The 56,073-nt window shown below is 60.7% G+C and carries 51 protein-coding genes, 4 tRNA genes and 1 pseudogene (1 of these 56 running past the window's edge); 21 read left to right on the top strand and 35 right to left on the bottom strand.

The annotated features are described in order from the left end of the window. The 6 genes and pseudogenes from DBR44_RS19740 to DBR44_RS09265 all read left to right on the top strand — a co-directional run. Window positions 1-142 (top strand): annotated as a pseudogene (locus DBR44_RS19740) (phenylalanine--tRNA ligase subunit alpha); the annotation flags it as partial. Window positions 143-162: 20 nt separating this feature from the next. Next, on the top strand, window positions 163-2,535 hold the full coding sequence (gene pheT / locus DBR44_RS09245) for a phenylalanine--tRNA ligase subunit beta (RefSeq protein WP_124643784.1): 2,373 nt from the start codon (window positions 163-165) through the stop codon (window positions 2,533-2,535). Window positions 2,536-2,606: 71 nt separating this feature from the next. Then, window positions 2,607-2,909 (top strand): integration host factor subunit alpha, encoded by a 303-nt coding sequence (locus DBR44_RS09250; RefSeq protein ID WP_045845169.1) that lies wholly within the window; start codon window positions 2,607-2,609, stop codon window positions 2,907-2,909. Continuing rightward, a complete protein-coding gene (locus DBR44_RS09255; protein WP_124643785.1) occupies window positions 2,890-3,243 on the top strand; it encodes a MerR family transcriptional regulator in 354 nt (117 codons plus the stop codon). The genes DBR44_RS09250 and DBR44_RS09255 overlap by 20 nt, the downstream gene beginning before the upstream one ends. A 31-nt stretch (window positions 3,244-3,274) precedes the next feature. Continuing rightward, window positions 3,275-3,351 (top strand) — tRNA-Pro (locus DBR44_RS09260). Window positions 3,352-3,825: 474 nt separating this feature from the next. Next, the gene (locus DBR44_RS09265; RefSeq protein ID WP_124643786.1) at window positions 3,826-5,454 is read left to right on the top strand and encodes a methyl-accepting chemotaxis protein; all 1,629 of its coding nucleotides are present in this window, start codon (window positions 3,826-3,828) and stop codon (window positions 5,452-5,454) included. Window positions 5,455-5,542: 88 nt separating this feature from the next. Here the strand turns inward: DBR44_RS09265 and DBR44_RS09270 are convergent, their stop codons facing one another. Beyond that, a complete protein-coding gene (locus tag DBR44_RS09270) occupies window positions 5,543-6,193 on the bottom strand; it encodes a response regulator transcription factor (RefSeq protein WP_233578442.1) in 651 nt (216 codons plus the stop codon). A 321-nt stretch (window positions 6,194-6,514) separates the two neighbouring features. Between DBR44_RS09270 and nosP the strand changes: the two genes are divergently transcribed. The 4 genes from nosP (at window position 6,515) to DBR44_RS09290 (ending at window position 12,438) form a co-directional block, all read left to right on the top strand. Beyond that, window positions 6,515-7,681: a nitric oxide-sensing protein NosP gene (nosP, locus tag DBR44_RS09275; RefSeq protein ID WP_124643788.1), complete on the top strand. Its 1,167-nt coding sequence runs from the start codon at window positions 6,515-6,517 to the stop codon at window positions 7,679-7,681. Then, window positions 7,678-10,320, top strand: coding sequence for a PAS domain-containing hybrid sensor histidine kinase/response regulator (locus tag DBR44_RS09280; RefSeq protein ID WP_233578443.1), 2,643 nt, complete (start codon window positions 7,678-7,680; stop codon window positions 10,318-10,320). Before nosP ends, DBR44_RS09280 begins: the two co-directional genes overlap by 4 nt. Before the next feature lie 101 nt (window positions 10,321-10,421). Beyond that, entirely contained in the window at window positions 10,422-11,942 is a 1,521-nt protein-coding gene (gene adh / locus DBR44_RS09285; RefSeq protein ID WP_124643789.1) for an aldehyde dehydrogenase, read from the top strand. A gap of 121 nt (window positions 11,943-12,063) precedes the next feature. Next, window positions 12,064-12,438: a DUF779 domain-containing protein gene (locus DBR44_RS09290; protein WP_124643790.1), complete on the top strand. Its 375-nt coding sequence runs from the start codon at window positions 12,064-12,066 to the stop codon at window positions 12,436-12,438. Window positions 12,439-12,546: 108 nt separating this feature from the next. Here DBR44_RS09290 and DBR44_RS09295 read toward each other — a convergent pair whose 3' ends face one another. After that, entirely contained in the window at window positions 12,547-12,795 is a 249-nt protein-coding gene (locus DBR44_RS09295; protein WP_124643791.1) for a hypothetical protein, read from the bottom strand. 96 nt (window positions 12,796-12,891) lie between these two features. Between DBR44_RS09295 and DBR44_RS09300 the strand changes: the two genes are divergently transcribed. From DBR44_RS09300 to DBR44_RS09310, 3 genes are all read left to right on the top strand, one after another. Then, window positions 12,892-13,284 (top strand): DUF1289 domain-containing protein, encoded by a 393-nt coding sequence (locus tag DBR44_RS09300; protein WP_124643792.1) that lies wholly within the window; start codon window positions 12,892-12,894, stop codon window positions 13,282-13,284. Between the two features lie 21 nt (window positions 13,285-13,305). Further along, window positions 13,306-13,917, top strand: a complete 612-nt coding sequence (locus tag DBR44_RS09305) for a methyltransferase domain-containing protein (protein WP_124643793.1) — start codon at window positions 13,306-13,308, stop codon at window positions 13,915-13,917. A gap of 174 nt (window positions 13,918-14,091) precedes the next feature. Continuing rightward, window positions 14,092-15,924 (top strand): methyl-accepting chemotaxis protein, encoded by a 1,833-nt coding sequence (locus DBR44_RS09310; RefSeq protein WP_124643794.1) that lies wholly within the window; start codon window positions 14,092-14,094, stop codon window positions 15,922-15,924. A 47-nt stretch (window positions 15,925-15,971) separates the two neighbouring features. On the opposite strand, the gene mscL is transcribed toward DBR44_RS09310, so the two are convergent. From mscL to DBR44_RS09330, 4 genes are all read right to left on the bottom strand, one after another. Further along, window positions 15,972-16,433, bottom strand: a complete 462-nt coding sequence (gene mscL / locus DBR44_RS09315; protein WP_124643795.1) for a large conductance mechanosensitive channel protein MscL — start codon at window positions 16,431-16,433, stop codon at window positions 15,972-15,974. Between the two features lie 170 nt (window positions 16,434-16,603). Beyond that, a tRNA-Asn gene (locus DBR44_RS09320) sits at window positions 16,604-16,679 on the bottom strand. A 25-nt stretch (window positions 16,680-16,704) separates the two neighbouring features. After that, a tRNA-Asn gene (locus DBR44_RS09325) sits at window positions 16,705-16,780 on the bottom strand. Between the two features lie 33 nt (window positions 16,781-16,813). Beyond that, window positions 16,814-16,889, bottom strand: a tRNA-Asn gene (locus DBR44_RS09330). Window positions 16,890-17,119: 230 nt separating this feature from the next. Between DBR44_RS09330 and DBR44_RS09335 the strand changes: the two genes are divergently transcribed. The 3 genes from DBR44_RS09335 to DBR44_RS09345 all read left to right on the top strand — a co-directional run bounded on the left by DBR44_RS09335 (window position 17,120) and on the right by DBR44_RS09345 (window position 20,460). Further along, window positions 17,120-18,148: a folate-binding protein YgfZ gene (locus DBR44_RS09335; RefSeq protein WP_124643796.1), complete on the top strand. Its 1,029-nt coding sequence runs from the start codon at window positions 17,120-17,122 to the stop codon at window positions 18,146-18,148. A gap of 105 nt (window positions 18,149-18,253) precedes the next feature. Then, window positions 18,254-18,562, top strand: a complete 309-nt coding sequence (locus DBR44_RS09340) for an H-NS family nucleoid-associated regulatory protein (protein ID WP_124643797.1) — start codon at window positions 18,254-18,256, stop codon at window positions 18,560-18,562. A gap of 419 nt (window positions 18,563-18,981) precedes the next feature. Continuing rightward, window positions 18,982-20,460, top strand: a complete 1,479-nt coding sequence (locus DBR44_RS09345) for a hypothetical protein (protein WP_233578445.1) — start codon at window positions 18,982-18,984, stop codon at window positions 20,458-20,460. A 65-nt stretch (window positions 20,461-20,525) separates the two neighbouring features. On the opposite strand, the gene DBR44_RS09350 is transcribed toward DBR44_RS09345, so the two are convergent. Together DBR44_RS09350 and DBR44_RS09355 are read right to left on the bottom strand one after the other, a co-directional pair. Further along, entirely contained in the window at window positions 20,526-21,653 is a 1,128-nt protein-coding gene (locus DBR44_RS09350) for a M14-type cytosolic carboxypeptidase (RefSeq protein ID WP_124643799.1), read from the bottom strand. A gap of 124 nt (window positions 21,654-21,777) precedes the next feature. Continuing rightward, entirely contained in the window at window positions 21,778-22,323 is a 546-nt protein-coding gene (locus DBR44_RS09355; protein ID WP_103525256.1) for a phasin family protein, read from the bottom strand. Window positions 22,324-22,532: 209 nt separating this feature from the next. On the opposite strand from DBR44_RS09355, the gene phaR reads away from it, so the two are divergent. Together phaR and rimO are read left to right on the top strand one after the other, a co-directional pair. Continuing rightward, window positions 22,533-23,099, top strand: coding sequence for a polyhydroxyalkanoate synthesis repressor PhaR (gene phaR / locus DBR44_RS09360; RefSeq protein ID WP_059286019.1), 567 nt, complete (start codon window positions 22,533-22,535; stop codon window positions 23,097-23,099). Between the two features lie 399 nt (window positions 23,100-23,498). After that, a complete protein-coding gene (gene rimO / locus DBR44_RS09365) occupies window positions 23,499-24,821 on the top strand; it encodes a 30S ribosomal protein S12 methylthiotransferase RimO (protein ID WP_124643800.1) in 1,323 nt (440 codons plus the stop codon). Between the two features lie 68 nt (window positions 24,822-24,889). On the opposite strand, the gene DBR44_RS09370 is transcribed toward rimO, so the two are convergent. From DBR44_RS09370 to DBR44_RS09470, 21 genes are all read right to left on the bottom strand, one after another. After that, a complete protein-coding gene (locus DBR44_RS09370) occupies window positions 24,890-26,251 on the bottom strand; it encodes a sensor histidine kinase (RefSeq protein ID WP_199731004.1) in 1,362 nt (453 codons plus the stop codon). Next, entirely contained in the window at window positions 26,227-27,666 is a 1,440-nt protein-coding gene (locus DBR44_RS09375; protein ID WP_124643801.1) for a nickel-dependent hydrogenase large subunit, read from the bottom strand. Before DBR44_RS09375 ends, DBR44_RS09370 begins: the two co-directional genes overlap by 25 nt. Beyond that, on the bottom strand, window positions 27,663-28,664 hold the full coding sequence (locus DBR44_RS09380) for a HupU protein (RefSeq protein WP_124643802.1): 1,002 nt from the start codon (window positions 28,662-28,664) through the stop codon (window positions 27,663-27,665). The genes DBR44_RS09375 and DBR44_RS09380 overlap by 4 nt, the downstream gene beginning before the upstream one ends. Then, a complete protein-coding gene (locus DBR44_RS09385) occupies window positions 28,648-30,087 on the bottom strand; it encodes a sigma-54 dependent transcriptional regulator (RefSeq protein ID WP_124643803.1) in 1,440 nt (479 codons plus the stop codon). The genes DBR44_RS09380 and DBR44_RS09385 overlap by 17 nt, the downstream gene beginning before the upstream one ends. Window positions 30,088-30,170: 83 nt before the next feature. Beyond that, on the bottom strand, window positions 30,171-31,211 hold the full coding sequence (gene hypE, locus DBR44_RS09390) for a hydrogenase expression/formation protein HypE (RefSeq protein ID WP_124643804.1): 1,041 nt from the start codon (window positions 31,209-31,211) through the stop codon (window positions 30,171-30,173). Continuing rightward, window positions 31,208-32,326 (bottom strand): hydrogenase formation protein HypD, encoded by a 1,119-nt coding sequence (gene hypD / locus DBR44_RS09395; RefSeq protein WP_124643805.1) that lies wholly within the window; start codon window positions 32,324-32,326, stop codon window positions 31,208-31,210. The genes hypE and hypD overlap by 4 nt, the downstream gene beginning before the upstream one ends. After that, window positions 32,323-32,559 carry a HypC/HybG/HupF family hydrogenase formation chaperone gene (locus tag DBR44_RS09400; protein WP_124643806.1) on the bottom strand — a complete coding sequence of 79 codons (237 nt, stop codon included), beginning with the start codon at window positions 32,557-32,559 and terminating at the stop codon, window positions 32,323-32,325. Before DBR44_RS09400 ends, hypD begins: the two co-directional genes overlap by 4 nt. Before the next feature lie 10 nt (window positions 32,560-32,569). Next, on the bottom strand, window positions 32,570-34,864 hold the full coding sequence (hypF, locus tag DBR44_RS09405; RefSeq protein WP_124643807.1) for a carbamoyltransferase HypF: 2,295 nt from the start codon (window positions 34,862-34,864) through the stop codon (window positions 32,570-32,572). A 3-nt stretch (window positions 34,865-34,867) separates the two neighbouring features. Then, complete coding sequence (gene hypB / locus DBR44_RS09410) at window positions 34,868-35,869, bottom strand: hydrogenase nickel incorporation protein HypB (protein ID WP_124643808.1); 1,002 nt, start codon at window positions 35,867-35,869, stop codon at window positions 34,868-34,870. Between the two features lie 75 nt (window positions 35,870-35,944). Further along, entirely contained in the window at window positions 35,945-36,286 is a 342-nt protein-coding gene (gene hypA, locus DBR44_RS09415; RefSeq protein WP_199731005.1) for a hydrogenase maturation nickel metallochaperone HypA, read from the bottom strand. Continuing rightward, window positions 36,279-37,289: a hypothetical protein gene (locus DBR44_RS09420; protein WP_124643809.1), complete on the bottom strand. Its 1,011-nt coding sequence runs from the start codon at window positions 37,287-37,289 to the stop codon at window positions 36,279-36,281. The genes hypA and DBR44_RS09420 overlap by 8 nt, the downstream gene beginning before the upstream one ends. Beyond that, window positions 37,286-37,765, bottom strand: a complete 480-nt coding sequence (hybE, locus tag DBR44_RS09425; RefSeq protein ID WP_124643810.1) for a [NiFe]-hydrogenase assembly chaperone HybE — start codon at window positions 37,763-37,765, stop codon at window positions 37,286-37,288. The genes DBR44_RS09420 and hybE overlap by 4 nt, the downstream gene beginning before the upstream one ends. Beyond that, the gene (locus DBR44_RS09430) at window positions 37,762-38,007 is read right to left on the bottom strand and encodes a rubredoxin (RefSeq protein WP_233578448.1); all 246 of its coding nucleotides are present in this window, start codon (window positions 38,005-38,007) and stop codon (window positions 37,762-37,764) included. Before DBR44_RS09430 ends, hybE begins: the two co-directional genes overlap by 4 nt. Next, on the bottom strand, window positions 37,986-38,849 hold the full coding sequence (locus DBR44_RS09435) for a hydrogenase expression/formation protein (protein ID WP_124643811.1): 864 nt from the start codon (window positions 38,847-38,849) through the stop codon (window positions 37,986-37,988). The genes DBR44_RS09430 and DBR44_RS09435 overlap by 22 nt, the downstream gene beginning before the upstream one ends. Next, window positions 38,846-39,286, bottom strand: coding sequence for a hydrogenase (locus DBR44_RS09440; protein ID WP_124643812.1), 441 nt, complete (start codon window positions 39,284-39,286; stop codon window positions 38,846-38,848). The genes DBR44_RS09435 and DBR44_RS09440 overlap by 4 nt, the downstream gene beginning before the upstream one ends. Further along, window positions 39,286-39,609: a HypC/HybG/HupF family hydrogenase formation chaperone gene (locus tag DBR44_RS09445; protein ID WP_124643813.1), complete on the bottom strand. Its 324-nt coding sequence runs from the start codon at window positions 39,607-39,609 to the stop codon at window positions 39,286-39,288. The genes DBR44_RS09440 and DBR44_RS09445 overlap by 1 nt, the downstream gene beginning before the upstream one ends. Continuing rightward, window positions 39,609-40,214 carry a HyaD/HybD family hydrogenase maturation endopeptidase gene (gene hybD, locus DBR44_RS09450; protein WP_124643814.1) on the bottom strand — a complete coding sequence of 202 codons (606 nt, stop codon included), beginning with the start codon at window positions 40,212-40,214 and terminating at the stop codon, window positions 39,609-39,611. Before hybD ends, DBR44_RS09445 begins: the two co-directional genes overlap by 1 nt. Window positions 40,215-40,368: 154 nt before the next feature. Then, window positions 40,369-40,665 carry a HigA family addiction module antitoxin gene (locus DBR44_RS09455; protein WP_124643815.1) on the bottom strand — a complete coding sequence of 99 codons (297 nt, stop codon included), beginning with the start codon at window positions 40,663-40,665 and terminating at the stop codon, window positions 40,369-40,371. A 198-nt stretch (window positions 40,666-40,863) separates the two neighbouring features. Next, entirely contained in the window at window positions 40,864-41,571 is a 708-nt protein-coding gene (gene cybH / locus DBR44_RS09460) for a Ni/Fe-hydrogenase, b-type cytochrome subunit (RefSeq protein ID WP_124643816.1), read from the bottom strand. Between the two features lie 194 nt (window positions 41,572-41,765). After that, window positions 41,766-43,556, bottom strand: coding sequence for a nickel-dependent hydrogenase large subunit (locus tag DBR44_RS09465; protein WP_124643817.1), 1,791 nt, complete (start codon window positions 43,554-43,556; stop codon window positions 41,766-41,768). Next, window positions 43,556-44,680, bottom strand: a complete 1,125-nt coding sequence (locus tag DBR44_RS09470; RefSeq protein ID WP_124643818.1) for a hydrogenase small subunit — start codon at window positions 44,678-44,680, stop codon at window positions 43,556-43,558. Before DBR44_RS09470 ends, DBR44_RS09465 begins: the two co-directional genes overlap by 1 nt. 342 nt (window positions 44,681-45,022) lie before the next feature. On the opposite strand from DBR44_RS09470, the gene DBR44_RS09475 reads away from it, so the two are divergent. Both DBR44_RS09475 and DBR44_RS09480 read left to right on the top strand, forming a co-directional pair. After that, window positions 45,023-47,524: an EAL domain-containing protein gene (locus tag DBR44_RS09475; protein ID WP_233578449.1), complete on the top strand. Its 2,502-nt coding sequence runs from the start codon at window positions 45,023-45,025 to the stop codon at window positions 47,522-47,524. Window positions 47,525-47,580: 56 nt separating this feature from the next. Beyond that, the gene (locus DBR44_RS09480; RefSeq protein ID WP_124643819.1) at window positions 47,581-48,432 is read left to right on the top strand and encodes an AraC family transcriptional regulator; all 852 of its coding nucleotides are present in this window, start codon (window positions 47,581-47,583) and stop codon (window positions 48,430-48,432) included. Window position 48,433: 1 nt separating this feature from the next. Here DBR44_RS09480 and DBR44_RS09485 read toward each other — a convergent pair whose 3' ends face one another. The 6 genes from DBR44_RS09485 to DBR44_RS09510 form a co-directional block, all read right to left on the bottom strand. Beyond that, window positions 48,434-49,015, bottom strand: a complete 582-nt coding sequence (locus DBR44_RS09485) for a LysE family translocator (protein WP_124643820.1) — start codon at window positions 49,013-49,015, stop codon at window positions 48,434-48,436. A gap of 143 nt (window positions 49,016-49,158) precedes the next feature. Beyond that, window positions 49,159-50,445 (bottom strand): serine--tRNA ligase, encoded by a 1,287-nt coding sequence (serS, locus tag DBR44_RS09490; protein WP_124643821.1) that lies wholly within the window; start codon window positions 50,443-50,445, stop codon window positions 49,159-49,161. A gap of 497 nt (window positions 50,446-50,942) precedes the next feature. Beyond that, window positions 50,943-52,253 (bottom strand): replication-associated recombination protein A, encoded by a 1,311-nt coding sequence (locus tag DBR44_RS09495; RefSeq protein WP_124643822.1) that lies wholly within the window; start codon window positions 52,251-52,253, stop codon window positions 50,943-50,945. A 59-nt stretch (window positions 52,254-52,312) separates the two neighbouring features. Beyond that, on the bottom strand, window positions 52,313-52,921 hold the full coding sequence (gene lolA, locus DBR44_RS09500; protein WP_124643823.1) for an outer membrane lipoprotein chaperone LolA: 609 nt from the start codon (window positions 52,919-52,921) through the stop codon (window positions 52,313-52,315). A 117-nt stretch (window positions 52,922-53,038) separates the two neighbouring features. After that, a complete protein-coding gene (locus tag DBR44_RS09505) occupies window positions 53,039-54,064 on the bottom strand; it encodes a hypothetical protein (RefSeq protein WP_124643824.1) in 1,026 nt (341 codons plus the stop codon). Window positions 54,065-54,158: 94 nt separating this feature from the next. After that, complete coding sequence (locus DBR44_RS09510) at window positions 54,159-55,754, bottom strand: NAD+ synthase (RefSeq protein ID WP_124643825.1); 1,596 nt, start codon at window positions 55,752-55,754, stop codon at window positions 54,159-54,161. Between the two features lie 72 nt (window positions 55,755-55,826). Between DBR44_RS09510 and DBR44_RS09515 the strand changes: the two genes are divergently transcribed. Continuing rightward, window positions 55,827-56,073, top strand: the 5' portion of a protein-coding gene (locus DBR44_RS09515; protein ID WP_233578450.1) for a GNAT family N-acetyltransferase. 884 nt of this gene lie beyond the right edge of the window; only the first 247 of its 1,131 coding nucleotides appear in the window; its start codon is at window positions 55,827-55,829; the stop codon falls past the right edge of the window.

Genomic DNA, 56,073 nt, shown 5'->3' on the forward strand with positions numbered 1-56,073 from the left:
CAATGTGAATATCGATCCGGAAAAGTACAGCGGCTTTGCCTTTGGTATTGGTCTGGACCGTTTTGCCATGCTGCGCTATGGCGTGAATGACCTGCGACTGTTCTTCGAGAACGATCTCAATTTCCTCAAACAGTTCAATTGATCGCAGGCAGGGGATAAACAATGCAATTTTCCGAACAGTGGCTGAGAAGCTGGGTTAATCCTTCCCTTTCCAGCGAGGAATTGTCCAATCTGCTGACCATGGCAGGTCTGGAAGTAGAAGAAACCACCGCTGCCGCACCGGCCTTTACTGGCGTGGTGATTGGTGAAGTCAAAGAGTGCGTCAAGCACGAAAATGCCGACCGCCTGCGTGTGACCAAGGTCGATGTGGGCAGTGGCGAGCTGGTACAGATCGTCTGTGGCGCACCGAACGTGGCTGTGGGCGTACGCGTGCCGTGCGCGCTGCCGGGTGCGGTATTGCCGGGTGACTTCAAGATCAAGCCCACCAAGATGCGCGGTGTGGAATCGGGCGGCATGCTGTGCTCCGGCAAGGAGCTGGGTGTGCCGGAAGATGTCGATGGCCTGATGTTGCTGCCGGCTGATGCGCCGGTTGGCCAGAGTATCCGGGATTATCTGGGGCTGGATGATCAGCTGTTTACGCTGAAAATCACCCCTAATCGTGCCGACTGCCTGTCCATCAAGGGCATTGCCCGCGAAGTGGCGGCGCTGACGGGTGCTGCCCTGCAACCGCAAGCCATTACCAGCATTGCCCCGCAAATCGACGACGTGGTGCCGGTTGCCATCCAGGCAGGTCAAGCTTGCGGTCGCTACATTGGCCGCGTCATCCGCAATGTCAACGCCGCTGCGCCGACGCCGGACTGGATGAAGCGCCGTCTGGAGCGTTCCGGTCTGCGTTCCATTTCGGCTATCGTCGATGTCACCAATTATGTGCTGCTGGAGCAGGGGCAGCCGATGCACGCCTTTGATCTGTCCAAGCTGGACGGTGGCATCACCGTGCGCATGGCCAAGGCTGGTGAGCAGCTGCTGTGTCTGAACGAAAAAACCGTCACCCTCAGCGACGAGCATCTGGTGATTGCCGACGATGCCAAGGTACTGGCCATTGCCGGCATCATGGGTGGCGAAGAAAGCGGTGTCACCACCGCCAGCACGGACATCATGCTGGAAAGTGCCTTTTTCGCTCCGGCCGCGATTGCTGGCAAGGCGCGTGCCTGGGGTTTCGGCTCGGACTCCTCCTTCCGCTTCGAGCGTGGTGTGGATTTCCAGCTGCAAACCGAAGCCATGGAACGTGCTACCGAGCTGGTGCTGTCCATCTGTGGGGGTGAAGCTGGCCCGTTGAACGAAAAGGTAGCCGAACTGCCGGCGCGCGGTGGTGTCAAGCTGCGTACTGCCCGTGTCGCCCGCCTGCTGGGCATCAGCCTGACTGCCGAGCAAATTGCGACCATCCTCACCCGTCTGGGCCTGTCCTTCGACACGCTGGAAGACGGCTTCCTGGTGCATGCGCCGTCCTTCCGCTACGACATTGAAATCGAAGAAGACCTGATCGAAGAAGTGGCCCGCGTGCATGGCTACGATGCCATCCCTTACGCCGCACCGGCTGCGCGCCTGCGTATGCTGGCGCTGCCGGAAGAGCGTCGCCCGCGTGAAGACATCCGCCATTTCCTGGCGGGGCGCGACTATCAGGAAGTGGTCAGCTACGCCTTTGTCGAAGAGGCCTGGGAGCGTGATTTCGCCGGCAATACCGACCCGGTACGCCTGATCAATCCGATCGCCTCGCAGATGAGCGTAATGCGCTCGTCGCTGATTGGCGGTCTGGTCAATGTGCTGCAAGGCAACCTCAATCGCAAACAGCCGCGCGTGCGGGTGTTTGAAGTGGCCCGCGTATTCGGCAAGAATGCTGCGGGTGTGGCCGATGAAAGCACTCAGCCGGAAAAAGTAGCTGGTCTCGCTTGGGGCCCGCGTGTAGCAGAGCAGTGGGGGCAGAAAGCCGAGCGCGTTGACTTCTACGATGTGAAGGCTGATGTCGAAGCCCTGCTGCTGCCGGCCCGTGCCAGCTTTGCCAAGGCTGCGCACCCGGCTTTCCATCCCGGCCGTTGCGCCGAGATCAGCCTGCACGGCAAGGTCATTGGCGTGATGGGCGAGCTGCATCCGCGCTGGGCGCAAGAATACGGCCTGCCGACTGCCCCGGTATTGTTCGAACTGGATCTGGCTGCGGTTGAAGCACGCTCCGCCATCAAGGCAGAACCGGTGAGCAAGCTGCAGCCGGTACGGCGTGACCTGGCGCTGGTGGTTGACGAAGAGGTAACGGTTGCTGCTATGCTGGACACTTTCAGGCAGAATGCGTCCGCGCTGGTCAAGGAAGTAGCCCTGTTTGATGTCTATCGTGGCAAGGGCGTGGAAGAAGGTAAGAAGAGCCTGGCTTTCCGCGTGGTGTTGCAGGATGATGCCCGCACCCTGACCGACGAAGATGTCGAGCCGGCCATCCAGAAGCTGCTGGATGCCGTGGCTGCCAGCCACGCCGCCCAACTACGACTGTAAGCCATTATTGCCGGAAGGCGTGGCATAATGTCCGCCTTCCATATTTGCATTCAAGAAGTTAAGGGGTAGTCATGACTTTGACCAAGGCTGAGTTGGCCGACCTGTTGTTTGACCAGGTAGGTCTGAACAAGCGTGAAGCCAAGGACATGGTTGAAACGTTTTTCGAGGAAATCCGTATCGCGCTGGAAGCCGGCGATTCGGTAAAGCTGTCCGGTTTCGGCAATTTCCAGCTGCGTGACAAACCGCAACGTCCGGGGCGCAATCCCAAGACCGGGGAAGAAATTCCCATCACGGCCCGCCGGGTTGTCACCTTCCATGCCAGTCAGAAACTCAAAGGAATGGTTGAGCAATACCATGCTAACAAGCAAGGCTGATCTGCCGGCAATCCCGTCCAAACGCTACTTCACCATCAGCGAAGTCAGTGAACTGACCGGGGTCAAGCCGCATGTGCTGCGTTACTGGGAGCAGGAATTCTCCCAGTTGCGCCTGGTCAAGCGCCGTGGCAACCGTCGCTATTACCAGCACCACGAGGTGCTGCTGGTGCGGCGCATTCGCGGTCTGCTGTACGACGATGGTTTTACCATTCATGGTGCACGTCAGCGTCTGGGCGCTGGCGGCGAGATGGAACGTCCGATTACCGCGCAGGAAGTGCGCGCAGAATTGGAAACAATTCTGGCTTGGTTGGATGCGGGTATTGGCAAACCATAAATAAACAGTTACAATGCGTTTCTCTTGAAGTCGGGGTGTAGCGCAGCCTGGTAGCGCACCTGCATGGGGTGCAGGGGGTCGGAAGTTCGAATCTTCTCACCCCGACCACAAGACCACAGTAATACCAACATTAAGCCATCCTGCGGGGTGGCTTTTTTGTTTTCTATCTATTTATTTACCGATTTTTACGCGGTTTTATTCTAAATAATCCACGGATCGGCTTGTCTGTACGTTTCTGCTTTTTCATACTGTTATTTATTGCCTGTTATTGCTGCATTTCACTTCTCCTACTGTAATGTCTCTTAACTTATTGCTATGTAGTCTGCTGTATCTGCAGGTTTCGCAGTAAAGCAATCAGCAAATTTTCCTGAAGTGCAAAAACCACACAGTTATTATTGTTTTTGTCATGAATCAGTGCGCTTGCAGTAGTGCTCTGGTTTAATCGGCTTATGATTTGGCCGTGTCCAATTAAAACCGGAGTGGGCCGCCATCGAGCCAAAAAACAAGCAGGGTAATCAATCACTATTCTCCCTGGTTGCGTCATGATGTATTTTTGATAAACACCAAATAAAACAAAAAGATATGCGAAATAATCAGCCAGTCAACCAGCAAGAAACCATCGTTCCAGATGGTGTGTTCATTTATTCACGTACCGATACCCAGGGTAATATTGTCGAGGCTAACAGCGCCTTTGCCCAGATCAGTGGCTTCGATCAAGAGGAGATGGTTGGTCAGCCGCATAACCTGATTCGTCACCCCGATATGCCGGAAGCGGCATTTGCCGATATGTGGCGCAATCTGAAGGATGGGCGGCCCTGGCGTGGCCTGGTGAAGAATCGGCGCAAGGATGGTGGTTTTTACTGGGTGCGTGCCAATGCCTCCCCGGTGCGTGAAAACGGGCAGATTGTTGGTTACCAGTCGGTGCGTACCCCTCCCGGGCGTGAGGAAGTGGCTGCCGCCGAGCTGCTGTATGGCCGCATCCGCCAGGGCGATCGCTCTTTGTCTATCGAAAATGGCGCAGTAGTGAAAAAACGGTCACCACTGGTGCAAGCGGTGAGTGGTTTTGTGTTTCAGCTCTACGCTGTGCTGGTGCTTGCTGCACTGGCTTTGCTGCTGGGTTTGCTGGCTAGTAGCCAGAGCAGTTTCATGCCTTTGTTTCAGGGTGCGGCGGTGCTGGCGCTGCTGTGCTGCTTGCTGGCGGTGGTATTCATCCTGCCGGGAGTGCTTGGTCGCCTGACGCGCATCCACCACTTCTTGCAGGATCTGCTCAAAACAGGCAATTTACGCGCCAATTTGCACCCCAAGCGCGGTGATCTGATCAGCAAGATTGCGACGGAGCTGGATAACCAGACGGCCGCCGTCGGTGCCACCATCCAGGTGATGATGAATTCGGCCCACAATGTGCAGGATACCTCGGGCAATCTGAACCAGAGCGTGGTGTCGCTGGTTTCGTCTGCATCGCTGCAAACCGAAAAGACCACGGCTTCGGCTGCCACCATTGAGCAGCTGGCGGCATCGATAGGTTTGATCGCGCAGCATGCCCACGATACCGAGTCGGTGACGCGTGATGTCGGTAGCAAGGCTGGCGAGGCGGCACGCTTGTCAGAGCGGGCCAGTGAAACCATTCGCGAACTGGCGGCTACCGTTGCCACCTCGGCTGAAACTGTGGAAAAACTCGGCCGGCGCACTGAAGACATCGGCAAGGTGGCCAGTGTCATCAAGGATATTGCCGATCAAACCAATTTGCTGGCGCTGAATGCCGCCATCGAGGCCGCCCGTGCTGGCGAAACCGGACGTGGCTTTGCCGTGGTGGCCGACGAAGTACGCAAGCTGGCTGAGCGTACGGCCAATGCCACCCAGGAAATCGACAAGATGATTTCACGCATCCAGGCCGATACCGTGGGTTCGGTGACCGGCATGCGCCAGAGTGCGGCGCAAGTGGGCACCAGTGTCGAGCTGGTGCATCAGGCCCATGCGGTGCTGGATGAAATCAGTGTGCAAATGGCAAGAGCCGTCAGCATGGTGGCGGAAATCAGCCATTCGGCCGATGAGCAGAAAATGGGCATGGATCTGATGGGCCAGGGGCTGGAGTCGGTGGCCGCCCTGACTGGTAAAAACCTGGAGGTGGCGCATGCTACCGAAGCCGCATCGACCCGCTTGCAGCTCAATGTGGAGCGCATGGGCAAGGCAGTGGCGCAGTATCAGGTCTGATTGATTTTGCTGATGAACAAGGCCCCGCGCAGTGACATGCTGGCGGGGCCTTGTCATTGCCAGCCTGGTTGGCGGCCCGTGTCCCGCCTTACTCCAGCAGCGGCCCGGCCTTGATCACGGCCTGGGTGCGGCTGCTGACTTCCAGCTTGCGCAGGATGGCGGAAACATGCGCCTTGACCGTGCTCTCGGCGATATTCAGTTCGTGCGCCACGATCTTGTTGGGTTTGCCGGCGACAATAGCCTCCAGCACGCAGCGTTCCTGGCGGGTCAGGCTGGCCAGTCGGGCCTGCATGGCTTGCTGTTCGGCCGAGAGCGGGATGGCGGTGGGACTGTTGGTATCGTGGCCGGCGAGCTGTGGCGGCTGGTAGATTTCACCATCCGCGCTGATGCGGCGCACCGCCTCCGCCATTTGCTGGCGCGGGGTGGATTTGGGAATGAAACCGCATACCCCCAGCGCCAATGCCGCTTGCACCACTTCGCTGCGCTCGTCGGCGGACACCACCACCAGCGGCACGACTGGCGCGGCATGGCGCAGGCTGGCGACGCCGCTCAGCCCCTGCATGCCCGGCATATTGAGGTCGAGCAGTGCCAGCTCCAGGCTGTCGTCGTGGATGGCAGCGCTGGCTTCCGCCAGCGAGGTGCATTCGATCAGGTGGATGTCCGGGCCAAACACTTCCCGCACCACGTCCTTCAAGGCTTCGCGAAACAGCGGGTGGTCGTCGGCAATCAGTACACTCATTTCCATATCGATTCAGTCTCGCAAAATAGCGCGCCCGGCAGCGGCAGCGTCCAAGACTATAGCCTGAATCGGCCAATGCTGGCAGCATGTCCGCTGCATGTCTGGCGCTCATCTGGCGCTGCACGGCTGATTGAGCGCCATGGCTGGATGATCTGCGCGCTGATCGCGCTAGAATGAATCAGCCTGTTTGCCGTATCTGCCGGCCAGCGCCATCTTGTGCAAGGCAGGCGGTACGGGCAGCACAGTTCAAGCCGGCAAAGACCGGTCAATAGAATGACAAGGCCGCCGCCCGCTGTGGCGAGACGGCAAGCTGGAGACAAGATGGAGAATAGCCTGGTGCTGCTGGGAAGTACCCAGCAGCAGGACCCCGCACTGGCCGCAGCCGAGCTGTTTCAGCAGCTGCATCAGCCAGACCTGGCACTGGTATTGCTGTTTATTTCCCCGGCCTACGATCTGGCCAGCCTCGGCCCCAGCTTGCACCGGCATTTTGGCGATGCGCTGGTGGTGGGGTGTACCACGGCAGGGGAAATCGGCTGTCATGGCTATCAGCAGGGCAGTATCAGCGGGGTGAGTTTTGCCGAGCCCGACTTCTTTGCCGTGGCTGCACGGCTGGATAATCTGCACGCTTTCGAACTGTCCGATGCCTTCGAGGCGGTGATGACTTCGCGGCATGAGCTGGCGCGCAAGAGCGGCCAGGCAATCGACCGCAACAGCTTTGCCCTGATGCTGATCGACGGGCTGGCAGCCTGCGAGGAGCGGGTGGCCAGCCGGCTGTCGTCGGCACTGGGGCATATCCCCTTGCTGGGCGGGTCGGCCGGCGACAATATGCGCTTCGAAAACACCGCTATCCTGCTGAATGGCCGCTTTCACAGCAATAGTGCGGCTTTTGTGATGGTGGCCAGCCGTCATCCCTTCGAGATGTTCAAGTCCGAGCATGCCGCCCGCAGTGGCGAGCGCATGGTGATTACCGAGGCCGATGCCGACAGCCGGCTGGTTACCGAGATCAATGCCGAACCGGCAGCGGCGGAGTACTGCCGGCTGCTGGGGCTGGACCCCGAGCAGCTGGACCCGCACACCTTTGCCGCCCACCCGCTGGTTTTGCAAGTGGGCGGTGTGCCTTATGCGCGCTCCATCCAGCGCGTCAACGATGATTTGTCGCTGTCCTTTTTCTGCAGCGTGGACGAGGGGGTGGTGCTGTCCGGCACCGAACAGCAGGATCTGGTGGGCAGCCTGGCCCACACCTTTGCCCAGGTCCGCAGCAAGCTGGGTCGCCTGCAGGTGGTGCTGGGCTGTGACTGCATCTTGCGCCGCATCATGATCAGCAATACCGCCGCACAAAGCCGCCTGTCCGGTTTGCTGGTGCAAAACCGGGTGGTGGGTTTCAACACCTATGGCGAGCAGTTCAATGCCATGCATGTCAACCAGACCTTCACCGGCATTGCCATCGGCTATGCCGCAGGGATGGCCGCAATACACGGAGCGGGATGATGGAACAGGAGCTGGATTTATCGGTGGCTGATCCATCACAGCTGCTGCTGCACATTGCCCGGCTGGAAAAGGACAATGCCAAGCTGCGCAAGATCAACAAGGCCCTGATCTACCGCGTGGAAAGCGGCATGGCCGACAATGGCAATTCCTTCACCATCTTCCAGGTATCGGCCGAACTGGAAAAACGCATCCAGGAGCGTACCCACGCACTGGAGCGCGCCATGAATGAGCTGAAAACCAGCAATATCGCGCTGGAAGAGGCCCGGCTGGCGGCCGAGCAAGCCAATAACCGGCTGGGCGTGGCGGTGGATACCATCGCTGACGGCTTTGCCCAGTGGGACCAGCACGACCGGCTGGTACGCTTCAACCAGCGTTTTGTCGAGCTGCAGCCGGCCTTGCGACGGCATGTGCGCAGCGGCATGCAGTTTGCCGAGTACCTCGATCATCTGGCCGATTCCGGCAGCGCGCTGGAGGCGCTGGGCCAGGTCGAACACTGGCGGCAGCAGCGCATCCAGCTACACCGTGACAGCAGTGGCAGCTATCTGGAAGCGCTCAGCGATGGCCGCTATTTGCGTATCAGCGAACGCCAGACCGCCGACGGTGGCCGAGTGGCCATTTATACCGATATCAGCGAAATCAAACGGCAGGAGCAGCGCTTGCGGCAGCAGGATCAGGCCGCCCACCGCCAGTTGCTGGAGGCTACCGTCAACAGCCTGCGTCAGGGTATTGCGGTGTTTGATCACCAGTCACTGCTGCTGGCCTGGAATCACCGTTTTTGCGAGCTGGCCGGACTGTCGCCGGCGGCCTTGCGCGTTGGGCAGGCCTTGCCGGGCAGTGCGGAAATTCCGCTGCTGTGCCCGGTCAATGGCAGCTACGAGGTGGAAACAGCCAGCGGCCTGGTGCTGGAAATCGAATCCTGCCCCATGCCCAATGCCGGCTTTGTCATTACCTGCAGCGATGTCACCGCCCGCAAGCGCGATGAACTGGCCTTGCGCGAGAGTGAGTCCAAGCTGCGGCTGATTACCGATGCCTTGCCGGCGCTGATTTCCTATGTCGACAAAGACCAGATTTACCGCTTCACTAACAAGGGCTACGAAGACTGGTTTGGCCTGCCGGTACAGGAAATCAATGGCCGTACCCTGCGCGAGGTGCTGGGGCCGGCCTTGTACGATCCGCGCCAGCATTTTGTCGAACGCGCGCTGGCCGGGGTGTCGTCGGTATTCGAGCTGAAAATGCCGGCACCCAAGCGCTCGGTGGAGTACGCCCAGGCCGCCTTTATCCCGCATATTGGCGAAGACGGCGTGGTGCATGGCTTCTATGCGCTGATCCAGGACATTACCCAGACCCGCCGTGCCGAACAGGTGTTGACGCAGGCCAAGCAGGAGCTGGAGCTGCGGGTTACCGCCCGCACCAGCGAGCTGCGCCGTGCCAATAGCCGCTTGCAGGAAGCCATTGTCGCCGCCGAAGAGGCCAATCGCAGCAAGACGCGCTTTTTTGCCGCGGCCAGCCACGACTTGCTACAGCCGCTGAATGCCGCGCGGCTGTTTGTGGCCAGCCTGGCCGAACGCGAAGCCAGCGGTGAAAACATGCGGCTGGTGCAGCATGCCGCAAGCTCGCTGGAGGCCGTGGATGATCTGATCAATACCCTGCTGGAACTGTCGCGCATCGATGCCGGTGCTATCGAGGTGGAGCGCAGTCATTTTCATATCGACCAGCTGCTGCGCCAGCTCAGCATCGAATTCAGCCCGCTGGTGGCCGAGCGCGGATTGAGCCTGCGCAGCCACCTGTGTGGCGCGGTGGTGTATAGCGACTGGGTCTTGCTCAGCCGCATCCTGCGCAATTTTCTCAGCAATGCCTTGCGTTACAGCGAGCATGGCCGGCTATTGCTGGCGGCCCGTCGTACCGCCGAAGGTGTGCTGGTTGGCGTGTGGGATCAGGGGCAGGGCATTCCGGCTGACAAGCTGGCGCAGGTTTTTGAAGAATTCCAGCGCTTGCCCGAGCACCGTGCCATGTGCAGCAAGGGACTGGGGCTGGGGCTGGCCATCGTCAAGCGGCTGGCCACGCGCTTGCAGCACCGGCTGGAAGTACGTTCGCAGCATGGGCGCGGCTCATTTTTCGGCATCGTGCTGCCCTATGGCGAGCAGGCCGCCGCCAGCGCCATGCCGCGGCAGCAGGAAGGGATCAGTACGGTGCTGCCATCGGAATTGCTGGGCCTGACAATTTTGCTGATCGACAACGAAGCGACGATTCTGGCCGGTATGAGCACCTTGCTCTCTGGCTGGGGCTGCCTGCCACTGGCCGCTGCCGGACTGGACGAGGCCCAAGCCTTGTTGGGACAACTTAGTCGCCCGCCGGATGTGATTCTGGCTGACTATCATCTGGATCACGATGTGAGCGGGCCGCAAGTCATCCTGGCGCTATACCGCCAGCTACAGGTGAAGATTCCTGCTGCCATCATCACCGCAGATCGCAGCCCGGAAGTGGCCGCCGAAATCGCTGCCGAAGGCTGGTCCTTGCTCAGCAAGCCGGTGCGGCCGGCCAGGCTGCGGGCGCTGATCGGCCATCTGGGCAAGCTGGCTTTGTCATCAGGCGAGATCCAGGAAGAAGGCATTGGCCAGGTGGCGCGGGGGCTGTTCTAAGACCAAAGTCGAATAGAGGAATGGCGGGTGATTTCGCACAATGACTTGGCAGCCGGTAGCAACGACCGGCGCTCCGATTCTAATAGCCAGGAGGCAACGTCATGTATCAGCAAGCACTCGCAGCACTCAGCAAGAAACTCCCGCTGAAATCCCGTTACGAAAATTTCATCGGCGGCCGCTGGGTAGCGCCGGTACAAGGGCAATATTTCACCAATGTCAGCCCGATCGACGGCAAACCGCTGTGCGATATTGCCCGCTCCACCGCGGCTGACATCGAACTGGCACTGGATGCCGCCCATGCCGCAGCCGATCGCTGGGGTCGTACTGCACCGGCGGTGCGCGCCAATGTGTTGCTGAAGGTTGCCGACCGCATGGAAGAGTACCTGCCTTTCCTGGCCCTGGTCGAAACGCTGGACAACGGCAAGCCCATCCGCGAGACCAATGCGGCCGACCTGCCGCTGGCAGTTGATCACTTCCGCTACTTTGCCGCTTGTCTGCGTGCCCAGGAAGGCTCGCTGTCCGAACTGGACGAAGACACCGTGGCCTACCACTACCACGAACCGCTGGGCGTGGTCGGCCAGATCATTCCCTGGAATTTCCCGCTGCTGATGGCCGCCTGGAAGCTGGCCCCGGCGCTGGCTGCCGGCAACTGCGTGGTGCTCAAGCCGGCCGAGCAGACCCCGATGGCCATTCTGGTGCTGATGGAAGTGATTGCCGATCTGCTGCCCGATGGCGTACTGAATGTGGTGAACGGCTTTGGCGTGGAAGCCGGCAAGCCGCTGGCCACCAATCCGCGCATTGCCAAGGTCGCCTTCACCGGTGAAACCGGCACTGGCCGCCTGATCATGCAGTACGCTGCCGAAAACATCATCCCGGTGACGTTGGAGCTGGGTGGCAAGTCACCCAATATCTTCTTCGAAGACGTGATGCGCGAGGACGACGATTACTTCGACAAGGCGCTGGAAGGCTTTGCCATGTTTGCCCTCAATCAGGGCGAAGTATGTACCTGCCCGTCGCGCGTGCTGGTGCAGGAATCCATCTACGAAGCCTTCATGGAACGTGCCGTGGCACGCGTCAAAGCCATCAAGCAGGGTAATCCGCTGGACATGTCCACCATGATCGGTGCTCAGGCCTCGCGTGAGCAGCTGGACAAGATCCTGTCCTATATCGACATCGGCCGCGCCGAAGGTGCACAGGTGCTGACTGGTGGCGGCCAGGCCCATCTGGGTGGCCAACTGGCAGAGGGCTTCTATGTACAGCCCACCATCCTGGCCGGCCACAACAAGATGCGTGTGTTCCAGGAGGAAATCTTCGGGCCAGTCGTGGCTGTCACCACCTTCAAGGACAAGGAAGAAGCACTGCACATTGCCAATGACAGCGCCTTTGGCCTGGGGGCAGGGGTGTGGACGCGTGATGGCAATACCGCCTATCGCATGGGCCGCGAGATCAAGGCTGGCCGTGTCTGGACCAACTGCTATCACCTCTACCCGGCACATGCTGCCTTTGGCGGCTACAAGAAATCCGGCATTGGTCGCGAAACCCACAAGATGATGCTGGATCACTACCAGCAAACCAAGAACCTGCTGGTGAGCTATAGCCCGAAGGCACTGGGCTTCTTCTAAGCAGTTCTTTTCACGGTCACCGCCTGCGGGCGGTTGACCGCTTGCAAGCAGCGGTCCTCCTTGGGGGTGGCGCAAGTCGCCCTCGCTTTGGCGCCGCCGGTTTCTCGCAAAAAGGGGTGACATGATTTCCCGCGTCAACATGACAGAGCGTGCTGCGGAACTGTTGTCGGTGTTGTGCCAGCGCCATGGTTCCTTGCTGTTCCACCAGTCTGGTGGATGTTGCGACGGCAGTGCGCCACTGTGCTTTACCCAGCAGGAATTCCGTGTTGGCGATCATGACATCCTGTTGGGAGAAATCGGCGGCTGCCCTTTTTACATCAGCGAATTTCTGTATGGCTATTGGCAGAACTGCGCACTGACCATTGATGCTGTACCGGGACGTGGCGGGGGCTTTTCGCTGGAGTCGGCCGAAGGAATGCGCTTTGTCACGCTGTCGCGCTTGCTGAGCGAAGAGGAGTTGGCCATGCTGTCACCGTCGCCGCCTGCTCAGGGCTGAACTGTTGTTGCCTGTAATGAAAAACCCCGGTCAAACCGGGGTTTTCTGTTTTCAGGACGGCATCCTGCCGCAGAGCCGATCTTGTTGACCGGGGTGGTGGACCCGGTTTCAGGAAGCATCCAGATAGTCGTAGCCGGCCCAGTCCAGGGCGTAGCCATTGACCTTGCGCAGATTGACAGGCTTGAGCAGGCCATGCTGCTGCATATGGCGCAGATGCTCATGGATGATCAGCTCGTTGAATTCATCACCGGTTTCGCGGCGAATGGCGGCGATGAGCTGGCGCTCGTCCAGATATTGCACCTGTTTCAGGCGCAAAATGCGTAGTATTCGGAATACCAATAATTCGTTGCGTGGCATTTGTGTTTATATTGTTGCAGCGATCTTTCATTTATCTGACATTTTTGTTGGGAAAGTCAAGAAATATGACAGAAGTGTTTCAGTTTGGAGTGGTGCATGGTGCTTGAGCGTCCTGATTCACCGTGTATCGCCCGTTGCACAACGGCCGTTGGTGACAATGTCTGCCGGGGCTGCGGCCGCAGCTTTGCCGAGATTTCCAACTGGTGCTTCATGGATGAGCCCGCCCGTGAGCAGGTCTGGCAGCAGTTGCCGCAGCGGCAGCCCTTGCTGGATATCGCCGAGCGGCTGGGGGTGCTGCTCGACCTGCAGCAACTGGATGGTGAGGAGTGGGGGATGTTGTCGCTGGATGGGCGGCGCTTGTTCATTCGCATGCAGTCCTCCGGTGTGCAACTGCGCTTGCCGGATGGCCGGTCGCTGCCGCTGGATGTGCAGCAAGGCCTGGATGGCATCACAGCGCAATTGCGTGAGTATGCTGCGCTGGCTAATTAGTAGTTAATGGAGAACTGAAATATGGCGCAGGACAGTTCCTTGGCAGATTTCTGGGATGTGCGCTACCAGCAGGGCGTTACGCCATGGGAGGGAGCGCAGCCGGATGCACATATGCATCGCTTCATCGCCAGCCTGCCGCAAGGCAGTAGAGTCTTGCTGCCGGGGTGCGGCTCGGCGGCGGATGTGCGCTGGCTGTTACAGGCCGGCATGCAGGTGGATGCCATCGATTTCAGCCATGAAGCCATTCGGCGCGCGGCGGCCGCACTGCAAGACAGCCCGGCGCGTCTGTGGCAGGCCGACTTCTTTGCCCTTGAAGCCGCCGCAATATACGACCTGGTGTTCGAGCGAGCCTTCTTGTGCGCCTTGCCGCCGAGGATGTGGAGAGACTATACCCAGAAGATGATGCAACTGACTCCTCGTGGCGCCTATCTGGCCGGGGTGTTTTTTCTGGCGGACAAAGCCAAGGGGCCTCCCTTTGGTACGAGCCGCGCTGCACTGCAGCAACTGTTTGCTGAGGGCTTTGAGTTGAGAGACTGCCAGCCGGTTGGTGCAGCTTTGCCGGTGTTTGCCGGCCAGGAGTTCTGGATGGTGTGGCAGCGCAAGCCTGCCGCAGGCAGTGGGCTGGCAGAATAATCTTTCATATCCTGTAGTTACAGTTTGTGCTTGCTGTGAACTACCTGCGAATGGTTCTTGATAACCGTCATTTTTATTGCAATTGGGATTGGTTATTTCACAGATTTAAGGTAAAAATGTAGCGCCCGCTTTAAACATATAACAAGCAATATCAGCAGGTCGTAAGGAGAGAGCATGGATTGGTTCTGGCGCGTATATACCCTGGTCGAAAAAACCTTCTTCAATACACTGACCAGGAAATTGTGCAGTTTTTTTTGTTTGAGCCTGTTCCAGTTGATCATGTTGGCTTATTCCTATCTGGTGTTGACCGATATTCGTGGCCAACTGAATAACCCGGCGGTTCCCGGCTCGGTTTCCGCCAATATCCTGTCCAGTATCGACAGTGCCATTTTCTGGGGCAGCTGCCTGTGGGGGCTGGGTGTGGCCTTTACTTGCTTCATGGTCTGGTATCTGCGCTATCTCATTGTGCGGCCGCTGAACATGATTATCGGCATTTTCAATGAGATTGGCGCTGGCGAGGGGGATCTGTCACGCGATATTCCGGCCATTACCTACGACGAAATCCGCGATGTTTCGGTTTCCTATAATCGCTTCCAGCTGAAAATGCGCGAAATCATCAGCAATGTGCGGCTGATGACCGTGCGTATCGCCATGGACTCCGCCCGTACCCGTAAAAATGTGAGTGAATCCTTGAACAGTGCCGTGCGGCAGGATGAATTCGCTACTCGCGTACGCGATGCCAGCGATCAGACCACCACGGGCATTAATCAGGTAACCGGCCAGACGCAAAGCATTTCCGTGTCCACCCTTTCCAATCTGGATGTGGCGCGCGAGTCTTATGACGAACTGAAGACCGTGGCCGACCGCATTTACGATATCAGCCAGAAGGTAAGCCACTTTAACGAGACCGTGGAAGATCTGAGTCAGCGCTCGGCCAGCATCAAGACTATTGTCGATCTGATCAAGGATATTTCCGACCAGACCAATCTGCTGGCACTGAATGCGGCCATCGAGGCGGCACGGGCAGGCGAAAGCGGCCGTGGTTTTGCGGTAGTGGCCGACGAAGTGCGCAAGCTGGCGGAAAAGGTGAAAAAGGCCACCGACGAGATCTCCAGCAATATCGACGGCATGCTGGGGCTGGTGTCGGATACCCAGGTGGAAACCAATGAAATCACCGCGGGAACCCATCAGGCCCGCGAGGTTGTCTCACGTGCCTCGCAGCACTTTGGCCGCATGATGGGTGATTTTGAATCCACCGCCAGCAGCCTTACGCAAATCGCAGGCACCATGGAAGATTTCGCCGAAACCAATCGGCAGGTAAACCGGCATGTGTCGGAAATTCACGATCTGGGACAGCAGGTAACCGAACGCCTCAACCATACCGAGCAGGTTGCCGATGAATTGTCCGGAGTGGCCGAACAGGTGCAGGAAATGGTATCGCGCTTCGTAATCGGCGAGGGTGAATTTGACCGCATGATAGGCTTGGCGCGCGGCATGCGTGATCAGTTGCAGGGTGTGCTGCAGCAACAGCAAAAAGCCGGCGTCAATGTGTTTGACCAGCGTTATCAGCCCATCCCCGGCAGCAAACCCAGTAAATACCACACCGCCTATGACGAGAAGCTGACAGGCCTGGTGCAGGCACATTACGACAGTCTGGTGCGTGATGTGGTGGGAGGGCGCTTCTGCTTGCTGGTGGACAACAATGGCTATGCGCCTACCCATAACAGCTGGTATAGCCAGCCACTGACTGGCGACGAGCAAAAGGATTTGGTAAATAGCCGCGATAAGCGCATTTTTGCCGATCCTGCCGGCCTCAAGTCGGCCCGCAATACCGAACCCTTCCTGCTGCATACCTATATGCGTGATACCGGCGAAATCCTGTCGGAGCTGACACTGCCGGTCTTCCTGGATGGTCGGCACTGGGGGGCGCTGCGTCTGGGCTTTGATCCTGGAAGTCTGCTGGAGGCGGCAGGCCTGGAGAATAAAGGCCGGCGCGAAGGGAAATAAAAAAGAGGCCATTCGGCCTCTTTTTTATTGGAGCATGCTTTAAAAGATCAATCCAGTTGCGATGTGCAGCAAGGGCAGCGGCTGGCCTTCTCTGGCACGCTGGACAGGCAGTAGCGGCATTCCTTGGTGGCGGCTGCGGGGGCAGCTTCAACCGGGGTTTCACGCTTCAGCTTGTTGATGGCTTTCACCAGCATGAAAATGGCGAAGGCAACAATGGTGAAGCTAACCAGCGAGTTGATGAACAGGCCGATGTTCATGGTTACCGCACCTGCCTGTTTGGCGGCAGCCACCGAGGCGTAAGGCCCGGCTTGCTTGGCACCTTCCTTCAATACGAAGAACAGGTTGGCAAAATCGACATTGCCGATCAGCAGGCCGATGGGCGGCATGATGACATCGTCGACCAGTGATTTGACGATGGAGCCGAACGCACCACCAATGACCACACCGACGGCCAGATCGATGACATTGCCTTTAACAGCAAATTCCTTGAATTCCTTCAGAATGGACATCGCTGATCCTATGGTTATTGTTTAATACAGAGTTAATTGATGCTTATTTTAACACGAATAAACAGTGCTGAAAGCCAGACGATTCTTGGCGAGAAACAGAGGTTTTGTCAAAAGGGAATATTTGGCGCAAATGGAATGCAAAAAGCCCGCTATCAAAGCGGGCTTTTGTCTGGCTCCCCGAGCAGGGCTCGAACCTGCGACCTGCGGATTAACAGTCCGTCGCTCTACCAACTGAGCTATCAGGGAATAAACTGGCATGGCATTGTAGGGGTGGCTCCCCGAGCAGGGCTCGAACCTGCGACCTGCGGATTAACAGTCCGTCGCTCTACCAACTGAGCTATCAGGGAATAACCGGCAATGCACAATAAATTGTAGGGTCTTGGCTCCCCGAGCAGGGCTCGAACCTGCGACCTGCGGATTAACAGTCCGTCGCTCTACCAACTGAGCTATCAGGGAACATCCAAGAGAGTGCGAACTATACCGACGGCAATCAGGCCTGTCAACGCTTTGCCCATGGAAAATGCCAGCTTTTTAAATGGTCGGGGGTAGTGTGTGGACTAAGTCCATGAGGCGAAAAGAATATCGCCACGGCATGCGGCTCTGGTGCACAGTGGCGCTGGCAGGAATGGGCTGAAAAAAGTAAAATTCTTGACTAATTTAGTGTGCTTAATCACAGGTATCGCAACATGAAGCAGCCGTGGCAGTCGTGGGTAGACAAGAATCAGGGACAGATCGACCAGGAAGGGCGGCTGTCATTTTCCGATTTTCTGGCACAAGTCACTGCCGTGCGCACCGGCAATGCGCTTGCACTGCTGGATAACCTGGGAATCATCCAGGTGCAGGGCGAGGATGCGCAAACCTTTCTGCAGGGGCAGTTTTCTGCCGATATCCGGGATGTGTCCATCGCGCGTGCGCAATTCAGTACCTATTCCACTGCCAAGGGGCGCATGCTGGCCAGCTTTCTAATCTGGCAGCATGCGGACAGTTATTATCTGTTGTTGTCGGCCGATATTGCCGCCGCAATCGCCAAGCGCCTGACCATGTTTGTCATGCGTTCCAAGGTGAAGGTGACTTTGCTGGATACCTCGTTGTCACCGGTGGCCGGTTTGCGCGGCCCATTATTGCAGTCGGTCGTGGAGCAGTATTTCAACGCCAAAGAACAGCCACCGCTCAATGTGATGCAGCAGGGCGCTGATGTGGCGATTGCGCTGCCCGACGGAGGGTATCTGGTGTGTCCGGCGGTTGATTCACCATTGCCGGCATTGCTGCAAGGAGTAGCTGCGGTAGCCGTGTCTGCCGCAGCCTGGGCTGTTCGTGATATTGATGCCGGCATTGCATGGGTGACGCAGGCCACGCAAGAACAGTTCGTGCCGCAAATGGCCAATATGGAAATAATTGGCGCCGTCAGCTTTAAAAAGGGCTGTTATCCTGGCCAGGAAATTGTGGCGCGTACCCAGTACCTGGGCAAGCTGAAACGGCGCTTATTCAAGGCTCGTCTGACGCAATTTGCTGCGGTTGGCAGCAAGTTATTTAGTCCTGAACTGCCCGATCAGTCTATCGGTATGGTGGCCGCAATTTGTCAGGTGGAAGACAGCAAGTATGAGGCTTTGGTTGTGGCGCAGTCGGCATGCTGGGATAAGGGTATTTATCTGGAGACAGAATATATCAATGCGCTGGAGCAGCTGGCTTTGCCCTATCCTACGCAGGATGAATAAAAATTGCTTTGTTTACTGAAATTTAACCTCTTTGCCTTGACGAGAAGATAGGCTTTTGGCTAAATTGAATCAGTGGTTCTCCAACTGAATAATAAGGGCGGCAAAATGGATATTAGCAATCTTAGCTTTACTGAACTGGTAGCATTGAAAAGCGACGTTGAAAACGAAATCAAACGTCGTGAATCCGAAGAAAAATCCAAGGCTAAAAAGCAGATCATCGAGCTGGCAAAGGCTTATGGCCTGAGCGTAGAAGAGGTTCTGGGCAAGGTGGGTGCCGTTGTGCGCAAGCCGGTTGAAGCCAAGTATCGTCACCCGGAAAATGCAGAGCTGACTTGGACTGGCCGTGGCCGTAAGCCGGTTTGGGTACAGGAACTGCTGGCTGCTGGCAAAACGCTTGAAGATCTTGCTATCTGATGTGACACTGTCTTCCAAGTGCCTGACAAAAAGCGCCTGCACGGGCGCTTTTTGTTTTGGGGCGCAAGTTCTTCTTGCTGATTTGCCGGCTTGTATAAATACTGGTATGGCCGACGAGTGCAAGCTCCGGGTTCGCCCTGATCCCGTCACGATGACAGACTGAAAGTTACGCCATGTTGGACTTCTTCTCCCGAGGCTCAAAGAACAAGTCAGATCCTTTGGCCAATGCAGCGGCTGCCAAAGCCTATGCCGATACTCTGAAGCAAGAGTATGGCGCGGCTGCGCACGAGAGAATTACCGAGATGCTGGCCGAGGTCAATATGCTGTCTCCCCATGTGACGGCAGATTTGCTGGATGCGGTGTTGACGCTTAATCTGGAAATCCAGCCGCTGCATGAAAATTTGTGCACGCAGTATTTTATGAATTCCCGTATGCCTAAGGTACTGGAAGGGCAGTTGCGCTCGCAGATACTGGCGTATGGAAAGCAGTTTCTCGAGTTTTATCAGCGTGCCTTGTCTCTTGATACCGACATGCAGCAAGAAGAGCGGGTGCGTGCCATGCTGCCATTGGTATTGGTACGCATGATGCATTTCTTTGGCGAGTTCGCCCGTTGGCAATATTTGCGGCATTTCAGCCCGGATGATGTTTTCTGGCTGAATGTAAATCAGCTTTATCGCCTGGCAGAGCAGCGACGTATTGACTCCACCCCGGTATTTTTATTCGGGGAAGACAGTCCGGGTACTACGGTACAGGATCAATATCTGATCATGTTGATGTTGTCATTGTTAAGTAGTGGCAATCTCAGCCTGCGACAATTCAATTTCTCTTATCAGCTGCTGTGCCTCGTTTCCAATCGCATGTCGCTGCATCCGCAATATGATGAAGATGCCAGCTTTGCTGTGACACTGGCCGAGGCCAAGCCTGCTGCTCGTGCCAATCCCAGTTTTGTCAGTGAATCCGCCCGGTTCTGGAGTACTGCCAATATGGTGGAAATCATCCATGGCTGGGCCACGGTGATGGAGGGGGGGCGGGTGCCGCCAGAGCTCAAGCCATGGATCGAGCCTGGTATTGATGCCAGCTTGCTGCACATGCTGTGCCGTGAGTGGTCTGCCAAGCCGCTGCGCTTTGAGCGTGCCGAACGTGTTGCGGTGACAAACCGTAATCTGGAAGTGGCGCATCGTCTGTCCACCCTGCACCGGCTGATTCGTCAGCCGGATGAGGCCATTCAGGCGCAGGCACGTCATACGGACAACGACAGCTTTGATGATGCGGCCAATATCCGTATCTATGGCTTTGTCACCAGTCGCAAGCGCGATCGCAGTACACTCGCGCTGGCTCCGCTTGCCATGTCCGGCGATTCTGCGCCGGCACCGCAGTCTTTGCGTGACGAGTTCTTGCGCTGGTCGGTCGAGAATATCAGCCAGAGCGGCCTTGGCGTGACGCTGGACTCGTTGGGTAATGAATGGGTCACGCTGGGTAGCCTGGTGGGCTATCGAGATGTCGATAACACCAACTGGAGCCTGGGGCTGGTGCGGCGGGTCAAGCGGGCCAATCAGCGGGAGCGCATTTATCTCGGGGTGGAAACCCTGTGTACCCGGCCAGTGGCGGCCTCCATCCGCCCCACCGACAGCAAGCTGATCGATCCCACCTTGCCGCCTGACATGGTGTGGCTGGCAGGGCATATCGCCTTGTTTGTGCCCTTTGACCGTGGCGGGCGCCGTATCAATGCCCTGATCATGCCGATCTCGGTGTATACCCTGGGCCGGCAGTATTACATGACAGCACGCGGCAAGCATTTTCAGATAGCGCTGGGCAAGGTGCTGGAAAAGGGGAGTGACTGGTGTCTGGCAGAAATCGAACTGGTGAAGGCGCTGGACAAGCTGCCACTAGCCATGTGATTACATGCTGCGAAAAACAAAAAAGCCGGAATCGCGATTCCGGCTTTTTGCTGGGTAGGGAGAGATCAGCGTAATTCGTTGATCACTGCGTAGATTGGCGTCAGGGCTGCTTCACCCATGCGCAGGCTGCGTTGGCCATTCCAGCCATAGTCATCATCAGGCAGGTTGGCATTGTCCTTGAACGGCATTTCCAGTGTAAAGGCCAGGCACTTGAAGTTTTCACCCACCCAGTTGGTGGCCAGGCTCAGATTGGCCGAGCCCGGGGCATCCTTGTCATAGCCGAACTCATCCTGGAAGTCCGGGTTGGCCACCATCAGGTAGTGTTTGAACTTGTCTTCCAGCTGGCGAATACGCTCATCGTAGGAAGGAACACCCTCTGTGCCGGCCACAAAGACATAGGGCAGTTTTTCGTCGCCGTGGATGTCGAGGAACAAATCAACGCCGGTTTCCTGCATTTTGTTACGCACGACCAGTACTTCCGGACTGGTTTCTTCCGACGGTGCCAGCCATTCGCGATTGAGATTGGCGCCGGCTGCATTGGTGCGCAGATTACCCAGGATGGAGCCATCCGGGTTCATGTTCGGCACCACATAGAAGGTAGCCTTGTCCAGCAGGGCGCGCGAAGTGGCGTCCAGCGGATCGAGCAGGCGGTTCAGGAAACCTTCAACAAACCACTCGGCCATGGTTTCGCCGGGGTGCTGACGGGCGGTTACCCAGATTTTCAGATCAGACTCGACTTCATGACCAATGGTCAGCAAATTGATGTCGCGGCCCTGTACGGTAAAGCCCAGATCATGAATCTGGCACAGGCCGGATCCTTGCGCCTGCCCCAGCAGATTCAGGTGCTGCTCATGGGAGTAGGGCTCGAAGTAGGCGTAATACACGCTATTGGCCAGCGGCACGTGTTCAACCGTCATGGTCTGGCCGTCAAAATGAGCCGGCACGCGGAACCAGTTGATACGGTCGTACGATGCCATCAGCTCGTAATCAGTCCACCCTTCCGGGTAGGCGCATTCGCCGGCATTGAGAAAACGCAGCGTACATGCCTGATAGGCAGCGCCTTGTAGCCGGAAGTAAAACCATTGAGCAAAGTCCGAGGCATTGTCATGTGGAATTCGCAGCTGGATGTCGTCGAAACTCTCCATGGAAACGATTTCGATGCTGCCTGCGTCAAAGTTGCTGCTGATTTTCATGCGTTGAACCTGTGGTCTTTGCTGGAACTCTAAAGAGATAATTGTAAACCTGCCCCGGCCTGCTTGCATCATGCAAAGCAAAAAACCCCGCCAAAGCGGGGTTTTCAGTCAGCGTGGCCGTGAATCAGGCGCGCTTGGTGGCAGTCTTTACTGCATCGGCAGTGGCGCTGCTGGCAGCCTTGATGCTGCTGTCAGTGAATTCGGCAACTTGCTGGGCAGCTTTGCTGAAGCTGTTTACGGCAGCAGCGGCGGCAGCCAGCGAGGTCTTGACGGCGTTCAGTGCATTGTCGGAACCTGCCGGGGCGTTCTTGGCAGCACCTTCCAGTGCGGTGATCAGGTTCTTGTTGAAGCTGCCGAGGTTTTCTTCAGCCAGCTTGGACAGTTCGCTTTGTGCAGCGGATACGATTTCGTATACGTTGCGGGAGTTGGCAACGGCCTTGTCTACGGATTGGCTGGCCAGTTGGTTGAACTGGTTCAGGGCTTCCTGAGCATCGCCAGCGCCGGCCAGTGCCTTGGCAACCTTGACGTTTTCTTCCAGGGTTTGCTTGGAAGCTTCCAGGTTCAGCTTGACCAGGCGCTCGGCGCTGTCCAGAGAGATCTGGGCGACGCGCAGGGCGGCTTCAAAGCCGGACAGGGAGATCTTGCTGAGTTGATCGTTGGTATTGAACATATTTTTAACCCTCATCATTAAATTTCGTAGAAAAGACCGACAAGCTCTGTGTTGACTGAGATTTTTTTTCTTGTTTTATATTGCACTGCACAATAAGTGCGAAATGTAGCATGCACGGTGCAAGGGGCATAGAAGTTTTGCTCTAGCTTGTTGTATTTATGATAAATTGCGGGTGCACAACACCAACGACAATAATCCGGGAGTGTTACATGAGTGTTGAAAAAAGGGTCATCAAGAAGTACCCGAACCGCCGCCTGTATGACACGGCGACAAGTTCCTACATCACATTGGGAGACGTGAAGCAACTGGTGCTCGAAAACGTGGATATCCAGGTTGTCGATGCCAAATCACAGGATGACATCACGCGCAGCGTGCTGCTGCAGATCATCCTGGAGGAGGAAAATGGCGGAATGCCGATGTTCAGCTATGAAGTACTGACGCAGTTCATCCGCTTTTACGGTCAGGCCATGCAGGGCATGATGGGCCCCTTCCTGGAGAAAAACCTGCAGCTGTTTGGTCAGATGCAGCAGAAACTGCAGGAACAAACCCGCGCCATGTATGGTGACAAGGCAGTGTTCAACACCACCATGTGGGGCGAGTTCATGAAGCTGCAGGGTCCGGCGATCCAGAATGTCATGTCCAGCTATATGGAACAGAGTACCGGCATGTTCCTGGAAATGCAGAACCGCATGCAGGAGCAGACCAAGCAGTTGTTCAGTGGTTTCACTTTCCCGGGTTATGTGCCGCCCGGCAAGGATGATGCAGGCAAGTCCTGATCAATCCACTCTGCTGACAAAGCCCGTTTCCAGACGGGTTTTTTCTTTTGTCGCTCCTGATTTTTCCTCACAAACCTGCGGTGGCATCGTCGCCGAATTTCCTCTGCATCCGGTTCGCGCAAAAATGGACGGGAGCAAGGGCCTGGCTATGCGCTGTTGCGATGCCTCCTGCCTCTGGACTTCTTGGGTTGGCTGGCTTTGCCGCAGGTGTTTTGTCAGTCGCTCTGACTGATGAGGCCGGCTGGGGCGCTGGATTGCAGAGTCTGCAGATAAAAAGCAGCCGGCACAGGCTACGATGCCAGGCGGTACTCTGTTGCCATTTCCCGCTCAAGCATGCTTGGGTATCAAGTGGCAAATGGCTGTATAATCTGGCGTTTTTCATTTTTTGCACTACGCCACATGTCCAAAGCTCCTCGTATCGGTATGGTTTCGCTTGGCTGCCCCAAGGCCCAGAGTGATTCCGAACAGATTCTCACCCGCCTGCGCGCGGAAGGTTATGAAATTTCCTCCTCCTACGATGGCGCCGACCTGGTGGTGGTGAATACCTGTGGTTTCATCGATTCGGCCGTCACCGAATCGTTGGACGCCATTGGCGAAGCCCTGAGCGAAAACGGCAAGGTGATTGTCACCGGCTGTCTGGGGGCCAAGGATGGCGTGGTGCAGAGCGCGCACCCCTCGGTGCTGGCAGTGACCGGCCCGCATGCCACCGACGAGGTGATGACGGCGGTACACAGCTACCTGCCCAAGCCGCACGATCCCTTTGTTGATCTGGTGCCGGATGTCGGCGTGCGACTCACGCCCAAGCACTACGCTTACCTGAAGATTTCCGAAGGCTGTAATCACCGCTGCACCTTCTGCATCATCCCGTCGATGCGTGGTGATCTGGAAAGCCGCCCGGTACACGATGTACTGCGCGAAGCTGCCAGCCTGGCCCGTGTCGGCGTCAAGGAGCTGCTGGTGATTTCGCAGGACACCTCGGCCTATGGCGTGGATGTGAAGTACAAGCTGGGCTTCCATGATGGCCGCCCGGTCAAGACCCGCATGACCGAGCTGTGCGAAGAGCTGGGCAAGCATGGCATCTGGGTGCGCCTGCACTATGTCTATCCCTACCCGCATGTGGACGAAGTCATCCCGCTGATGCGCGACGGCAAGATCCTGCCTTATCTGGATATCCCCTTCCAGCATGCCAGCCAGAAAGTGCTGAAGCTGATGAAGCGTCCGGCCAATAGCGACAATGTGCTGGCCCGCATCAAGAAATGGCGCGAAATCTGCCCGCAGCTGGTGATCCGTTCCACCTTCATCGTTGGCTTCCCCGGCGAAACCGAAGAAGACTTCGAAGAGCTGCTGCAATTCCTGCGCGAAGCACAGCTGGACCGCGTGGGCTGTTTCACCTATTCCGCAGTCGAGGGCGCAACCGCCAACGAACTGCCGGATCAGGTGCCGGAAGAGGTGAAAGAGGCGCGCAAGGAGCGCTTCATGGAAGTACAGGCCGAAATCAGCGCCCGCAAACTGGAAGCCCGCATCGGCCAGCGCCTGACCGTGCTGGTGGATGAAATCGACGACGAAGGCACGGCGATTTGCCGCAGTTATGCCGATGCGCCGGAAATCGACGGCCTGGTGTTCATCGATGATGCGGTCGGCCTGGAAGCTGGCCAGTTTGTCGAGGTGGATATCGTGGATTGCAGCGAACACGACCTGTGGGGCGAACGCGTGTCTGTCTGATGTGCAGCGCTCTGCTCAGCAAAACGGTCTGCCCTGTGGGCAGGCCGTTTTTCATGGTGCCGGGCGATTCAGTTGCGGAAGGCCGGCAGCCGCAAGGTAAAGCAGGCACCGCCGCTCAGCGGATTGTCGGCGCTCAGTTGGCCGCCATGGCGTTCGACGATGCCATAGCTGATGGACAGGCCCAGCCCGGTGCCTTTGCCGATGGGCTTGGTGGTGAAGAAGGGGTCGAAAATCAGCGGCAGCGCGTCTTCGCTGATGCCGGGGCCATTGTCCTGCAGGCCCAGTTCCACCATGTCGCCGGCGCGTTCCAGCCGTAGCTGCAGTATGGGCTGCGGGGTTTTCTCGATGGCATCGAAAGCATTCTGGATCAGGTTGACCAATACCTGCTGCAACTGGTTGGCCGAGCCGCACACCCAGGCCGGCTCATCCAGCCCGCTGCTGCTGACCTCGACGCGAAAGGGCGCTGCCCGGCTGACCCAGTGCACGGCGCGCTGGGTGAGGTCGGCCAGATCCACCCGCTGCCGGGTATTTTCTTCCACGGCGGAAAAGCGTTTCAGCGCATCCACGATATGGCCGCTGCGCTCGGCACCTTCCATCAGCCCGGCGCAGAGCGAGGGCAGGTCGGCCAGCAGACGGTCGATTTTCAGCTCGATGCGCAGCGCCTGATTGTCGCTGCTCAGGTCATGGGCGTGGATGGCATTGAGATAGCGGGCGAGCTTGCCGGCATAGCGCTGCATGGCGTGGGCATTGCCCAGAATGAAGCTGATGGGGTTGTTCAGCTCGTGCGCCACGCCGGCTACCAGCCGGCCGAGCGAGGCCATTTTTTCGGCCTGCACCAGCTGCGCCTGCGCTGATTTCAGTGCCTGATGCGCCGCTTGCAGCTGGGCATAGGCGCGCTTGAGTTCGCCGATGGGGCGGCCCACGGCGACAAAGCCGCTGTAGCGGCCTTCGCCGTCGTACAGCGGGCTGACATTCCAGGTCACCGGCACTGGCTCGCCCTGTTGCCGGGGCAGGGCGATTTCCACATCCTGCACATCGCTGCGGCCTGCCGCCAGCAGGGTGGCGATCTGGCTGCGTGCCTGGTTGTCTTCCACCAGCTCGGCCAGTTCGCGGCCGACCAGCTCGCTTTCCGTGTGGCCGGTCAGCTGCAGCATGGCGCGATTGACCTGGCGCACCTTGCCCACGGTATCGCACACCACCAGCACATCGGTCATGGCAGCCAGTACGCCCTCGGTAAAGTGATGGGCTTCGGCCAGCTCGCGGTGCTTGGTTTCCAGCGTTTCCTGTGAAGCCACCAGCTCGCTGTATACCTCGTCCATGCGCTGGATGACATCGATCCAGGCGGCTTCGGCCAGCTCCTGGCCGGCAGCGGCCATGCTGTCATCCGGCAAGCAGACCGGCGCGTTCAGTGCGTGGTGCAGACCTGGCATGGATCGAAACTCCTGACAATGTGCTGAACCTGCAGGGCTTGCGGGTCGCTGGCGTCCACGCCTTCCAGCGCTTTTTCCAGTGGGCCGGGCAGCTCCTTGCTGTCGCGCGGTGAAAAATTCCAGGTGGTGGGGGCGATGATCTGGTAGCGGCTGATACGGCCGGCATCCAGCGTCACCCAGTGGCCCAGCATGCCGCGTGCCGCTTCGGTCAGGCCGACGGCGCTGTTGTGCACGGCGCTGGCCGGGCAGGGTTGCTGGAAGGGCTGTTCCAGCTCCAGTGCGGCCAGCCAGTGCTCCATCAGCGGCACGATGCGCGCCACTTCGGTGAGGCGTGCCACCACCCGGCTCAGTACATTGCCGCCGGCGCTGGCCACCATCTCGTTCAGCAGCGGCTCGCCCCGCAGCAGGCCGCGCGCCAGTGCGCCGGTTTCTGCCGCGAGGCCAGCCACGCGGGGGGCCTTGCTCCAGCTATAGCCTTCGGCCTTGTCCGGCAGTGGCACGGTATCGGTGTGCAGCGGGGCGCTCGGGCCATCGCCGGCCAGCCAGCTGCTGTGGTTGTCTTCGCTGATCTGCTCCAGTGGCAGCGGCTGGCTGACGCCCTGTTGCCACAGCCCGGCCGGGCTCCAGGGGCCATCCGGGCCGGCATAGGCTGCCGCCGCGATGAAACGGTCGTAGCTGCGGCCCAGCTGGTGTAATGACAGGCTGTCGGCGATGTGCAGGAAATGGGCGAAGTCCGCAGCCGGTGTCTGTGCGCGGTAGTGTTCCAGCGCGGCCTGGCTATCCAGTGCGGCGATGGCTTCCAGTGGCTGGCCAAAGGTGCGCTGCTCCAGAAAGCGGCGGAAGCTGCGCAGCCATTGTTGCAAGCGCACCCGCTCGGCGGCGCTGACCACCTTGGTCACCCCACCGGGTTGCAGGCACAGGGTATGCGGCCAGTGGCCGGCCAGGCTGCCCATGAAGCGCATCAGGATGGCACGCGCCTCCAGCATGGGGGCGACGGCGCTGCCGGACTGGGCCTTGAAGCGGGCAAGCGTTTCGCCGTGCCAGCCATGTTGCTGGTAGTCGGCACGGGCAAAGTCCGGCATGAAAAACAGGTAGAAATGGCTGAGGTGATCGGCGATGTTTTCCACCGCGTGGATCAGGTTCAGCACCCGCTGGCCATTGGCCGGTGGCGTGATGCCATACAGCTGCGACAGCGCATGCGCTGCCGCTACTGATTGCGATACCGAGCAGATGCCGCAGATACGCGGCACGATGGCCAGTGCGTCCAGCGGCTCACGCCCCAGCAGGATGCGTTCGAAACCACGGAACAGCGGTGCGGTGACGCGGGCGGCGCTGACCTTGCCATCGGCAAAGTCCAGGGTGATGTTGAGGTCGCCTTCGACTCGGTTGAAGGGGCCAAGAATGCGGCGGCTCATGCTTTGCCCTTTTTCGGTAGCGAGGGGGGAACGGTCAGGCGATCCAGCACGGCGTTCTGCCGTACCCGTGTTGGGGTGGCCGATTTTGACAGCGTGGACAGCGCGACAAACCAGGCCTTGGGCATGTCGGTGGGCAGGCCCACCGGGAAGCCGGCCACCTGCGGCGTGCTGAAGAAACCATGGCCGGGATCGGCAAAATCCGGTGCGGTACAGTTGATGCAGGGATAGCCGCCGGTGAGGCAAGAGCCTTCGCCATTCCAGCTGCGGCTATTGCAGTCGGCATGGGCCTGGGTGCCCTTGCAGCCGACATGCTCCATCAGGCAGCCCATCTGGCCGGGCGCAGTGGCGCTGGCCTTGAATTCGTAAAACTCGTTCTTGTCGCAGCCGTGGTGTACCAGCTTGTCGGCGTAAAAGCGTGGCCGGCCCAAGGGGTCGAGATCGGCTGCCGACAAGCTGTCGCTGGCCAGCAAGGCCAGGGTTTCCAGTACCCAGCCCGGATGAGTCGGACAGCCGGAAATATTCACCACCGGCAGGCCGCTGGCGGTGTGGAAATGGCCGCCCAGCAGGCCGCCGGGATGATTGCCGGCATAGTCCAGCCCCACCGCACCGGTGAGATTGTCACCGGCAGCACTGATGCCGCCATACGCGGCGCAAGTGCCCACGGCGATGACCTGGCTGGCGCGGCGAGCCAGCTGTTCGATCAGCGTGCTCATGCTTTGGCCGTCTGGCAGCAAGTGGAAACGCCCGGCAGCACCGGTCATCACCGAGCCTTCCAGGCAGAGCATGTCCAGCGGCTCGCTGCCATCGGCCAGCCGCTGCAGCAAGTGCATGGCTTCATCCAGGCTTTGCTCGGCAAAGCTGGGGTGCCAGATCAGCTCGATGCCGATGTCGGCCAGCGCGGTGAACAGGCTGGGGGCTTCGGTATTGAGCAGCGACAGGGTGCAGCCACCGCAGCCGCCGGATTGCAGCCACAGCAGGCGTTTATTTTTCGAGGCCATAGCGGGTCAGCTTGTTGCGCAGGCCGACGCGGGACAAGCCCAGCTCGGCGGCAGCGCGGGTCTTGTTCCAGCGCTGGCGGGTAAGGGTTTCGCGCAGGATCTGCTTTTCCAGCTCGTCCATGCGGGTTTTCAGATCGCCCGGCAGGCCGGTGAGAAAGGCCAGCTCGGCCACCTGTTCCTCGGCGGCGGCTTGCAGCACCTCGGCGGACAGCAGCTCGGCACCCAGCAGGTCGTCGTCGCTCAGCACCAGCATGCGGTTGATCTCGTTGCGCAGCTGGCGCACATTGCCTGGCCAGCGGTAGTCCTGCAGGGCTTGCAGGGTGTCCTCGCCAAAGCGGGCGGCCGGGCGCTGGTAGTGGTGGCGGGCCTCTTCCAACAGGGCCTGGGCGATCAGCGGAATGTCCTGTGGCCGTTCGCGCAGCGGTGGCACATGCACGGTAAAGGCCGACAGCCGGTAGTAGAGGTCTTCGCGGAACTGGCCGGCGCGCACCAGTTCGGGCAGTAGCTTGTTGGTGGCGGAGACCACCCGCACATTCACTTTCAGCGGGCGCGGGCTGCCCACCGGGCGGACTTCGCCTTCCTGCAGCACACGCAGCAGCTTGGCCTGGAAGGCAGGCGAGGTTTCGCCGATTTCATCCAGGAAAATGGTGCCGCCATCGGCTTGCTGGAACAGGCCGATGCGGTCCTGATAAGCGCCGGTAAACGCCCCGCGCTTGTGGCCGAACAGCTCGCTTTCCAGCAGTTGTTCCGGCATGGCGGCGCAGTTTTCCACCACAAAAGGGCGGTCGCGGCGGTGGCTGGCGTAGTGCAGGGCGCGCGCCAGCAATTCCTTGCCCACGCCGGATTCGCCCTCGATCAGCACCGAGATGTCAAACGGCGACACCCGCGCCAGCAGCGCGCAGATCTTGCTCATGCTGCTGTCCGGCGCTCGCACGATATTGTCCATGGCCGAGCGTTCGCGCATCTGCTCGCGCTTGCTGTCCACCTTGACCTTGAGCCAGGGTTCGGAGGCTTTCAGCTCGACATTGAGCAGTTCGTTTTCCTGCTGCAGGCGAAACAGCTCCACGGCACCCTGTACCGTCAGCAGCAGCGATTCCGGTCGCCATGGCTTGAGCAGGTACTGGTAGATGCCGGCGTCGTTGACGGCGGCGATGATGTCGGCGTTGTCGGTATAGCCGGACAGGATGATGCGGATGATCTGCGGGCAGCGCTCGCGCACCTGTTTGAGGAATTCCACCCCGCTCATGTCCGGCATGCGCTGGTCGCTGACCACCACCTGGATGAATTCCGATTCCAGAATGGCCAGTGCTTCTGCTCCCCCCTGCGCGGTAAACAGGGTGAAGTCGTCCTCCAGTGTCCGTTCCAGTGCTTCCAGCGAGCGGATTTCGTCGTCCACCAGCAAAATGGCGGGTTTTGCGCGCATTGTTCTCATCCCAGTCAAGCGTTGTTATTGTCTGTGCGCCCGGACTGTGTCGCCCGGGTCGGTGGCTGGCGGCCTTGTTCAGCCTAGCAAATGCGCGGCAGCATTTCGCCGCTGAGCCAGTCCAGCAGGCGTTCGCCGCCAAAATCGGTTTCCACCCGGACAAACTGGTGGGCATCGGCCACCACCTGGCCGATGATGGCGGCCTGCTGCCCCAGCGGGTGGGCTTGCAGGGCGGCCAGTGCTGCCGCCGCCTGTTCTGCCGGACAGATGGCGACCAGTTTACCCTCGTTGGCGATGTAAAGCGGGTCCAGTCCGAGAAATTCGCAGGCAGCACGCACGCTGGCCTGTACCGGAATGGCGTTTTCCTGCAGCCGCATGCCCACGCCGGATTGCTGGGCGATTTCGTTGAGCGTGGTGGCCAGCCCGCCACGGGTGGGGTCGCGCATCAACCGCAGGCCGGGGCAGGCGGCCAGCAGCGCGGCGGCCAGGGTGTGCAGCGCCGCGCTGTCGGACAGGATGGGGCTGGCAAATCCCAGCCCTTCGCGCTGCGACATCACCGCCATGCCATGGTCGCCCAGCGTGCCAGACAGCAGGATGACATCGCCGGGGCGGGCCTGATCGCCGGACAGGTTTACCCCGTCGGCCACCACGCCCACACCGGTGGTGCTGATGAACACGCCATCGCCCTTGCCACGTTCCACCACCTTGGTGTCGCCGGTGACGATGGCCACGCCGGCAGCACGGGCGGCGGCTGCCATGGAACGCACGATGCGCGCCAGATCGGCCAGCGGCAGGCCTTCTTCCAGAATGAAGCCGGCGGACAGATACAGCGGGGTAGCCCCGCCCATGGCCAGATCATTCACCGTGCCATGCACCGCCAGGCTGCCGATGTCACCGCCGGGAAAGAACAGCGGGGAGATGACATGGCTGTCGGTGGCGATGGCGATGCGTCCGCCGGGCGGCGGCAGGATGGCCTGGTCATTGCCCTGGGCCAGCCAGTCGTTGGCAAATTCGGCGGCGAACAGCTCGCTCACCAGCTGGGCCATGGCGCGGCCACCGCTGCCGTGGGTCAGGTTGACCAGCCCATGCTTGAGGTCCAGCGGACGGGAATAGCTTTTGCTCATGCCGGTTGTCCTTCCACGAAGCGGCCATAGTGGTAATGGGCGGCACAAGCCCCTTCGCTGGACACCATACAGGAACCCAGCGGATTGTCCGGATTACAGACGATGGCGAATACCTTGCAGTCCTGTGGCCGTTTCTGCCCGCGCAGGATGGCTCCGCATTCGCAGGCCTTGTGGTCCGGCACGTGGCGATAGGCCAGGGCAAAGCGCTGTTCGGCATCGAATTCGGCAAAGTCGGGGTGAATGGCCAGTGCCGAGTGCGGCACCTGGCCCAGCCCGCGCCATTCGAAGCTGTCGCGCAGCGTCATGGTCTGCGCCACCAGGCTGCGCGCCTTGGCATTGCCCTGCGCGGTGACGGCGCGGGTGAACTGGGTTTCCACCTCGGTACGCCCGGCATTGATCTGTTCTACCAGCATGGCCACCGATTGCAGCACGTCCAGCGGCTCGAAACCGGCAATCACCACCGGCTTGGCAAACTCCTCGGCCACGGCGGCATAGGGTGCGCTGCCGATGACGGTGCTGACATGCGAGGGGCCGATAAAGCCGTCCAGCTCCACCGCATCGCCAGCGGCCAGCAGATGGCGCATGGCCGGCGGGGTGAGCACGTGGTTGCAGAACACGCTGAAATTGGCCAGCTGTTCGCGCCGTGCCTGTTGCAGGGCCAGTGCGGTGGGCGGGGTGGTGGTTTCGAAGCCGATGGCAAAAAACACCACCTGCTTGTGCGGGTTGTCACGGGCGATCTGCAGCGCGTCACTGGTGGAATACACCATGCGCACGTCCGCGCCTTTGGCCCGTGCCTGATACAGGCTCATCTTGTTGGACGCGGGTACGCGCAGGGTGTCGCCATAGCTGCACAGGATGACATCCGGCCGCAGTGCCAGCTCGATGGCCGAATCCACCCGGCCAATCGGCAGCACGCACACCGGACAGCCGGGGCCGTGAATCAGCCGGATATTGTCCGGCAGCAGGCCGGTGAGGCCGTAGCGGGCAATGGCGTGGGTGTGGCCGCCGCAGAATTCCATCAGCCGGTATTGCCTGTCCGGCTGCACCAGCGTGTGGATGTGGGCGGCCATGCCACGGGCGATGTCGCCACGGCGGAATTCGTCTACATATTTCATGGCGTGGCCTCGCTCTGGCTGGCCGCCAGCTGGTCCATCAGGGCCAGGGTGCGGGCGGCTTCCTCGGCGTCGAGTTTGCCGATGGCGTAACCGACATGCAGGATGACGTAATCGCCTTCCTGCGGGGTGTCGATCAGGGCGACTGATACTTCGCGGCTGACGCCATCCATATCAACGACTGCCATGTCATCGGGCAGCAGTTGGCTGATTCTTACCGGCATGGCCAGGCACATGGTGTTTTCCTTATTGTTGCAGCAGGCGTTGTCTGGCTACCCAGGCTTGTCCCAGGCTGAGGCCGCCATCATTGGGTGGCAGCTGCTGTGCGGTATGGACTTGCAGTCCGGCATCGCGCAGCAGCGGCAGCAGGGTGTTCAGCAAGCGGCGATTGGCACAGCAGCCGCCGGCCAGTACCAGCTGGCGGATGCCGGTGGTGCTGGCTGCGCGTACCGCCCAGTCGGCCAGTGCATGGGCCAGGGTGGCGTGCCACAGGCTGGCGATGGCCACCGGGTCGCTCAATTGCAGCAGTTGCCGCGCCAGTGGGGCGAGGTCGAGCAGATTGGCCGGTGATACCTGCCAGCCAGCGGCTAGCGGCGCGCAGTCTGCGGCCAGCGCTTCCAGCTTTTGCGCGGCCTCGCTTTCGAAGCTTTGCACCGGGCATAGTCCGGTGAGGCCGGCAATGGCATCAAACCAGCGGCCCATGCTGGTGGTGTCCGGGCAGTTGAGCCCGGTTTCCAGCTGACGCAACAGCTGCGGCAGGCCGGCTTGTTCGGCCAGATGCGGCGGCAGCGGCAGGTCGGGGCAATGGCGTTGCCGTAAACCCACGGCCATGCGCCATGGCTCGCGGGCCGCCTTGTCGCCGCCGGGCAGCGGCAGCGGGCTGATATGCCCCATGCGTTCGCAGCTGGCGCCCTCCAGCATCATCAGTTCGCCACCCCAGGCACCACCGTTCTTGCCCAGGCCATAACCATCCAGTGCCAGCCCCAGCAGCGGGCCGTGCAGGCCGTGTTCGGCCATGACCGCTGCCAGATGAGCATGGTGGTGTTGTACCGGCAGCAAGGGAATGCCCAGCCGCTGCGACCATTGCTGCGCCAGCTGGCTGGAAAAACTGTCCGGCTGCAAGTCGCAGGCGATGGCTTGCGGTGCCACGCCGGTGAGGTCGAGCAGATGCTGCGCCGTCTGTTCCAGCGATTCGCAGCTGAGCGGGTGGTCCAGATCGCCCACATGCTGCGACACAAAGGCTTGCGGGCCGCGCAATACGCTGACCGTGGTCTTGAGATAAGCCCCCAGCGCCAGCACATCCGGGCCGTCTTCGGCGAGCGCGAGCGGGTCGGGCACAAAGCCACGGGCGCGACGATAGAACAAGGGTTGGCCGGCCTGCACCGCCAGCACGCTGTCGTCACAGCGGGTGACGATGTTGCGGTTGTGCAGCAGGAAAACATCGGCCACCTTGTTCAGCCGCTCGCGTGCTTCCTGATTGCTGGTGACGATGGGTTCGCCGGACAGGTTGGCGCTGGTCATCACCCAGATGCGTTCGCAAGGCTGACGACGCCAGTCGTGGCCCGCCGGGCGGCCCAGCGCCTGGTAGAACAGCAACCACTGCAGCGGGGTATACGGCAGCATCACGCCGATGCAGCCAATGCCGGGAGCAATGTCCGGTAGCAGTTGGTCGGCACCGGCTTTCTTCTGCAACAGCACGATGGGCCGCTCCGGGCGCAGCAGCCAGGCAGCTTCGGCCGGGCTGACTTCGCAAAAGGCGCGCACGGAATCGATATTCAGTGCCATCACCGCCAGCGGCTTGCCGGGGCGATGCTTGAGCTGGCGCAGCCGCGCCACGGCTTCGGCGCTGGTGGCATCGCATACCAAGTGAAAGCCGCCCAGGCCCTTCATGGCGATGCTGCGGCCCATTTGCAGGATCTGCCAGGCACCATGCACCGGGTCGCCCTTCAGCGGCTGGCCGAAGCGGTCGGTCAGTTGCAGCTGCGGGCCGCACTCCGGACATGCCGTGGGTTCGGCATGAAAGCGGCGGCTGTGCGGGCTCTGGTATTCGCTGCGGCACGCCGGGCACAGCAGGAAGGGCAGCATGCTGGTGTTGGCACGGTCGTAGGGCAGGCGATGGGTAACGGTATAACGCGGGCCGCAGTCGGTACAGTTGATGAAGGGGTAGCGATAGCGGCGGTCGCCGGGGGTGAACAACTCGTTCAGACAGGCCGGGCAGGTGGCGCTGTCGGCCGGCAACTGTGCATGGGTGATGCTGCCGCTGCTGTCGCGGATTTCAAACGGCCCGGCCTCGGGCAGTGGGTCCAGCAGGCTTTGCTGCAGGCTGTCTATCTGCGCCAGCGGCGGCAGATCGTGCTGCAACTGGTGGCGAAAGGCGGCCAGCTGGCTGCTGCTGCCTTGCAGTTCAATGGTGACGCCTTCGCCGGTATTGTGCACAAAGCCGGACAGGCCCTGGGCCTGGGCGGTACGCCAGATGAAGGGGCGAAAACCCACCCCCTGTACCCGGCCCCGCACGGTAAGGCGCAGTCTTTGTGTGGGCATGATTCAGCTACGCTCCTGCAACTGCTGTTCCAGCGCGGCAATGTGCTGGCGCAGCCGTGCCACTTCGCGCTGTTTCACCAGCTGCGCTTCGTTCATTTCCAGCAGCAGCCAGTCTATCCACAAGTCCATGCCGTCGCCGCTCTTGCTGGATAGCTGTAGCACCTTGATTTTCGGGTTGATGCGGCGGGCATTGGCGATGCACACGTCGACATCGAAATCCAGATGGCGCAGCAGGTCGATCTTGGTCAGCAGCATCACGTCGGCGGCGGCAAACATATCGGGGTATTTGAGCGGCTTGTCCTCACCCTCGGTCACCGACAGGATGGCCACCTTGTGCGCTTCACCCAGATCGAAGGCCGCCGGGCATACCAGATTGCCGACGTTTTCGATCAGCAGCAGGCTGTCGTCGGCCGGGTTCAGCTGTTGCAGCGCCTGGCCCACCATGTGGGCGTCCAGATGACAGCCCTTGCCGGTGTTGATCTGGATGGCCGGCGCACCGGCAGCGCGGATGCGCTCGGCGTCGTTGCTGGTTTGCTGGTCGCCTTCCACCACATACACCAGGGTGTCGCGGCCCAGCTGGCGGATGGTTTCGGCCAGCAGGCTGGTCTTGCCCGAACCGGGGCTGGACACCAGATTGAGCGCAAAGATGCCACGGTCGCGTAGCCACTGCCTGTTGGCTGCGGCATAGCCATCGTTTTTCGACAGGATGTCCTGCTCGATTTTCACCATGCGCGCCTGGCTCAGCCCCGGTGCATGAGCGTGCGCCGCGCCCTGGCCATAATGCAGTGCCGCACCGCCAGCCTGCTGGCTGAGGGCGGGCTGGTGTTCCTGCGCGCCATGCGGTTCGGCCTGATGCGGGTGGTGGGCATGGTCATGATGCTGGTCGTGGGAATGGCCATGATCATGAGCATGTGCATGGTGCGAGCGATAGGGAAACTTCACGCCGCCGGGAGCCCGGCCTTCAATCTTCACATTGCCTTTGCTGCAGCCGCAAACGGTACACATTGCTGCCTCTCCTTGATTTTTCGTTCTGATGGCAGCGGCCAGTGGCCGCCTGCCGGTATCCATTGCACTGCTTGTTTATTCCACTTCCAGTTCGCTGACGCGCATTTCGTCGCCACCGCTCACTTGCACCTGATGCTTGCCGCACAAGGGGCAGGCATCGAAGCGGGCGTGAATGGCCACGCTCTGGCTACAGGCCAGGCACCAGCCGGCACCTGGCTGACGCACAAAGTGAAAGCGCGCCCCGTCGGCCAGCGTGTCGCGGCTGACTACGTCCAGGCAGAACTCCAGCGCCTCGGCTTCCACGCCGGCCAGCTCGCCTATGCTCAGCCATACCTGCTTTACCCGGCTGAAATCCTGCGCCTTGGCCTGGTCTTCCAGTAACTGGATGATGCCTTCGGCCAGTGACATTTCATGCATATTCCACATCCTTGCTTACGCTGTACGGCACACAGGGGTCGATCAGACTGATCTGCCGCTGCCATTCTGCGGCAGTGGCGTCAGCCAGAAAACCCAGACTTACCCTGAGCACCCCTTCCGGGTGGGCGTGCCACAAGGTGGGCGGCACCACCCGGTAACGGCTGATGCGGCCGCTGGCATCCAGTGCCGCCAGATGCAGCAGCGGGCCGCGCGCGGTTTCCACCAGCGCCAGCGCGCCATCGGCCAGGCTGGCGACACTGCTTTGCAATAGCGCGCCATCCAGCCAGCGTGCCAGTTGCAGCAGCCGCGCCAGCAACCGCGCCTGTGGCAGCAGACCGGCAGCCAGCAGGCCGGGCAGCTGCGGCGCTTCGCGTGCCAGCGCGCCCACTTCCTGCGGCTGACCCTGCCACACCGGCCCGCCGGGGCGCAGCCAGTCGGCCAGATGGCTGGCCAGTGCGGCGGCATCCAGTGCTGGCAGTAGCGGGCAAGCCGGTAGTGGCTGGTTGAGTAGCTGCAACCAGCGCGCCGGTGCCGTGGCTCCCTGTTGCAGCCATTCCTGCCAGTCTGCCTCGCCGCGTTGCAGCCAGTGGCGGCAGTCTTCGCCATAGACAAAGTCTTCGGCCAGTGCGCGCAGTGCCGGCCAGTCGCGGGCGGCGCGCCAGCGTGCCATCCAGGCTGCATCTGCCGGGCGGCCATCGAATGCCTGCGCCCAGTCCAGCAGCAGCTTGCGCAGTGTTTCGCGCACGGCTTCCAGCGTGATGCTGCTGCGCTGCTCCGGGCTGACGCTCACTGGCAGGCCAGCGGCCTGTTGCAGCACCAGTTGTGCAGCCAGGGTCTGGGCACGGGCACACAGGGCAAACAGCAGGGGCGTGGTGTGCACCGCCTGCGCTGCGCTCTGGCCGATGAACACCCGCTCAGCCTCCAGCCGTGGCCAGCTTACCGATACGGCTTGTTCCTTGTCCTTGTTCTGGCTCAGGAGAATGCGGATTGCGTCCTGTTTCATTTACCCAGCCCGAACAGACGACGCCGCGACAAGTCCGGCGCGGCGGCTTGTGGTGTGGGAAAGAGCAGTTTCAGCACCTCCAGCGCGGTGGCGCGGGCGCTGTCCTGATCGGCAAACTGCAGTACCGGCGAAAACAGCGAACACAGCCGGTAATCACCCAGTGCAGCTTCGTGGCCGGCCATGAAGGGCAGGGCATCGCCGGGCAGGGCAATCACGGTTTCGCCGGTCGGCGGCACTGCGGGCAGGCTGTCGGCTACCGCCGGCAGCAGCAGCAGGTTCATGAACCAGGGCGTGAGCAGCACTCCGACCCACAGCCGGCCTTGCGGGCCATCCCATTGCTGGAAGCCGATGGCCTCCACCTGCAGCGCCGGGTTGAGGATGGGAATGCCCTGCATGCGGGTGGCGGCGATGTCGCGGAACAGCGCCTCCAGCTGCGCGGCGGGCGTGGCCGCAAAGGGCTGCGTGCAAGGGTTCATGTTGGTTCGGCCAGTACCATGAACTGATCGCGTGCGCCGTCGCACTCCGGGCAGCGCCAGTGCTCCGGCAGGGCGGAAAACGGCGTGCCGGGCGGAATCTGCCACACATCGTCGCCCAGCGCCGGGTCGTACACCCACCAGCAGATCTTGCACTCCATGCGGGCATCGTCGGCGAGGCTGGCGTCGCGGCCCAGGTAGGAGCCTTCGAAGCGGCCGTCCATCAGTATTCCCCCTGCAGCCATTGCCAGGCTTCCTGCAGGCGATCCAGCGAGTCGGCCAGATCATCGTCGGAGGCCAGCGCCACTTCTGGAATGCGGGTGACTTCCAGCGTATCCAGCAAAATGGCGTTCATGCCGTTGAAGTACTGCACGCGCCAGACATTGGCGAGCGAGGTGGCCATGACGCGGCATTTGCCATAGCCGCGCGAGAACACGCCGCTATTGCCCGGCCCGAGGATGGCATCCAGGCAGTCCATGTCCTGCGGGCTCATCGGCAGCAGCGAGAAGTTGATGATGTGGGCCTCGTCGCCGGGGTTTTGCATGGCGGCGGCGATTTCGGTCAGCACCGGGCCGGCATTCATCAGCTGATCGGGCAGGGTGGGGATATCCAGTTGCGGCCGGCCAAAGGCCTGCGCCGCCTGCCACACCGCTGCCGGAATGGGACAGGCTTCGATGCGGTCGGCCAGCAGCTGGCCATCGGCGCTGCTTTCCAGCACGCGCCAGACGCCGGCGAATACCGATTCCTGCATGTCCAGTTCGCGGCCGTCCAGCAGTTTCACCCGACAGGACACTTCGCCTTCGCCCAGCAGCTGGTTGATCAGCTGGCGGTTGGCCACATCCAGCGTGCTGATGTCCTGCACCGGGTAGGCCTCGGCATCGCCCTGGTAGCCCTGCAACTGGGTAATCAGGTCGGCAATCACCTGTTTGGCGGCATGCAGGTGTTCCACTTCTTCCGAGGTGGGCAGGGTGGGCTGGTCGAAGCTGTCGATCTCACGCGGCAGCGGCATGTAGGCCAGATCCGGGTCTTCCGCTTGCGAACCGGGGCCAAGGCCGACTACGGCGACGGGGAAGGGCTTGATATTCATGCGCAACCTTTCTCACTGTTGGCGCTGGTCACGGCAATGCCGACCGAAGGCGGGCGACGGGTGGGGGAGGTGAGCTTGTCGGCAAAGGCATGCACGATGTCCGGCCAGTCTTGCAGGCCGGCGATGATGCCCACGTATTCGCCCTGGCGCAAAAACAGCAGGGCGGGAAATTTCAGGATGCCGTAGCGCTTGGCAATGGCCTGGCTGGCCGGCAGGTCGGCATAGGCGACGCGGAAGGTGTCAGCGGGAAACTCGCGCAGCACTTCCGGCACGATGACGACATTGTCCAGCACCTCGGGATATTTCACCGGGTCGGCGTTCAGCATCACGATCAGATGGGGCGTGGTGGCAGCCAGGCTGTCCAGGCCGGCGGCGTCGGTTTGCGTGTAGCCGGTGGCGGCCAGCCGCTCTAGCAGATTGTCTTGCGGGGTGGACATCAGGAAGTCTTCCTTTGTGCGTCGAATTGCGCTTGCAGATGCGGAGGCAGTTGCGGTTCGCGCTGATTGAGGTCGGCCAGATGAATGCTTGGGTCGAAGCGGCCGTTCATGGCGGCATCCAGCGCCGCCAGCGCGTCCAGGATGTCGGCGGCCTGTTGTGGGCTGAGCACTTCGCGTGCCGCACCGGTAAATACCAGCAGCCAGTCACCGGGCTGCACCTCGCCCACCAGCGACAGGTCGACGCTTTGCCAGCGCTCGCCCTGGCGGCAGTCAGCCACCAGTCCGTGGCAGCGCTCTACCTGCATGGGAATGCCCAGGCACATTATTGTTCTCCCAGCACACGGCCATCGCCGATGCGACAGGCCGTTGCGGCTGACGGACGTTCGTCTTCATAGCGCTGCATGTCGAGGCTGGCATGGTTCAGCCGCTCGCCATCCTGTCGCGGTGCCAGCGACACGCCCCACTGCTGCAATTGCTCCACTGCCAGGGTGAGGGCCGGCTCCAGCCGGGCGCGTACCGGCGCGGTCAGGCTGCCGCCATAGTCTTCCAGCTGCACCGGCTGCACGCCGATCAGCACGATGCTGGCCGGCAGATTGCCCTTGAGGTCGGCCAGCGCCAGCACCTCGGAAAAGCCGGTCTGGTGCAGGCTCATTTTCTTGGCGGTGAGGTAGGCCGGCACGGCGTCGTCGCGGTAAACCTTGAGCGTGCCCGGTTCCAGGCCGAAATCGATGGCATCGAACAGGATCAGCCGGTCGGCTTCTTCCACATAGGGCAAGAGCAGCAGCCCCTGGGTGCCACCGTCGACGACTTCGACATTGGCCGGCAGCTGATAGCGGGCATAGAGCTGTTCGGCCGCACGGACGCCAAAGCCTTCGTCGGCCCAGAGCAGATTGCCCAGCCCCATGATGATGATGTTGTCGGTATGCATGCTGTGATGGCCCTGTAACGGAGTGGGTTACAGATCAAGTTTCGTGCCAGCGTGACTGTCGGGTGAAAATCATGCGAAATCAGCGCTTTGTCGGCATGCCCCTGTCGGGTGCAAGGACATGCTGGTGGCGAATGGAAAGCGAAGTGGAAACTTGCTATGCAGTGGGTGAATGGCGTTGCTGCCGTAGCAGGCGGCGGGCCTGGGCCAGATCCCAGGCGCTTTGCAGCGCCATCCAGAACTGCGCATCCTGCCCGAACAAGCAGGCCAGCCGGATGGCGGTGTCCGGGCTGATGCCGCGCTTGCCGGCAATCAGCTCGTTCAGCCGGCGACGGGAAATGCCCAGCCGGCGTGCGGCTTCGGTCTGGCTCAGTCCGGCCGGGGCCAGAAAGCGGCTATCCAGAAAACGGCCGGGATGCAGCGGCGTGCGGGCACTGACAAGCGGGGTGGTCATGGTGGCGGGCTGCGGTGCTTCGGCGGTGGGTGGTTTGTTGGTGGGGTGGTTTGCCACCAGTGCAAGACTGGCAGCGATTTAATGAACCCCACGATCTTGTCGGGGGAAAGAAAACGTCCGGGACAAGGCGCGCCGACGCAGACAGTACGCTGAGTACGGCAAGGAGGCGCAACGCGGTAGCGGACGTTTTCCCTCTTCTTAATCCTTGAACATGCGGAAACCGCTGATCATGGTCGACACCATACTCTGCTTGGACATGATGTCCTCGCGAATCGCCGCATACACATGGATCATCACGAACAGGATGATGGACCACATGCCCAGCCGGTGCCAGTTGTGCACGGTGAGGCTATTGCCGCCAAAGGCGGAAATCACCCAGCCAAAAGCCTGATAGGCCCAACTCTTGGTGCCCAGACCCTCGCCATACAGCGCAAAGCCGGAAAAGCACATGAACACGGCCACCCACAGGAAGGTGGCCATGGCGATCTGCCCCACCGGATTGTGGCCGATGTATTTTTTCGGATAGCGCTCGATAAACAGATACCAGCGCACTTCGAAGAAAAATTCCTTCCACCAGGCCTTGTCCCACACCGGCACCAGAATGATCTCGCGCGCATGATGGTTGCCCACCAGCGCCCAGTACAGCCGGCCGATCAGGCCGATGGCCAGAATGTAGCCGGCGGTGAAATGGGCAAAGCGGATATAGCCCATGACGAAGTTGAAGGTGGCCTCACCCGGTACCGAGGGTAGGGGTTTGCCGATCAGGTAGCCGGTGACCGACAGGGTGATGATGCACAGCACCGTCACCCAGTGCCACAGGCGCACCGGCGCCTCATACACATAGACGGATGTGACCTTGTGGCCCAGGCCCTGCGGGGCGTTGCCGTCGAAGCCGTAGCTTTTCATGCCGAATCTCCTGTTTTCCTGCCGCACCGCCACGCTGCCGGACATCCCGGGAGTGATGCGCACTCCGGCCAACGTGGCGGTCGATCAGGAAGTTCGCCCGTATGGCCTGCGGGGGGAGCGAGGCCATGCGGACTGGTCAATCGTCGCCTTGCCAGCCGTTCCGGGGGAATGGGCAGGCCGGCGCAGCGACGAACTCAACGTACTTTCACGCTTACCAGCTCGCCACCGTCCGCGCCGATCACATGGGTGGAGCAGGCCAGGCAAGGGTCGAAGCTGTGCAGGGTGCGCAGGATTTCCAGCGGCTGATCCGGCACCGCCATCTTGGTACCCATCAGCGAAGCCTCGTAAGCGCCGATCTGGCCCTTGGCATCGCGCGGGCCGGCGTTCCAGGTGGTGGGCACCACGCACTGGTAGCTGTCGATGCGGGTATCGGCAATCTTCAGCCAGTGGCCCAGCGCGCCGCGCGGTGCTTCGGTAAAGCCCACGCCCTTGGCGGCTGCCGGCCAGCTGGCCGGGTCCCATTTCTCCACATTGGCCGTCGCGGTGTCGCCATTCTTGATATTGCTGATCAGGCGGTCGAAGAAGTAGCGCATCTTGTTGGCAGCCCAGGACGACTCCAGCGCGCGCGCGGCGGTACGGCCCAGGGTGGAGAACAGCGCCTCCTTGGGGGCACCCAGCGTGTGCAGCAGCTTGTCGATCGGCTCCTTGAATTCCGGCTTGTTCTGGTGGTAGCCGATCAGATAGCGCGCCAGCGGGCCCACTTCCATGGCGTGGCCCTTCCAGCGTGGCGACTTGATCCAGGAATACTTGGCCGATTCGTCCAGCTGTTCGATGCGGGTCTTGGTTCCCTTGTGCTTGGCACCCAGCTCGAATTTGGGCGCGGTAATGCCATCGAAAGGATGCAGGCCCTTGCTGTCGTCGCCATAGCTGTACCAGCTGTGGGTGACGAATTCCTGGATTTCATCCGGGGCATACAGGTCGATCGGGTGGATTTCGTTGAACTTGCCGTTGATGATGGCACCACGCGGCAGCAGCAGGCTGCTTTCGCTGTAGTCGTTGGCATGGTCGGGGAAATCACCGTAGGACATCACGCTCTGGCTGGCCAGGCCGCCGCCGATGGCTGCCCAGTCCTTGTAGAAGCCGGCAATGGCGATGACGTCCGGAATGTACACCTGCTCGCAGAAGGTGATGGTGCGGTCGATGATCTGCGATACCAGATTCAGCCGCTCCATATTGATGGCACCCACTGCGCCCACATCATCGATATTGATGGCGCAGGGCATGCCGCCCACCAGCCAGTTGGGGTGGGGGTTCTTGCCGCCGAAGATGGTGTGGATCTTGACGATTTCCTTCTGGAAATCCAGCGCTTCCAGATAGTGCGCCACGGCCATCAGGTTGGCTTCCGGCGGCAGTTTCATCGCTGGGTGACCCCAGTAGCCATTGCGGAAGGGGCCAAGCTGGCCGGATTCGACAAAGCGCTTCAGCCGCGATTGCAGGTCACGGAAATAGCCGGGGCTGGACAGCGGCCAGTCGGAAATGCTCTGTGCCAGCTCGCTGGTTTTCTTCGGGTCGGCCTTCAGCGCCGACACCACGTCCACCCAGTCCAGCGCGTGCAGGTGGTAGAAATGCACCAGGTGGTCGTGCACATACAGCGCCGCCTGCATGATGTTGCGGATCAGGTTGGCGTTTTCGGGAATCTTGATCTTGAGCGCGTCTTCCACCGCGCGCACCGAGGTCAGCGCGTGGGTGCCGGTGCATACGCCGCAGATGCGTTCGACAAAGGCCCAGGCGTCACGCGGGTCACGGCCCTTGAGAATCACTTCCAGGCCGCGCCACATGGTGCCGGTGGAGACGGCGTTGGTGATGATGTTGTTGCTGTCGATGTTCACTTCGCAGCGCAGGTGACCTTCGATGCGAGTCACCGGGTCCACCACCACGCGGCGGCCGCTATTGTCCAGGGTAAAACCTTGGGTCTGGTAGGACATCAGACATTCTCCTCGTTCTTGTCTTTATTCTGGGCGGGGGCGGTGGCGTCCAGCGGCTGCAGATCCTGCTTTTTCAGCATGGTGCTCTTGATGGCGCTGACCGCGGCATGGGCGGCAATGGCAGCCCCGGCGGTACCGGCCACGGCAAAGCCGATCTTGTCGGCATTGGCTTCCACGCCGAACTGCGGAATCGAGGTGACGCGGTCGTAGAAGGAGCCCTTGTCCCAGAAGCCTTCTTCCGAGCAGCCGATACAGCCATGGCCGGACTGGATGGGGAAGGACACGCCATCGTTCCAGCGTACGGTGGAGCAGGCGTTATAGGTGGTGGGGCCTTTGCAGCCCATCTTGTACAGGCAGTAGCCCTTGCGCGCGCCGTCGTCGTCCCAGCTCTCGACAAACTGACCAGCGTCAAAGTGTGGGCGGCGATAGCATTTATCATGGATGCGCTGGCCGTAGAACATCTTGGGCCGGCCCTGGCGGTCCAGTTCAGGAATCTTGTCGAAGGTCACCATATAGGTGATGACGGCGGCCATGACTTCCGGAATCGGCGGGCAGCCCGGCACCTTGATCACCGGCTTGTCCAGAATCACCTGGTGTACCGGCGTGGCGCGGGTGGGGTTGGGTTTGGCGGCCTGCACGCAGCCCCAGCTGGCACAGGAACCCCAGGCGATCAGTGCCTTGGCATCGGCCGATACGCGCTTGAGTTTTTCCACGAAAGGTTCGCCACCGGGGAAGCAGAACATGCCATCCTCGTTCAGCGGCGGGTTGCCTTCCACGGCGACGATGTAATTGCCTTTGTGATTCTTGATCAGGTCGTCAAGAATGGCTTCGGCCTGATGCCCGGCGGCCGCCATGATGGTGTCGTCGTAATCCAGCGAGATCAGTGACAGGATGGCGTCCTTGGCCAGCGGATGGGCCGAGCGGATGAAGGACTCGGTACAACAGGTGCACTCCAGGCCGTGCAGCCAGATGACCGGCACGCGTGGCTTGGTTTCCAGTGCGTAGGCAATGCGGGGGACGAAGGCTGAGCCCAGGCCCAGCGAGGTGGCGGTCAGGCTGCAGAACTTAAGAAAGCTGCGCCGAGTCACGCCCTGGCGACGCATGGCTTGATAGAAAGTCTCCATGTGTTTACGCTCCTCCATGCCATGCATATGGCATTCGATGTGTTTTCTTGTTGTGCCGGATCGTTTTTTTGAGATCTGTCCGGACAGGCTGGCGGTGTTGCAACCTGACCAACGCTTTCAATATCCGTGCCAGAACGGTGGCATGAAAAAATGTCGATAAAACAGGGGTTTGGCAGGAGCGTGCGGGCGAGTGGGTGTAAACTTGCTTTGCAGTTTGCTGGCAAAGTGGAAAACAAGCGCGATACGCAGAATGCATTAAATGCAGCTGGTTTGCCCTTTGGATGTTAAGTAATAAATGTATAATGCCGTTGTTGTGAACGCTAAATTGCTTACAGGTGTCCGATGATGTCCCCGCTGATGCAGCCAATAGAGCAGATTGCCTCGACTGATATTCTCAGTTGCACGCCGGAGACGCTTATCCATCAGGCAGCCAACCTGATGGTGCAGTCCGGCTGTGGCTCCATCGTGGTGTTTACCGCCGCTGGCGAGCCTGTGGGGATCTGGACCGAAACCGATGCGCTGGCAGTCGATCTGGATGACGCGGCGGCGCGCTGCCGCCCGATCAGCGAGGTGATGAGCCAGCCGGTGGTGACACTGGCGCACCACCTGAGCGTGCACGATGTGCTGGGGCAGTTTCGCAGCCAGGGCATCCGCCATGCGCTGGTAGAGAAGGACGGGGCGATTGTCGGCCTGGTGTCGCTGTCGGACGTGGTGCTGTGTCAGGGCACCGAAGCCTTTCTCGGGCTGAAGCGGCTGGATGGCATCCTGGCACCGCCGGCGGTCATCCTGCAGGCAGGCGACAATCTTTCCGCCGCACTCTCCAGCATGCGCGAACAGCAGCTGACGGCACTGGGTGTACAGTTTGCTGATGGCAGCTACGGCATCCTCACCCAGCGCGATGTGGTGGGCATGGTGGCCGGCGGGCAGGGCGATGTGGAGCTGGGTAGCATCTGTACCCGCCCGGTGATCGGCGTGGCCAGCAGCAGCAGCCTGCTACAGGCGCGACGGGTGATCCTGCAGCATCAGATCCGCCATCTGGCGGTATTCGATGCCGAGCAGAAACTGGTGCACATCATCGGCTTTCGCGAAATCATCCAGAGCATAGAACACGAATTCCTGCTGGAACTGCATGGCGCGCTGCGCGAGCGCGACGAGGCCTTGTTGCAGTCGCGCCAGAGCCTGCTGCTGGCGGACAAGGTGTTCGAAGCCACCATGGAAGGCATTGTCATTACCGATGGCAATGGCTTTATCCAGTCGGTCAATCCCGCGTTCAGCCGCATCACCGGCTACTCGCGCGAGGAGGCCATCGGCAAGACGCCGGCCTTGCTCAAGTCCGGCAAGCAATCTCCCGAATTCTACGAATACCTGTGGCGCTGTCTGCGCCACGACGGCTTCTGGCAGGGCGAGGTGGTGAACCGGCGCAAGAACGGCCTGCTGTACACCGAACACCTCAGCATCACGGCAATCCGCGACGAACGCGGCGAGTGCCTGCATTATGTGGCGGTGTTTTCCGACATCACCCAGCGCAAGCAGGCCGAGGAACGGCTGCATTTCCTGGCCAACCACGATGCGCTGACCGGCCTGCCCAACCGCACGCTGTTCATCGAAAAGCTGCAATCGGCGGTGGAGCAGGCCCGGCAGTTTGATCGCCGTTTTGCCTTGCTGTTCATCGATCTGGACCGTTTCAAAATGGTGAACGACACCCTGGGCCACCATGCCGGCGACGAGCTGCTGATGCGCATCGCCAGCGAGTTGCAACGCATCGTGCCCAATCTGTCCACCGTGTCCCGCCTGTCGGGTGACGAATTCACCGTGCTGCTGGAAAACGTGGTGACGGTGCAGCAAGTGGCCAGCCGGGCGCAGAGCATTCTGGATGCGATTTCGGCCGAATCCACCGTGGCCGGGCAGGGTGTGTTCATCTCGGCCAGCATCGGCATCAGCATGTTCCCGGAAGACGGTGCCATGGCCGATGCCTTGCTGGTGAATGCCGACACCGCCATGTACCGGGCCAAGGAGCGCGGCAAGAACAATTTCCAGTTCTACACCGCCGACATGAATGCCCGCGCCATCGAGCGGCTGAAAATGGAATACAGCCTGCACCGCGCACTGGCGCAGGACGAGCTGGAAGTGTGGTATCAGCCCAAGGTGGAGCTGGCTTCCGGCCGCATCATCGGTGCCGAGGCGCTGTTGCGCTGGCACCATCCCGACCTGGGGCTGATTTCGCCCGGCCAGTTCATTCCGATTGCCGAGGAAAGTTCGCTGATCACCAGCATGGGCGACTGGGTGCTGGATACCACCTGCGCCGCCATCCGCCGCTGGCGCGATGCCGGCCTGCTGCAAGGGCGCATCGCGGTCAATGTGTCCGGCCGCCAGCTGAAGTATTCCAGCATCGTCGACAGCGTGGCGCAGGTGCTGGAACGTCACAGCCTGCCCAGCAGTGCGCTGGAACTGGAAATCACCGAAAGCGTGGCGATGGATGAAGACAGCGGCATGGTCGAGGTGCTGCACCGCTTGCAGGCGCTGGGCATTTATCTGTCCATCGACGACTTCGGTACCGGCTATTCCAGCCTGTCCTATCTCAAGCGCCTGCCGGTGCGCGGCCTGAAAATCGACCAGAGCTTCATCATGGACCTGCATCAGGACCGCGACGATGCCGCCATCACCCAGGCCATCATCTCGATTGCCCGCAGTCTGGGGCTGGAGCTGGTGGCCGAAGGGGTGGAGCTGGAAGAGCAGCGCCGCTTCCTGCTGGAGCAGGGCTGTGACTGCGGTCAGGGCTATCTGTTCAGCCGACCGGTGCCGGGCAGCGAGTTCGAGGCGCTACTGCGACAACAAGCGGGCTGAGTGATGGGCGACAGCGCGGCTTGTCGCTGCTGCCTGTGCTGCATTATGCTGGGCAGATGCCCAGATCCGTCTCCCCCAACCCGGAAGTCATGCCCGCCGCGCCACTGTTCTGGCGCGATCCGCAGTTGCCATTTCTGGAAATCCGCAGCGTGCCGGATGGCAGGCAGGTGTGCTATGCCCGCCATTCGCACGAGCACTTTTCCATCGGAGCCATTACCGGCGGCAGCAGCACTTATCTGAGCCTGCAAGACCGTTACCGCGTGGGCCGTGGCAGCGTGGTGCTGATGAATCCGGGTGATGTCCACGCCTGCAATCCCATAGCCGACCAGCCCTGGTCTTATCACATGCTGTATGTCGATACGCCGTGGCTGGCCGGGCTGCAAGCCGAACTGGGGCTGAGTGCCAATCAGGATTTTCATGGTTTCCAGCTCAGGCTGAGCGAGGACCCCGGCTTGTATCGTGGCCTGCTGCAACTGGTGGCCGCCTGCCATGCTGGCGCGGGTGGTTTGCTGGGCCGGCAGGAAACGGCCACGGCCTTTTTTACCGATTTGCAGCAGCCATGGCCAGCCGAGCGCCGTACGGCTGCACCGATACACCCGCGGCTGCAACTGGCGGCCGACTACATCAACGACCACTACGCCGACGACATCAGCCTGCAGGCTATCTGCAGCGCCTCCGCCTTGTCCGCGTCCTACCTGATTCGCGCCTTTCGCCAGCGCTATCACATGACGCCGCACGAATACCTGCTCAACCGGCGCATCCAGCGCGGCAAAAGCCTGTTGCGCAGCGGCCAGCCGATTGCCCAGGTGGCGCAGGCTTTAGGTTTTGCCGACCAGGCGCATTTCCAGCGCACTTTCAAGCGGCTGGTGGCAGCCACGCCCGGTCAGTACTGCCGCAGCGTGGGCTGAATCACTCCAGCAGCAAATAGAGCGCGCTGCCCGCCAGCAACAGGGCCAGCAGGCGGTTAAACAGCCGCATGCGTGGCGGATGGCGCAGCAGCCCTTGCAAGCGCGCACCGGCCCAGGCCCAGCAGGCAATCGACAGGTAACAGACAACAAAATAGATGGCGGCAAACTGCCACACCAACTGTGCTTCGCCATGGCTGACAAACGCCCCCATGCCGGCCAGCGAAGCCAGCCAGGCCTTTGGGTTCAGCCATTGCATCAGCGCGCCGTAAAGAAACGAGGGCTGCCGCTGCTGCGCACCCAGTTCGCCACTGGCGCGGGCGAGTTGCCAGGCCAGGTAAAGCAGAAAGCCCACCCCGGCATACTGAATGAAGCGGCTGGCCTGTGGCTGGCCTGCCAGCAAGCCGGCCAGTCCCAGACCAGTAAGCAAGAAGAGCAGGGTAAAGCCGATGGTGGCACCGCTGACATGGCGCAGACTGGGCCAAAAGCCGTGACTGACCCCACAGCCGAAAGCCACGATATTGACCGGGCCGGGCGAAATGGAAGCCGCCAAGGCAAAGGCGGCCATTGACAGGAAAAGCTGCATGGTAATCCTTCGGGATGAACAAGGCCCCGAAGATAAAGCCGGCCAGCCAGCGGGTATTGAACAAAATCACCCTGTGTGTCGGCGCTGGGCAAGAAAAAACCGGAAGCAAGCTCCCGGTTTTTGTCTGAGGTGCAGATGGCTGCTTAGCCGCCGATCTTTTCCTTGCCGCCAAAGTAGGGACGCAGTGCAGTGGGGATGGTCACGCTGCCGTCGGCGTTTTGGTAGTTTTCCAGTACCGCCACCAGGGTGCGACCCACGGCCAGGCCGGAGCCGTTCAGCGTGTGCAGCAACTGGTTCTTGCCGTTTTCGTCCTTGAAACGGGCCAGCATGCGGCGCGACTGGAAGGCTTCACAGTTGGAGCAGCTGGAGATTTCGCGGTAGGTGTTCTGCGCCGGCAGCCATACCTCGATATCGTAGGTTTTGGCCGCGCCAAAGCCCATGTCGCCGGTGCACAGGGTAATCACGCGGTAGGGCAGTTCCAGCGCCTTCAGGATGTTTTCGGCGTGGCCGACCATCTCTTCCAGTGCGGCATAGGAATGGTCCGGGTGCTCGATGCGCACCATTTCCACCTTGTCGAACTGGTGCTGGCGAATCATGCCACGGGTGTCACGGCCATAGCTGCCGGCTTCGGAGCGGAAGCAAGGCGAGTGGGCGGTGAGCTTGAGCGGCAGGTCTTCCATTTTCAGGATGCTGTTGCTCACGGTGTTGGTCAGGGTGATTTCCGAGGTGGAAATCAGGTACTGGTCTACCGTGCCTTCTTCGCCACCCTTGGTCACCTTGAACATGTCTTCGGCAAACTTCGGCAGCTGGCCGGTGCCCAGCAAGGCGCTGTCGTTGACGATGTAAGGGGTGTAGTGCTCGGTATAACCATGCTCGCCGGTGTGGGTGTTCAGCATGAACTGCGCCAGTGCGCGATGCAGGCGGGCGATGTCACCCTTCAGCACGGTGAAGCGGGCACCGGACAGCTTGGCACCGGTGTCGAAATCCAGGCCCAGCGGGGTGCCGATGTCGACATGGTCTTTTACTTCAAAGTCGAACTGGCGCGGCACGCCGACACGGCGCACTTCCACGTTGTCCGACTCGTCCTTGCCTGCCGGCACCGATTCGTGCGGCAGGTTGGGAATGCTCATCAGCAGGGCGTCCATCTTGGCCTGCACCGCTTCGAAAGCGGCTTCGGCTGCCTTCAGTTCATCACCCACATTGGCCACTTCGGCCATGATGGCGGACACATCTTCGCCCTTGCGCTTGGCTTCGCCAATTTGCTTGGAGGTGGCATTGCGGCGCGATTGCAGTTCCTGCATGCGGGTTTGCAGCGCCTTGCGGTCGGCTTCCATTTCCACGAAAGCGGCGGTGTCCAGAGTGTAGCCACGGCTGGCCAGGCGGGCAGCGACGGCGTCCAGGTCGTTACGGAGCGATTGAATGTCTAGCATGGAAAATCCTGATGGTATTTAAGTGTCTTGCTTGTTCCGGGCTTGCTGATCCGGCGGCTGTGTCTTGTTGGCGGTCTTGCCGACCGCTTGGCGAAACTGGCGCTGCCTTGCTGTATTGCGGTACCTGCCATGCTGGCGGCGGTTTTACCCGCGAGTACAGTGTCTGATGCCGGGTGTTGCAAGCGTGCAGACATCATACAGCGTGCTGCAATGCGCAAGTGTACCGGCAAGCGACAGGCTTTGTCCTGCCTGTTGCAGGCCAAACGCGCATTATAAGCGCTGCAAGCAGGCTTGTAGATGCTGACAGGCGACCTGCTTTGCGGGAGAAGGCGGCCAGGAGGTAGGGGCGTATTGTTCTGCGGTGGTTGGCGTGTTGGGCAGCAAATTGCGGCACGCCGGGTAGGCCTTGGTGGTCAATCTGGTGTCTACATCTGCTACTCAATAAGCGAGTGGTGTCATAAGTTATTGAAATATTGCGCATCTTCAGCCTGATATTTCTACTTCTTACCAGCCTCTTCATCCCACTTCTTCAGCAGGGCAAGCTTTTCACCAATCTTGATTTCCAGCCCGCGCGGTACCGGCTGGTACCAGCCCGGCTCCGGCATGTCATCCGGCAGATAGCTTTCGCCGGCGGCGTAGGCATTGGGCTCGTCATGGGCATAGCGGTATTCGTGGCCGTAGCCCAGTTCTTTCATCAGCTTGGTGGGGGCATTGCGCAGGTGTACCGGCACCGGGCGGCTCTTGTCCTGCTTCACGAAGGCGCGGGCCTGGTTGTAGGCCATGTAGCCGGCATTGCTCTTGGCGGCCACGGCCAGATAGATGGCGGCCTGCGCCAGCGCCAGTTCGCCTTCCGGGCTGCCCAGCCGTTCGAAGGTGGCGGCCGCATCATTGCAGATCTGCATGGCGCGCGGGTCGGCCAGGCCGATGTCTTCCCAGGCCATGCGCACCAAGCGGCGTGCCAGATAGCGCGGGTCTGCGCCGCCATCCAGCATGCGGGTGAGCCAATACAGCGCGGCATCCGGGTTGGAGCCACGCACCGATTTGTGCAGGGCAGAAATCTGGTCGTAAAAGGCGTCGCCGCCCTTGTCGAAGCGGCGGGCGTTGACGCTGAGCACTTCGGCCAGAAAGTCCTGGGTGATCTGGCTGGTTTTGCGGGCCAGCGCGGCGGTGCGGGTTTGCTCCAGCAGATTGAGAAAGCGTCGTGCATCGCCATCGGCGTAGCCGCTGAGGGCGGCGATGGCCTGCTCGTCAAACTCCAGGCCGTCCAGTGCGCCCTTGTCACGCGCTCGCTGCAATAACTGCACCAGTTCGTCTTCGCTCAGGCTGTTCAGTACATAGACCTGGGCGCGCGACAGCAGGGCGGAGTTCACCTCGAACGACGGGTTTTCCGTGGTGGCACCAATAAAGGTGAGCAGGCCGGATTCGACAAAGGGCAAAAAGGCATCCTGCTGGCTTTTATTAAAGCGGTGCACTTCGTCGACAAACAGGATGGTGTGGCGGCCGGAGCGCTGTAGCGCGGCATGGGCCTGTTCCACCGCGTCGCGGATGTCCTTTACGCCAGAGAAGACGGCCGACAGCGGGATGAACTCGGCATCGAAGCTGCCGGCGAGAATGCGCGCCAGCGTGGTTTTGCCGACGCCGGGCGGGCCCCACAGAATCATCGAGTGCAGGGTGCCGGATTCCACTGCCAGCCGCAGTGGCTTGCCGGGGCCGATCAGGTGCTGCTGGCCGATGACCTCGGCCAGCGACGCCGGGCGCAAGGCTTCGGCCAGCGGTTTTTTCGCTTCCTGGGCAAACAGATCATTCATGGCGGCTAATACGGCAGGGGGAAGCCGCTGAGTATATCAGCACTGGGCGGGGCGCTGCCTCAATCACCACTGACCACGTCCACGCCCTTGGGGGCGGTGAAGCTGAAGTGGCTGGCTGAGAGCGCCGGGTTCTTTTGCTGGGCGCTGAAGCGGATGCGGGTGTTGTTGCCGAAGCTGTCGGTCAGCTCCATTTCCACCAGCATCTTGTTGCTAAAGCCCATGCGGATGGCGTTGAAGGTATTGTCGGCCTTTTTCGGGCTGGCACTCAGCCATTCCACTTCGCCCTGTTTGCCGGCTTCTTTCAGGACATAGTCACGCTCGATGGCATTGTTGCCGGCCAGCAGTGCCGCCGGACTGGAGCCCAGTGCGCCGTCCAGGTTCTTGCGGGTGACCTGAGACAGGTCCTTGTCGTAGATCCACAGCGTTTTGCCATCGCCGACAATCAGCTGCTCGTAGGGCTTGTTATAGCTCCAGCGGAATTTGCCGGGGCGGGAGATTTCCAGCGTGCCGCTGGCTTCTTCGCGCTTGTTTTTGGAACTGACCAGCTGGTTGAAGTTGGCGGACAGGGTTTTGGTGTCGCTGACAAAGGCCTTGAGCTGGGCGATGGCGCTGGCATGGGCCGGCACGCTCAGCAGGGTGGCCAGTAAGGCCAGGGCAATTTTTTTCATGGGAATCCTTGGAGCAGGCCGCCAGGGCTTGCGCTTGCGTGAGTACAGTGCAGCACAGTGTGACAGCAAGGCAGGCGGGGGGTTCTGCCTTTGCTGTTAAGGAGTATGGCGCAGCGCTTACTGCTGCTCCGGCTCCTGCAGCCCTTTCAGCCATTGCGGCTTGGGCAGCTTGTCGTAGTCGATGATGCTGGCTGCAGTCGGCTGATGTACAAACGCCGGCTTGCCGTGATTGCTGTAGCGCAGGTGGATGTAAGCCTCACCACGCAGTTGCGGGGTATTCAGCTCCACGCTCTGGTTGACGCCCAGCAACTGGCCGCGACGGTTGGCATACAGATGCGATACCGACTTGCTCAGCGGCTGCTCGCTGGCCTTGCTCTTGGTCAGTTCGCGTACCAGTTGCAGCAGTTGTTCGGCTTGCTTGCCGTCTTGCGGGCGGCCATTGCGTTCGGCTTGCTGGGTGACTACCTTGGCCAGGCCGTCCAGCACGTGCAATAGCACCTGGTTTTCCTGCTGCGGGCTCATGGCAATGCGCAGCTGATAGCTGGCACCCAGCTCTTTGGCGGTGGCGTCCAGCGTTTCCAGCGCAAATGCCTGCTGGTCGACCTTGCCATAGCCTTCGTCGACCAGGCCGGGCAGGGCTTGCAGCATGGCGTCCAGCGGTATCTTGCCGGCAATGTCCGGCGGCAGCTGGAAGCGGACAAAGCGCGGCTGCTCGCTGTGCAGCTCCGGTACGAACAAGTCAAAGGCCGAGGGATCGACCAGCAGCGAAAAGTCCTGCAGGTTCAGCTCCAGCGGCAGGGTGACGCTGGCTTGCAGATTGCGCCGTTCGAAGCGGAAGGCCGGGATCAGCTCCATGCGCTTGCTGGCCTGATCAACCGCACCGGTGACCGATACCTTGGTGGAGCGGGCGACTTCGTTGATGGTGTAGCGCAGTTGCGGCTTGGCATCGTCCTCGCTACTGCCGTGCAGGGCGGTGAAGCCCAGCTCGCCACTGAAGTTGTAGCTGGCGTGTTGCAGGTTTTCGCGCAGCACCTGGCGGGTGGCCAGATCGGCGGGTTTGCCGGCCAGCGGGCTGGCGCAGCCGCCGAGCAGGGCAAGGGCTGTGACAAGGGGCAGGGTGGCCAGGGCGGGGCGGAGTTTCATGGGGCTTTCCGGAAATGACAAGAGGATGGCGCGCAGCTTGGCATGGCTGGCGAGGTGTGGCAAGCAGGCTGGGTCTGCCTGCCACACCCCGGTGTCAGCTGAACTTGTTGGTGATGGGGTAGCGCCAGTCCTTGCCAAAGCCGCGGCGGGTGACGCGCGGGCCAACCGGTGCCTGGCGGCGCTTGTATTCGTTGATCTTGAGCAGGCGCACTACCTTGCGCACATCGGCCTCGGCAAAGCCGTCGGCAATGATCTCTTCTGCCGACAGGTTTTCCTCCACATAGCGTGCCATGATGGCGTCCAGTACCTCGTAGGGCGGCAGGCTGTCCTGGTCTTTCTGGTCCGGGCGCAGCTCGGCCGAGGGCGGGCGGGTGATGATGCGCTCCGGAATCACCTCTCCCTGGGTATTGCGCCAGCGGCACAGGGCAAACACCAGGGTCTTGGCCACGTCTTTCAGTACGGCGAAGCCACCGGCCATATCACCGTACAGCGTGCAGTAGCCGGTGGTCATTTCCGATTTGTTGCCGGTGGTCAGCACCAGCTTGCCGCTCTTGTTGGACAGCGCCATCAGCAAGGTGCCGCGAATGCGCGCCTGCAGGTTTTCTTCGGTGGTGTCTTCCGCCAGACCGTTGAAATTGGCCGCCAGTGCATTCATGAAGCTTTCGTACATCGGCCAGATTTCGATTTCGTCATACTTCACGCCCAGCCGGCCAATCATGTCACGCGAGTCGATCACCGAGATATCGGCGGTATAGCGCGAGGGCATCATCACCGCGTGCACCTTGTCTGCGCCCAATGCATCCACCGCCACGGCCAGCGTCAACGCCGAGTCGATGCCACCGGACAAGCCCAGCAGCACGCCGGGGAAGCCGTTCTTGGTGATGTAGTCGCGCACGCCCACCACCAGCGCCTGGTAGACGCTTTCCAGCTCGCCCGGCAGCGCGGCCTTGGCCGGTGCGGCTTGCAGGTCGCCGGCGTTGAAGTCGATCAGCAACAGTTCGTCGCCATAGGCGCAGGCCTGGGCCACCACTTCGCCCGCCTTGTTGGTGGCGAAGGACGCGCCGTCGAATACCAGTTCGTCCTGGCCGCCCACCAGATTGACATAGGCAAACGGCAGGCCGGTTTCCTCGGTACGGTAACGCACCACCTCGTGGCGGGTTTCGATCTTGTTGCGGTGGAAGGGCGAGGCATTCAGCACCAGCACCACATCCGCACCGGCGTCGGCGGCTTCTGCCGCCGGGTCAACCGACCACACATCCTCGCAGATCAGCACGCCCACCTTGTGCTCACCCTGCTGGAACACCAGCGGCATGGCACCGGGGGTAAAGTAGCGGCATTCGTCGAATACCTCGTCATTGGGCAGCAGCATCTTGTGATACTGGCCCAGCCGGTTACCATCGCGCAGTACCGTGGCGGCGTTGAAGCGCTCGTGACCCAGCTTGACCGGATGGCCAATCACCAGCGTAATGCCATCCAGCTCCAGCAACTGGTCCATGGCGGCGGAGCAGGCGCGATAAAAGCTGTCGCGCAGCAACAGGTCTTCCGGGCTGTAGCCGGTGAGCGCCAGCTCCGGCGTCACCAGAATGTCGGCGCCCTGCGCCATGGCAGCCTGGGCCAGATCGAGAATTTTTCGGGTATTGCCGGCGATATCGCCAACAATCGGGTTGAACTGAGCGAGCGCAATACGCATGTTGAACATAACCATGGGTTTGGATAGCGGGATTTTACCTGAAGAATGCCGGCTTGCCCGAAAGGAAACCGCGTGAATCTGCAACTGCTCGATAGCCTGCACCAGCTGGAAGACCAGCGCTGGGATGAATTGGCCCAGCCCGCCGGCCTGTTCATGCAAAGGCACTGGCTCACTGCACTGCAAGACAGCGGCTGCGCCAGCGCGGCCAGCGGCTGGCAGCCATTGCCACTGCAACTGCAGCAGGATGGCCATCTGCAAGCGCTGGCCCCCGCCTGGCTGAAAAGCCATTCGCGCGGCGAATATGTGTTCGACTGGGCCT

It is taken from the genome of Aquitalea sp. FJL05 (assembly GCF_003852595.1).
Taxonomy (GTDB): Bacteria; Pseudomonadota; Gammaproteobacteria; order Burkholderiales; family Chromobacteriaceae; genus Aquitalea; species Aquitalea aquatilis.

Bases quoted from the DNA above. Each gene is read 5' to 3' on its own strand.
- pheT (WP_124643784.1), top strand. From the start codon at position 163: ATGCAATTTTCCGAACAGTGGCTGAGAAGCTGGGTTAATCCTTCCCTT.
- DBR44_RS09250 (WP_045845169.1), top strand. From the start codon at position 2,607: ATGACTTTGACCAAGGCTGAGTTGGCCGACCTGTTGTTTGACCAGGTA.
- DBR44_RS09255 (WP_124643785.1), top strand. From the start codon at position 2,890: ATGCTAACAAGCAAGGCTGATCTGCCGGCAATCCCGTCCAAACGCTAC.
- DBR44_RS09265 (WP_124643786.1), top strand. From the start codon at position 3,826: ATGCGAAATAATCAGCCAGTCAACCAGCAAGAAACCATCGTTCCAGAT.
- DBR44_RS09270 (WP_233578442.1), bottom strand. From the start codon at position 6,193: ATGAGTGTACTGATTGCCGACGACCACCCGCTGTTTCGCGAAGCCTTG.
- nosP (WP_124643788.1), top strand. From the start codon at position 6,515: ATGGAGAATAGCCTGGTGCTGCTGGGAAGTACCCAGCAGCAGGACCCC.
- DBR44_RS09280 (WP_233578443.1), top strand. From the start codon at position 7,678: ATGATGGAACAGGAGCTGGATTTATCGGTGGCTGATCCATCACAGCTG.
- adh (WP_124643789.1), top strand. From the start codon at position 10,422: ATGTATCAGCAAGCACTCGCAGCACTCAGCAAGAAACTCCCGCTGAAA.
- DBR44_RS09290 (WP_124643790.1), top strand. From the start codon at position 12,064: ATGATTTCCCGCGTCAACATGACAGAGCGTGCTGCGGAACTGTTGTCG.
- DBR44_RS09295 (WP_124643791.1), bottom strand. From the start codon at position 12,795: ATGCCACGCAACGAATTATTGGTATTCCGAATACTACGCATTTTGCGC.
- DBR44_RS09300 (WP_124643792.1), top strand. From the start codon at position 12,892: ATGGTGCTTGAGCGTCCTGATTCACCGTGTATCGCCCGTTGCACAACG.
- DBR44_RS09305 (WP_124643793.1), top strand. From the start codon at position 13,306: ATGGCGCAGGACAGTTCCTTGGCAGATTTCTGGGATGTGCGCTACCAG.
- DBR44_RS09310 (WP_124643794.1), top strand. From the start codon at position 14,092: ATGGATTGGTTCTGGCGCGTATATACCCTGGTCGAAAAAACCTTCTTC.
- mscL (WP_124643795.1), bottom strand. From the start codon at position 16,433: ATGTCCATTCTGAAGGAATTCAAGGAATTTGCTGTTAAAGGCAATGTC.
- DBR44_RS09335 (WP_124643796.1), top strand. From the start codon at position 17,120: ATGAAGCAGCCGTGGCAGTCGTGGGTAGACAAGAATCAGGGACAGATC.
- DBR44_RS09340 (WP_124643797.1), top strand. From the start codon at position 18,254: ATGGATATTAGCAATCTTAGCTTTACTGAACTGGTAGCATTGAAAAGC.
- DBR44_RS09345 (WP_233578445.1), top strand. From the start codon at position 18,982: ATGAATTCCCGTATGCCTAAGGTACTGGAAGGGCAGTTGCGCTCGCAG.
- DBR44_RS09350 (WP_124643799.1), bottom strand. From the start codon at position 21,653: ATGAAAATCAGCAGCAACTTTGACGCAGGCAGCATCGAAATCGTTTCC.
- DBR44_RS09355 (WP_103525256.1), bottom strand. From the start codon at position 22,323: ATGTTCAATACCAACGATCAACTCAGCAAGATCTCCCTGTCCGGCTTT.
- phaR (WP_059286019.1), top strand. From the start codon at position 22,533: ATGAGTGTTGAAAAAAGGGTCATCAAGAAGTACCCGAACCGCCGCCTG.
- rimO (WP_124643800.1), top strand. From the start codon at position 23,499: ATGTCCAAAGCTCCTCGTATCGGTATGGTTTCGCTTGGCTGCCCCAAG.
- DBR44_RS09370 (WP_199731004.1), bottom strand. From the start codon at position 26,251: ATGCCAGGTCTGCACCACGCACTGAACGCGCCGGTCTGCTTGCCGGAT.
- DBR44_RS09375 (WP_124643801.1), bottom strand. From the start codon at position 27,666: ATGAGCCGCCGCATTCTTGGCCCCTTCAACCGAGTCGAAGGCGACCTC.
- DBR44_RS09380 (WP_124643802.1), bottom strand. From the start codon at position 28,664: ATGGCCTCGAAAAATAAACGCCTGCTGTGGCTGCAATCCGGCGGCTGC.
- DBR44_RS09385 (WP_124643803.1), bottom strand. From the start codon at position 30,087: ATGCGCGCAAAACCCGCCATTTTGCTGGTGGACGACGAAATCCGCTCG.
- hypE (WP_124643804.1), bottom strand. From the start codon at position 31,211: ATGAGCAAAAGCTATTCCCGTCCGCTGGACCTCAAGCATGGGCTGGTC.
- hypD (WP_124643805.1), bottom strand. From the start codon at position 32,326: ATGAAATATGTAGACGAATTCCGCCGTGGCGACATCGCCCGTGGCATG.
- DBR44_RS09400 (WP_124643806.1), bottom strand. From the start codon at position 32,559: ATGTGCCTGGCCATGCCGGTAAGAATCAGCCAACTGCTGCCCGATGAC.
- hypF (WP_124643807.1), bottom strand. From the start codon at position 34,864: ATGCCCACACAAAGACTGCGCCTTACCGTGCGGGGCCGGGTACAGGGG.
- hypB (WP_124643808.1), bottom strand. From the start codon at position 35,869: ATGTGTACCGTTTGCGGCTGCAGCAAAGGCAATGTGAAGATTGAAGGC.
- hypA (WP_199731005.1), bottom strand. From the start codon at position 36,286: ATGCATGAAATGTCACTGGCCGAAGGCATCATCCAGTTACTGGAAGAC.
- DBR44_RS09420 (WP_124643809.1), bottom strand. From the start codon at position 37,289: ATGAAACAGGACGCAATCCGCATTCTCCTGAGCCAGAACAAGGACAAG.
- hybE (WP_124643810.1), bottom strand. From the start codon at position 37,765: ATGAACCCTTGCACGCAGCCCTTTGCGGCCACGCCCGCCGCGCAGCTG.
- DBR44_RS09430 (WP_233578448.1), bottom strand. From the start codon at position 38,007: ATGGCTGCAGGGGGAATACTGATGGACGGCCGCTTCGAAGGCTCCTAC.
- DBR44_RS09435 (WP_124643811.1), bottom strand. From the start codon at position 38,849: ATGAATATCAAGCCCTTCCCCGTCGCCGTAGTCGGCCTTGGCCCCGGT.
- DBR44_RS09440 (WP_124643812.1), bottom strand. From the start codon at position 39,286: ATGTCCACCCCGCAAGACAATCTGCTAGAGCGGCTGGCCGCCACCGGC.
- DBR44_RS09445 (WP_124643813.1), bottom strand. From the start codon at position 39,609: ATGTGCCTGGGCATTCCCATGCAGGTAGAGCGCTGCCACGGACTGGTG.
- hybD (WP_124643814.1), bottom strand. From the start codon at position 40,214: ATGCATACCGACAACATCATCATCATGGGGCTGGGCAATCTGCTCTGG.
- DBR44_RS09455 (WP_124643815.1), bottom strand. From the start codon at position 40,665: ATGACCACCCCGCTTGTCAGTGCCCGCACGCCGCTGCATCCCGGCCGT.
- cybH (WP_124643816.1), bottom strand. From the start codon at position 41,571: ATGAAAAGCTACGGCTTCGACGGCAACGCCCCGCAGGGCCTGGGCCAC.
- DBR44_RS09465 (WP_124643817.1), bottom strand. From the start codon at position 43,556: ATGTCCTACCAGACCCAAGGTTTTACCCTGGACAATAGCGGCCGCCGC.
- DBR44_RS09470 (WP_124643818.1), bottom strand. From the start codon at position 44,680: ATGGAGACTTTCTATCAAGCCATGCGTCGCCAGGGCGTGACTCGGCGC.
- DBR44_RS09475 (WP_233578449.1), top strand. From the start codon at position 45,023: ATGATGTCCCCGCTGATGCAGCCAATAGAGCAGATTGCCTCGACTGAT.
- DBR44_RS09480 (WP_124643819.1), top strand. From the start codon at position 47,581: ATGCCCAGATCCGTCTCCCCCAACCCGGAAGTCATGCCCGCCGCGCCA.
- DBR44_RS09485 (WP_124643820.1), bottom strand. From the start codon at position 49,015: ATGCAGCTTTTCCTGTCAATGGCCGCCTTTGCCTTGGCGGCTTCCATT.
- serS (WP_124643821.1), bottom strand. From the start codon at position 50,445: ATGCTAGACATTCAATCGCTCCGTAACGACCTGGACGCCGTCGCTGCC.
- DBR44_RS09495 (WP_124643822.1), bottom strand. From the start codon at position 52,253: ATGAATGATCTGTTTGCCCAGGAAGCGAAAAAACCGCTGGCCGAAGCC.
- lolA (WP_124643823.1), bottom strand. From the start codon at position 52,921: ATGAAAAAAATTGCCCTGGCCTTACTGGCCACCCTGCTGAGCGTGCCG.
- DBR44_RS09505 (WP_124643824.1), bottom strand. From the start codon at position 54,064: ATGAAACTCCGCCCCGCCCTGGCCACCCTGCCCCTTGTCACAGCCCTT.
- DBR44_RS09510 (WP_124643825.1), bottom strand. From the start codon at position 55,754: ATGCGTATTGCGCTCGCTCAGTTCAACCCGATTGTTGGCGATATCGCC.